This is a genomic window from Kastovskya adunca, assembly GCF_059505785.1.
The window spans coordinates 57,672-115,342 of record NZ_JCACLG010000041.1; the positions used below are offsets into that span (position 1 = coordinate 57,672).

Genomic DNA, 57,671 nt, shown 5'->3' on the forward strand with positions numbered 1-57,671 from the left:
CTGAATTCCTTAACCCCGCGATCAAACCCACTTCTTGCCCTAGCCCCTAGCTATATGTTGTCTATAACGATGCAATGTAAACAAAAAAGCGGTAGAGCAGGTTTAATTGCTCTACCGTTAAAAAATCTCAGTCCCTAGCTGACATGCTAGGGACTGAGGTAATAGGATTAGTGATTACTCCGCCGCTTGCGGTAACAACTCCCGTTGTTCATCACCGGGCAAGACTTTCACATTACCCGACTCATCGACATCGATTTTAGCAAGATCGCCATCCTTAATGCGACCGCTGAGGATTTCCTCTGCCAAGACATCTTCCAAGAGCCGCATGATTGCCCGACGTAAGGGTCTAGCACCATAAGAGGGGCTATAACCTTCTTCGACCAAGCGGTCTTTGAAGCGTTCGGTGACTTGGAGAGTAATTCCTTTTTCCGTCAGCCGCTTAAAGACTTCATTGAGCATAATTGCCGAAATCTCTTTGACCTCTTCCTTCGTCAACTGACGGAAGACGATGATTTCATCCAAACGGTTGAGGAACTCTGGACGGAAGTACTGCTTCAGTTCTTCGTTCACCAAAGAGCGGATGCGGTTGTACTGAGACTCTGCCAGATTTTCGCTGAACTCGAAGCCCAGTCCACCACCACCTTTTTCGATCACCTTAGAACCAATGTTCGAGGTCATGATCAAGAGGGTGTTCTTAAAGTCCACGGTGCGACCTTTGGCATCGGTGAGACGCCCGTCTTCCAAAATCTGCAAGAGCATATTGAAGACATCGGGGTGGGCTTTTTCGATTTCATCGAACAGCACCACGGTGTAGGGGCGACGACGCACGGCTTCGGTGAGCTGACCGCCTTCGTTGTAGCCGACGTATCCTGGAGGCGAACCAATCAGCTTGGAAACGGTGTGGCGCTCCATGTATTCCGACATATCCAGGCGGATCATCGCTTCTTCTGAACCGAAGAAGTAGGACGCCAAGGACTTGGCGAGTTCCGTCTTACCAACACCAGTGGGGCCAGAGAAGATAAAGCTGGCAATCGGACGGTTGGGGTTCTTCAAGCCGACGCGGGCGCGACGAATGGCGCGAGACACGGCTTTAACAGCGTCTTCTTGACCGATGAGACGCTGATGCAGGGTGTCTTCCATGTGCAGCAGTTTCTCAGATTCCGATTCGGTGAGTTTGTTCACCGGAACGCCTGTCCAAGAGGCAACGATTTGGGCAATGTCTTCTTCCGTGACTACGGGGGAGACATCCTCGCCATCCGTCTCTGTTTTTTTGGTAGAGGCGATCGCGCGAATTTCTGCTTTAATTTCCATTTCGCGATCGCGCAGCTCACCTGCTCGGTCAAAGTCTTGACTCCGCACCGCATCATCCTTTTCTTTGAGGACGACGCGCAGCTCTTTATCCAACTCTTTTGCCGCTGGTGGCAGTTGGGAGTTGATCAAGCGCACCCGTGAACCCGCTTCATCCACCAAGTCAATTGCCTTATCGGGCAAGTAACGGTCAGAAATATACCGATCTGACAGCTTGGCGGCGGCAACTAACGCCTCATCTAAGATTTTCAGCTTGTGGTGTTGCTCATAGCGCTCGCGCAAACCGTAGAGAATCTCAATGGTTTCGTCCACCGAGGGTTCACCGACCATAACGGGCTGGAAGCGGCGTTCTAGGGCAGCATCCCGCTCGATGTGCTTGCGGTACTCATCGAGGGTCGTAGCACCGATGCACTGCAGTTCTCCCCGCGCTAAGGCTGGCTTGAGGATATTTGCCGCATCAATGGCACCTTCAGCCGCACCTGCACCAATTAGCGTATGAACTTCGTCAATGACCAGGATGACGTTCCCAGCAGAACGAATTTCATCCATGATTTTCTTCAGACGTTCTTCAAACTCACCCCGATACTTGGTTCCTGCCACCAGTAAGCCAATATCCAGGGTGACGACCCGCTTTTCTTCTAAGATGTCGGGAATATCGTTGTTGGCGATGCGTTGGGCAAGTCCTTCGGCGATCGCGGTTTTACCTACCCCAGGCTCTCCAATCAACACTGGGTTGTTCTTGGTGCGGCGTCCCAAAATCTGGATCACCCGCTCAATCTCCTTGGCGCGTCCCACCACTGGGTCGAGCTTGCCTTCCCCAGCCATGATCGTCAAGTTTGAGCCAAATTCATCCAATGTTGGGGTTTTTGTGCGTCCCTGCGCTCCGGTGCCACCCGTGACTTCTGCTGTCTCGCCCAACATGCGGATCACGCTTGTACGCACTTTTGACAGATCTACGCCCAGGTTTTCTAGCACCCTAGCAGCAACGCCTTCTCCTTCCCGGATTAGGCCCAGCAGCAAGTGTTCTGTACCAATATAGTTATGTCCGAGTTGCCTCGCTTCCTCTAGGGAAAGTTCCAGAACGCGCTTTGCCCTAGGGGTAAAGGGAATCTCTACCGCGACAAAGCCAGATCCTCGACCAATAATTTTTTCAACTTCAATGCGGGCGTCCTTGAGGTTCACCCCCATTGATTTCAGGACTTTGGCGGCGACGCCTGTCCCTTCTCCAATCAGACCCAGGAGAATTTGCTCTGTGCCTACGAAGTTGTGACCCAGGCGACGTGCCTCTTCCTGGGCCAGCATGATCACCTTAATGGCTTTCTCTGTAAAGCGTTCAAACATGACGTTTTTCCATCACCTGCTGCGTGCCCGTGTACGCTGATTCTAGCATAGGGAATCTCTCCGGCTGTTGGCATCCAGACAACCAGAGGGAGGATTTATGTGTAAAGGTTTCTTACGTTCTCCGACTCAGACCGAAATCGCTCTGGCTTAGTTGACTCGGTAGGCTCATTTAGTCACGGGCTAGCCCTTACAAATACTCTGCCGACTAACTGGTAACGTGAGGTACGTCCCAATCCTCAGACAGTTGCCAGCCATATAAGGCAAGGCGATCGCCTAAGAGTTGCCGACAGTTTGCGAGTACTCCTTGAAATTCCGGCGTTTGCAATCCGCTACACCAGAGAATCAAGGCATCTTCATCTGTGTCTTTGTAATAGCGACGGCGACGCCCCGCTTCCTTAAAGCCAAACTTGCGGTACAGAGCTAGTGCCGCTTGGTTAGAAGGGCGCACTTCTAAAGTTGCCCACTCTAACTTGCCGTGACAAGCATCCCGCAGTAAAGCATACAGCAAGAGCTGACCTAACCCTTGACTTTGATATTGCGGATGAACGCCCAGTATCGTGATGTGCGCCTCTTCCAAAATTGACCAGAAGCAACCTAGTCCGACTAGGAGTCCTGATTTTGTAGGAGACGAAGAGGTGTCCGCTTCAGCCTCACCTGCTGGTTCCACAGCGTTCAAAACCAGAAAGTGACTGCTGGAACTGTCTAATTCTCGCTGGTATCCATCCCGCGTCCACAGTCCACCAAAACACAGTTGGTCTAGTTCCAACGCCGCGTCGAGCAACGCTGGTGTTAAGGGCTGAAGTTGTAATAAAGTCAAAGTCACAGCCCCCAATTGTACACTGAATAACGGAAGGCAAGTTCCGTCTACAGTAAGCTAAAGGATAAATATCGCATTATGGTATCGACTCACCCGGTTGGGCTGCAAAATTCTGGCTATCAGTATCTGCCAAAAGATGATCAGAAGACTCTCTCACCCAATCAAGAACTCCTCCCCCTGACAGCTCAGGTGAATAGTCACGATTGCTTGGAAATTGGCGGTTGTGATGTCACGAGCTTAGTTAAAGAATTTGGTTCACCTTTGTACATCTTGGACGAGGTGACGCTGCGGACGGCTTGCCGCCAGTATCGAGATGCCTTTAAACGCTACTACCCAGGAGAATCTTTGGTTCTCTACGCCTCCAAAGCCTGGAGTTGTTTAGCCGTTTGTGCGATCGCGGGTTCCGAAGGATTGGGGATCGATGTAGTGTCGGGAGGCGAACTCTACACCGCCTTAGAAGCGGGGATCAGTGCCGACAAGATTTATTTTCACGGCAACAATAAATCTGTTGCAGAACTGCAAATGGCAATGAAGTCTGGTTGTACCCTCGTTGTCGATAACTGGCTGGAGTTAGAAACTCTGGCAGACTTAGCAACGGCAACAGCACCCGTGCGGATCATGCTGCGGCTGACTCCAGGGATCGAGTGCCATACCCACGAATACATTCGTACGGGGCACTTAGATAGTAAGTTTGGTTTTGATCCCAATGCCTTAGATCAAGTTTTTGAGTTTGTAAGTAAGCATCCCAGCTTAAACTGCATTGGGTTGCACGCTCACATTGGCTCCCAAATTTTTGAGCAGCAACCTCACAAAGACTTAGCCGGGGTCTTAGTCGATTGCCTAAGCAGAGCCGAGGGTTACAATTTATCGATTCAGGAACTTAATGTTGGGGGTGGCTTAGGGATTCGTTATACAGAAGGGGATGATCCCCCAAGCATTGATACCTGGGTAAAGGGAGTGTGTGAGTCCTTGGTGGCAGCTTGTGAGGCAGAGCAGTTGCCCTTACCGAGATTGTTATCAGAGCCAGGGCGATCGCTCGTTGGTTCTGCCTGCATCACGGCTTACACCCTCGGTAGCCGCAAGGAAATTCCCGGTATACGTACCTATCTAGCTGTAGATGGTGGCATGTCAGATAATCCTCGTCCGATTACCTACCAGTCTGTCTACCGCTGCGTCGTCGCCAACCACATGTCTGCTCCATTAACCGAAAAAGTCACAGTTGCTGGAAAACACTGCGAGTCCGGGGATATTCTAATTAAAGACGTCATGCTCCCTCAGACAGAGTCAGGAGATATTTTCGTTGTCATGGGCACAGGTGCCTACAATTACAGCATGGCTTCTAATTACAATCGGCTACCCCGACCGGCAGCAGTGTTGGTTAATCAGGGAGATTCTTTCCTGATTTTGCAGCGGGAAACCTATCAAGATCTTCTTCGGCAAGATCGTTTGCCAGAAAAACTGCAAACGGGCGATAGTAAAAAGTAAAAAGACCAACTTTTTTGGCTGTTTGCCCGTCTAAGTTTTTAAGATCTAGCCAAAGCCAAGCAATCTCGTAGCAAAATTCTTCACTAAAGTTCAATGCCTTCGTCGGGTCCTGGTTTCGACCCTAGCTGGACTCAGTCCTTAGTGCTTCACAGCATTGATGTGGGATTGGTTCTGGCACTTACTTACATGGTGCTCCTGATCATTGGGGAGCGCCGCACCTTGTGGATGGTTCGCGGATTGATTGTCCTGATGCTGGCAGCAGCTATCAGCAATCGCTTAGGGCTAGGGCTACTAAGTTTTGTGCTAGAAAAGTTGGTGGTTGGCTCGGCAGTGGCGATGGCAGTCATCTTCCAGTCCGAGTTTCGTCGGTTCCTAGAACAGTTGGGACGGGGAGAAATTCTCCAACTGTTTCAAGCGAAACGACGCCCACCACCTAAGCCCGATAGCGTAATTGATGAAATTGTTGATGCTGTTAAAGAACTCTCCCAAAACCGAATCGGCGCGCTGATGCTTGTCGAAACGGGGGGACCGATTGACGAACGAGATGTTTCTGTGCCGGGTGTACAGTTAAATGCTGAAATTTCTAAAGAATTGCTACAAACGATCTTTCAAACCTCTACACTGTTGCACGATGGAGCGGTGCTGGTTCGGGGATCGCGTGTGGTAGCAGCGGGAGTGATTTTGCCCCTTTCAGACCGTACCGCATCGCGGCAGTTGGGTACGCGCCATCGGGCAGCGATGGGAATTACAGAGCGAGTCGAAAATTGCTTATGTATTGTTGTGTCTGAAGAAACAGGTTCAATTTCTCTGGCGGAAAGGGGGGCACTGAACCGACCATTGACCAGCAACAAGCTAAAAGAATTATTAGAGGCACGATTTTCGACCTCTGTTGACCGCGAAGCAGTTGCTCCAGGTTTGCGTAGTTTGAGCCGCCGCCTTGGGTCTGGTGGACGGACACTGCTGGCGCGTTTCTTCCGTCTTCCGTCATCGACGTCTAGGGAAAAGAAATGACTGCAAAGCCGACTGCCTTACAAGAGTTACCGGCTGACCTCGATCGATACCGCTTGCCGAAACACGTAGCGGTGATTATGGATGGAAATGGTCGTTGGGCAAAACGTCAGGGACTGCCCAGAATTATGGGGCACCGCCGAGGGGTAGATGTCCTCAAAGACTTGCTGCGCTGTTGCAAGGATTGGGGTGTACCTGCACTAACGGCTTATGCCTTTTCGACAGAAAACTGGGGGCGTCCCTTAGAAGAAGTCGATTTTTTGATGATGCTGTTTGAGAGGGTATTGCGGCGAGAACTGCAAGAAATGATGCAGGAAAATGTGCAAATTCAGTTTGTGGGAAATTTGTCTGCTCTGCCGCAATCTCTCCAGGATGAAATTGAGCGCTCGGTGAATGACACTAAGCAGAATCGGGGCATTCAGTTCACTGTTGCCACGAATTATGGGGGACGTCAGGAAATTTTGCAGGCTTGTCAGGCGATCGCCTCTGCGGTGCAGCAAGGTAAGCTACAGCCGGAAGAGATTGATGAGGAATTGTTTTCTCGCCATCTCTACACTGCCCATGTTGGCGATCCCGATTTGCTGATTCGTACCAGTGGCGAAATGCGCCTCAGTAATTTTTTACTGTGGCAGATGGCTTATGCAGAAATGTACATCACGGAAGCCCTATGGCCCGACTTTGACCGGGCAGAATTTCACCGGGCTTTGTGTGCTTATCAGCAGCGCGATCGCCGCTTTGGGAAAGTGTAGGGATTGGGGACGGGTGTGGCGGGAATTAAACAGGCAAAAGAGACTTTTCGGTTTTACTGAATTTTTCTAGGGGCCAGAAAAAATCGCATCTTCTACGTCTTCGCGGCTTAGAGAGTATTTGAATGAACGTTTTACAGCCCGTCCACCTTCACCTACGTTGAGGTAGCGCACCGCTAGTTCTTCAACTTCTAGGTAAATTTCAGCTTGCCAATGGATTTGTTCAACACGCCAGCAGTGGAGATCTTCAGGGTCTTGTTCGCATCCCTGGGAGCGCAACCACTGCTCAATATCAGGGAGGGGATGATTATACAAAGGGGTATCGGCTGACGGAAGAGTCATAGCTATTTTGAGGGGTTATAGAGACTGAGGAGGTGTAGTGAGGGATTCGACTTGAGCCGATGGGGAATCGTTGGGGCGTTTGGGGCGAGGGGTTGCAGGGAGACGACTTGTTCTTGTACAGGCACATTTTGTTGTTCAGACCTTTGAAAGGCAGCATCGCCGCGTGTTAAGCCAATAGCGATCGCTAGTATCACACAACCCAAGAATGTCAGCCCCAGAACGAATAAAGCAAAGAGTTCCCCGGCGGAGAGAGGACGGTCAGTGGGATCGAGGTAAGCGTTATTGGATCGTTGCGGTTGTCTCGGACAGCTAGGGGGATTAAATCCAGGAGGGACTTGAATCACATTCAGGCGCGAATAGCCAATTTTCTGGTCATAAAGCCGCCGCCGCTCTAGGTTGCTGAGAGTAGCATAAGCTTCGTTGATCTGCTGGAACTTGGCAGTGGCTACCGCAGCCGGCAGGTCAGTTGTATCGGGATGGTAATGTTTGCTCAGTTCCCGATAGGAGCGACGGATTTCGATGGGTGAGGCTGAGGGATGTAAGCCTAGAAGGGTGTAGTAACTGATTGAATCTGACATCCCTTGCTCTTGGGTAGGTTGCCTGACGCTTTCTGGAGCCACCGCAGTTTCACTTTTTGCTGATCAGTTCAGTCTTTGATGACCATTTTAAGCGATCGCACGCTTGCCCAAGCTAAAACGCTGATTGTCAGTCTACTGATTGTTTTTTCTTGTTAGTTGCTCTCTATATTGAGCGACCACACCATAAATTGCGGCGAGTAACACCCAAGTTAGCAAATTCACTCGCACATCAAAGAGCGTTACATCTAGAAAGTTAAAAAGGGTACAGCTAGCAAATGCTAGTAAATAACTGAAAAAGATTAATTTGTCATCTTTTCCTACTTGGGCTTCTAAGGTGGGGATATCTGACCACTGGTTTAAAAGTAAAACACTTGCAGCTAAAATCCAGCCAACTAAGCCACAAAATAATAGGGTAGCGGGGATGCCAATTTCTGCCATTAACATCAGAAATAAGTTGTGGGGATGTCCTAACCAAAGCTGCATTTTGGCTTCGTAGAGGGGAGTAAAGTTCCGTAATCCCCAACCAAGCCCAGGGCGTTCTTGAGCCATCGACCAAGCAAAGCGCCATTGAGTTGTCCGTAGCTGGGCTACAGGACGATCGGGATAGAGTTGGTCTGAAAGCCGCAGCCAGAAGTAGGCGGGGAGGAAGCTACGCAGCCATTGACGCCCCACTGAAGGGCCAAAGGATGCCCAAAGGATACTGGCGGCAAAACCTGCGGCTCCTGCGACTAGTAAGCGCCAACCTTGGTAGAGAGCAAAGGCAAGACCACTTAAAAGCGCGATCGCCCAAGCATTACGAGAACTGGTTAAAATCAGCGCGATCGCATTCCCGATTACCAGCCCACTCAAAAACAACAGCCAGCCCGGACGCTTCATTCCTCGCTGTCGCCAAGCTTGCCATGCTTCTACCCACAAGCCCAATCCCAGGATCAAAATAATCTGGAGATAAACCGCGAGGATGTTGGCATACATAAACAAAGAAGCCATTCGCCCCGGTGGATTTCCCTGGGGTCTAAGTGACCATCCCAAAATGCCCTGAAGCACGCCTTCTGGGCCAACCCAACCCCAAAAGATCTGTCCAAAGCCGAGCAAGACAATAGGTACAGAAGCGATCGCCAAAAGCTTTGCCAATTGCCGCAGTTGATGGGGATGCTCAATTAAGGCACTGAGTCCAGCAAAGACAAAGAAAAACGGCAAAAAGTTTGCCAAACCCAGAAATGCCGCCGGACGGTCAACCGCAAAGCAACAACTGATAATCAGCCCGATGCTCAAGATTGCCAATCCCCAGTTGAGGGGTCGGCGGATAATGGTGCGGCACTGTTGCTTCCAGGCAGCGACGCTCACAAAAAATAGCCCTAATCCTCCCACCAAGGGCAATAAGGGCAATAAAAATGCCAAGATTTGGGCAAAATTCCAGGTACCCTGAAAATTAGGTTCAGGATGCCGACTCAAAAGGTTTTGAGTTTTGAGTTTTAAGTTATGGATTAACGCCTTACTCCTCACGTTACAAGCTGAATTCCTGGGGATTAAACCGCTTCCCAGCACTCGGTGCGGGTGAGGCGAATTTGCGCGAGCGCAAAGATGGTGGGGATGATGCGACCGTAGTTAGTCGCGATCGCCCGCCAACCTAGATCGGCGATGAAGTAACCCCACAACACAGGCCCCAAGAGGGCAAATACGCTGCGAGTTGTACCATAACGAGCCGCATTTAATGCCATTCCTCGCTTGGCTGTTTGCACTGTTACGTAGCTTTGAAACTGTACCGCAGCAGCTGCACCACCTCTAACAACGGCTTGTTGAGCGGCTTGGTAGCTGGCAAAGTTGAGGGCAAACTGCCGCGCTATTTGTTGTAGCAGTAAAGGCTTGAGAACAGAACTCACCGCTAAAGCGCTACCCCCTTTGAGCAGCAAACCCACGGGGTCATGTTGTAGCTGTATAGGTAGAGGTTGAGATAGAGGAGTCTTAGCCAGCGATCGCTGTACTTGTACCGTCAATGATTTTTGTTCGGATTTCGGTAAACGTTTCCAAGCTCGACCCATCAAATTGAGAAAGATCTCTGCCTCAATATCGGTAGTTGAAAAATGTTTAGAATACGGAATTTTTAGATAGCGACAAACCTGGATTAGTGCTTGTCGATAACTGACTTCGTCCGTACGTCCTCTGAGCACTGTCACCCCATCTGCCGCCAAAAACCGAAATCGCTGCTCTATAGCGTCTAACCAAGCTTCCCGGTCTTGGCTTTGGATTTCAATTGGCTCGGCCGTGTGAAAGTAGTCTAAAGGGTTAAATTTGCGGCGAAATAAAATTTGCGTTAGCTGCTCTAGTTCTTCTTCTGTCGCTAACTCCAAGGCACTTCTTAGCTCATCCAATGTCGTTCCCTCCACATCCCCAAGTTCAGTCCTGTTCAATTATTCTACTTCCATTAATTCAATAGGAGCCTCAACTGGGGATTGGCGTTGTAATTACCAATGTGGGTTTAGCAGAACCTGCTTAGGCAAGGCACATATTGACCCGTTGAAGTATATTTCCTAGTTTGAGCCTTCTCACTGCCGCCATCTTGTCAATTGCTTGGTCAGCCTGGTCTGTAGCTTGATTGCTTACTGCCACTAGCCTAAGAAGCTTTCTTTGATTTTGGATACTGCTTTGCCTCCTATTCTTGATCCCGAACTGACCAAAAAGGATAAAGGATAAAAAGTGAAAATCCATCAATAGTCTCAATCCCCTTTTTTTAATACGGGAGAGCAGAAAATTTCTGGTGGCAGTAAACCGTTTAGGTGTCGAATCATTACTGAGTAGGACGGTGTAAATAATTAAAGGTTTCTAGTGAGGGTTAAAACCTCAAAATGGGTCTGAAGTCTTTATTAAAAGCTACTTAAATATTTTCATATTGCAACACAAAATCTGATTTATTTTCACCTACTTATTGCTACCCCAACATTAATTTGTAAAATTGGTTCATACTTTACAACTGGGGTCTTTATTCAACATTATTGAGTTTCCATTAAGAAAGATATGGTTAATTGTTTTAACTCTTCACAATTCACTTTTCCTTGAGAATTGCGGGGCAAACTTTCTACTGCTACCCAATATTTAGGGCGCTTAAATTTACTTAGCTTATCTACAATTTTTGCTTGCAAATCTGCAACAGATATAGATAAACTCCGAGGAACATAAACTGCCGTGACAACTTGCCCCCACTGCAAATCAGGCAAGCCAATGACACAAATATCAGTAACTAACTGGGTGGCTTGAATCGCTGCCTCTACTTCTGCCGGAAAGACATTTTCGCCACCTGTAATAATTTTCTGACTCCGTCGCCCGACAATAGTTAAGTAACCTTTATGATCAAAAAAGCCTAAATCGTCTGTTTGAAACGGTTGAGACTTACTGAAGAATTCTGGATAGTAACCCCAGGCTAAAGAATTAGATTGAATCGTGACAATACCCGTTTGATTAGTGGCTAAAACCTCGCCAGTTTCTGATTGAATCGTTACCTTCGCGTGGGGTAAAACTTGTCCGCAGCTAGTATTTCCGGCGAGAAAATCTTCCGGCTTGAGCGTGACGACTTGAGAAGCGGTTTCCGTCATGCCGTAGGTGGAGGCAAGGCGGATGCTGTGGCGTCTGGCGGTGTCGAGAAGTTCCTGCCAAGCGGGTGCGCCACCTAAAAGCACTGTGTGAAAGCGGGATAACCAAGCCGCATCGATTTGTAGCAGCCTTACCAGTTGGGTAGGTACGAGGGAGATGAAGAATTCCGAAGGATCGATATTATGACGATCGCCTTTCTCTATCAATCTTTTAAACGGCAAAATTACCAATTTGCCGCCAGTAGTAAACGAACGCAAAAACTGCATTAACCCACTGACGTGATACAGAGGGAGAACGCAAAAGGAATTTACCCCCCTCCCTGGTGCTGTTCCCTCCGGACTCACAGGAGAAGCTGGCGAGCTTTCAGCGCCTGCAAAATACTGAGCAAACCCCCCTACCGATGCCATCAATGTTTCCCAAGTGTGGATGGCAAATTTAATCTTGCCAGACGAACCCCCTGTGGGAATCATGATTGAGGGAGAAAGATTTTGGGCTGGCTTGCTAGAGGTTAGATCCCCCCAATCCCCCTTTTTAAGGAGGGCTGTGTCACTGTTTAAAATATTCCCCAAAACTAAATGGGGTTGAACTAAATCAAAGACTTGTTGCCATTCCTGTTCTACCCAGTGGGGATTACAGAGGAAAACGTGGCAATCCGCAGCACAGGCGGCGATGAAACTGGCGAGGAAGTGTAGGGGTTCAGATTCTGCGATCAGGATTTTTGGTGGCGTCGGGCGATCGCCTAATGAGATCAATTTCTCATAAAACTCCTGGCTCAACTGCCTAAATTTTTGGCTGTCGTAACCAACCAGCCAATCCTGATCAGCCCTTTGTTTGAGATAGGTTAGGGGTGTTTCCATAGCTGTTCTAGCCAGGTTTCTTTGTCCTCATCAAACCAGTCATCGACGCCAAAGCCAACCGCGCGGTCATTTTGAGATAATTCTGCTGCCAAATTTAGAGCGGCTTGTTTGCCAATAGCGGTTTCAAACACCGATGAAAATACCGCGTCAATAAGCGTGCGATCGCAAAACTGCCGCAAACATTTAGGAGAACCGGCGATCGCTACCTTAACAACAAAAATCCCTCGCCACCCTCGCTGATAACAGGCTTCTAACTGCCGGAGAGTCGCCACCGATTCATCTAAAGCCAAGGGTGTGGCATACTCAGCACTCAACCCCAACATCCTGTGGAACTGCTCCGGCGGTAGCGGCTGCTCGATAAACTCGATCATTCCTGCCTGATCCGCCGCTTGCAGCCACTGCTCCGCCTCTTTTAGAGTCAGCCCACCGTTGGCATCCAATCGCAGCTTTGTCCCCGCAGGTAACGCCTGAGTTAGTTGCTGAAAACTCCTCAGTTCCTCTGCAATCGGACTCACCCCAATCTTCCACTTAAAGGTACAACTCCCCTGGTTCCAAGGTTCTTGCCATGCTTGCAAAGCCGCTTCCCCAGTCGGCAACAGATAACTGTAGGTGTGGGTACTACAGGAGAATGAAAGCTCTTTCCGGTTGACAGGAGTTGGAAAAAGATCATTCCCGTTAAAGGGGAAGGATTGGGGAGGGATAACCTTAGAGGTTTGTCTCGCCAACCCTTCCCACGCCGACTCAAAACCAAATTGACAAGCTGGCAATTGGGATGGAATAGAGAAAACCTCAGTTGCGGTAATTTCCTCTGGTAACGAGGCGCAGAAATCCCTCGCTTCCTGCAAGGTTTCCGAACCAAACCAAGCAATCGGGGCAATTTCACCCCAACCTACTTGCCCGGTTTGATCGGTGAGGCGGAGAATGATGCCCTCTCGAACCTCCCAGCGTCCGTGGCTGGTTAAAAGCGATCGCTTAAACTTCCTCTGATAAGGGCGAAACTCAAAGGAGTAGCGCATCACACTTGCTTAACCCCATGGCTGGACAAATCCTAATCCCAATAACAAACCACTCCAAAAATGTACCGACACAGCAATAAACTTGCAGTTACTCACCCGTTCTGGTTGATTGTGGTACTGCTTGACGTGCCGGAAGAGTTGCAGGGCAAAGGGGAGGCTAGCAAAGATGAGTAATGTACCTACGGGGAAAATGCCGAGAAAAACAAACAAAGCGGTGAGAACGTAAATGCTGCCACCAAACCAGGGGAGTATTTCTGCCCCTCGTTTTGTACCGAGGCGAACAATAGGCGATCGCTTACCTGCGGCTAAATCATCTTTAATTTGGTGAAAATGGGAGCAAAACAGAATTAAGCTGGTAACAATTCCCACAATTACCGAAGCTGCCAAACCCCGCATTGACCAAGTTTGGGCTTGGGAGTAGTAAGCGGCTGCTACTGCTAAGGGGCCGAAGGTAATCAGGCAGATGATTTCCCCCAAACCATGATAGCCAAAGCGAAACGGCGGCCCCTGATAGGTGTAACCAAAGGCACAGCACAGTAAGACTAACCCAATCACTGTTAAATCTTGCTGCCACCAAGCGATCGCGCCTATTCCCAGTATCCCCAATCCCAAAAAGAAATTACTTAACCAGAAAATCAGCCATTTATTTCCTGTCAAATTTACTAATGAATGCGCTTTGTTTTCATCAATTCCAGTCTCAGAATCAAAAACATCATTGCTAAAATTAACCCAAGCAACAATCAAAATTGCTGAGAACAAAAATGTAGAAAATACTGTTTTTTGAAGAATTTGAGTTTCAGCAAAAGCTACAGCAGTGCCCACCCAAATTGGAATAATTGCCACACTGTACATTGGTGGCTTGATGGCTGCTAGCCATAATTTGCTGTTAAATGATTGAACGAAACTTGTAGTCATCTGACAAAATTAATTACTAGAAGCCAACTATTGCTAAAGTTTCAACAGGCAAGTGCCTGAATACTAGCTAAAGTAAGGATGAGGCAGCGGCGTTGCGATGCTCAATTTTTGTTCTGAGAGTACACACAAGTCTGGTTGCACTGATGATAAAGATAACAGACAGGATGACAACCCTACTAGGAAAGTTTTTTCAGTAGCATGAAGTTGCTCTTGCAAAACTCCCCATTGCTGGTAGCTGGCTGTCATTTTGTGCCACTTAACTCAGAACCTGACCCCTGACTGGGGTAACTGTGGTCAGTATCAACGGATACCTAGAGGTCAACCAGGGATAAGGGCATCCCCCCTAAAATATCCCACCATTGTTAACTAGCTTTAGGAATAGAACTTCAAGAAACTTTACCCTCTGCTATTGATATGCTAGCTATTCCCTACCGTACTAATCTCTTATCCGCTCAAGAAGAACTGTATCAGTTTCTGCGGATTTGTCATCAAAAATCAATTGAAAAGAATTGCCCTCAAATTGTCAGCATTTCTCAAGAAATATCCACCGTTGACCCCTTGGTTGTTTTGCAGGCGATCGCCCAACTCAATCAGATCCATTTTTATTTTGAAACTCCAGCGAAAAAACAAGCGATCGCCGCCATTGATTCTGTCGCTTCTTTTCAATCCTCAGGGAAAAGTCGCTTCTCAAAATCCCAAGACTTTATTCAATCTTGCTTAAATGAAATCATCAGTACAGGGGACTTAAACTTACCTTTTGCAGGGCCGCATTTTTTCTGTAGTTTCACCTTTTTTGCTGACCAACTCCCCATCAACGCGCCCTTCCCCCCAGCTACCGTTTTCCTTCCCCGTTGGCAAGTTTCGCGCGATCATGACACCTGTGTCTTAACAGCGAACTTGTCCATTGACCCACAAGTTGATCTAGAATCTCTCTCAGAACATTTGTGGATGCAATTCAAGACTATTACTTGGTCAGGCAGTAAACCCTTAGATATTCCTGCCCAACGACCGCCACAACCTTTCCAACCAGCGATCGCCGACTCAGAACACTTTCGATTAGCCGTTTCTTCCGCATTAGAATCAATCGGCACCCATCGATTTAATAAAATCGTCCTTGCCAGTACCCTTGATGTCACCGCTCCCCATCCTTTCTCCTTAGTCGGCTCCCTAAATAATCTCCGCCAACACCATCCTGATTGCTATATCTTCTCAAGTAGCAACGGTAAGGGAAACAACTTCATTGGTGCTAGCCCTGAGCGCTTAATCAGTATTCATGACCATCAATTAATTACCGATGCTTTAGCGGGTTCAGCACCACGCGGTAAAACAACAGCCGAAGATACCCAATGTGCTAGTCGTTTGCTAAACAGTGAAAAAGAGCAACGCGAACACCAATTTGTGATTGACTTCATCACCGGCTGTCTCTCTCACTTAGGCTTGATGCCGCAACGGTTGCCCATACCTCAACTGTTGCAACTGTCTAACATCCAGCACTTGTGGACGCCGATCCAAGCAAAAATCCCCACTGACGTGCATCCCCTGAAAATTGTCGATGCCTTGCATCCTACCCCCGCCGTCGCTGGCGTCCCCACCAAAGTCGCTGAAGAGCAAATTCGCCGCTACGAAGGTTTTGACCGTTCCCTCTATGCCGCCCCCTTGGGTTGGCTCGACCACAAGGGTAACAGTGAATTTATTGTGGGTATTCGCTCTGCCCTCATTACCGGAAATCGCGCTAGACTCTACGCTGGTGCGGGCATCGTTGCGGGTTCCAATCCCGACAAAGAACTCGCAGAAATCCAACTCAAGCTCCAAGCCTTAATTAGATCGCTAATTTAATCAATTTCTACCCGTTCAAAATGTTCAACAACCGGAAAAGGGTCATAAAAATGGTGAAGCAGTTTTTTCCACTGCTGATATTCAGGAGAGTTTCTAAATTCGATTGTATGAGCTTCTAAAGTTTTCCATCTTACTAGTAATAGATATCTGCCTTTAGCTTCAAGACATCGTTGAAGTTCGTGGGACAAATATCCATCCATCGACGAAATAATATTAGCAGCTTCCTTAAAAGCCATTTCAAACTCTTGCTCGTAGCCAGGTTTGATGGTAAGTATAACGGCTTCAAGAATCATCAAATCTCTGTAAATAACATTTTAGTTAGTACCGGAATATCGTTTTTCCGTTACTCAATATATTAGTAATGCCCATTGATTTTCGTAACACCAATACAGTTTGGTCTTCCATTCTGGTGGAAACCTTAAAACGCTTAGGACTGACCACCGCCGTTATTTGTCCGGGTTCGCGCTCCACCCCCCTCACCGTTGCCTTTGCCCAAAACGAGGCGATCGAAACCATTCCCATTCTTGATGAACGCTCGGCTAGCTTCTTTGCTTTAGGTATCGCCAGAGCCAGCAAACGCCCTGTGGTACTAGTGTGTACCTCTGGGACAGCCGGGGCAAACTTTTACCCTGCGGTCATCGAAGCTAGGGAAGGTCGAGTTCCCTTACTTGTACTGACGGCTGACCGACCTCCAGAACTTCGCAATTGCCATTCTGGGCAAACCATTGACCAACTCAAGTTATACGGCACCTATCCCAACTGGCAAGCCGAGTTAGCGCTGCCGAGTGTGGAAATGGCACTCCTGGCGTATTTGCGACAAACTACGATCCAGGCTTGGGAGCGATCGCTGTTTCCCATTTCCGGCCCCATTCATCTCAATTTACCCTTTCGCGACCCCCTCGCTCCCCTGAACGACCTCATCCCAGCGGATTTGCCATCCAAATTGCAGCTAGAGGAGTTCTTTGCCACCGTCGTCCCCCACTCTCCACTTTCTACTCCCCACTCTCCACTTCCTAGAGAATGGCAACAATGTCCGCAAGGCATCATCATTGCTGGACTTGCCCAACCGGAACAGCCTCAAGCTTATTGTGAAGCGATCGCTAAACTTTCCCAAACCCTTGGTTGGGCAGTTCTTGCCGAAGGACTCTCCCCTGTGCGAAACTACGCCAGCCTTAACCCCCATCTCATCTCCACCTACGACCTGATCCTGCGGAACCCAGAGCTAGCAGAGCAACTCACCCCAAAAATGGTGATACAGATCGGAGAGCTTCCCACTAGTAAAGAACTTCGTACCTGGTTAAGCGCCACCCAACGCCAACGTTGGGTCATTGACCCCAGCGATCAAAACTTCGACCCCCTTCACGGGCATTCCATCCACCTCCGAACCTCGATAGAACAGCTAGCTACTAATATTCCTTCCCTTTCTAAGGCTCAAATCTCTCCCTATCTCCGCCAATGGCTGAACGCTGAAACAAACGTCAGATCAGCTATAGACCAAACCCTGACCACAACCAACCAATTTGAAGGCAAAGCCGCCTGGTTAATTTCCCAAACCCTGCCGCCAGACACGCCCTTCTTCGTCGCTAATAGTATGCCCGTGCGAGACGTTGAGTTTTTTTGGAAACCGGGAAACAGTCATATCCAACCCTTCTTCAACCGAGGGGCAAATGGTATTGATGGCACCTTATCTACTGCCCTTGGTATTGCCCATCACAACCAATCTAGCGTCATGCTAACTGGGGACTTATCCTTGCTGCACGACACTAACGGCTTCTTAATCAGAAATAAATTTGTCGGTCATCTCACGATTGTTTTAATTAACAACAACGGCGGCGGCATTTTTGAGATGCTACCTATTTCCAAATTTGACCCCCCCTTTGAAGAGTTTTTCGCCACTCCTCAGGACATCGATTTTGCCCAACTGAGTGCCACCTACGGCATCGAATATCAGTTGATTGGCTCCTGGGAACAACTCCAGCACCTACTAAACCCCCTCCCCACTACAGGTATCCGCATCCTAGAGTTGCAAACTGACCGCCGTGCCGATGCCAAGTGGCGTCAAGAGAACCTGAGACGATTTGCAGCCAATCTCATGGCTTAGGAGGGGCAAAATTACAGCTATTGCCCCGATAATTTGTTCGCCCTGACCTACTTATCTCCCGAACAACCAGATAGAATAGCGAATCAATCGTTTTCAGGGGTGAAAAATTAATGGGTCGCGCCAACAAGGTTGTACTTGCCTATTCAGGTGGAGTTGATACCTCCGTCTGTATTCCCTACCTTAAAGAAGAGTGGGGCGTAGAAGAGGTCATTACCCTAGCCGCAGATTTAGGACAGGGAGACGAACTCAAACCAATTAAGGAAAAAGCCTTGAAATCCGGTGCTTCTGTATCACTCATTGCCGATGCTACAGAAAGCTTTGTCAAAGACTATGCTTTTCCGGCGATTCAGGCAAATGCTCTGTACGAAAATCGTTATCCTCTCTCAACCGCACTGGCTCGTCCGCTGATTGCCAAGCTATTGGTAGAAGCCGCCGCCGAATATGGTGCAGATGCGGTCGCTCACGGTTGCACGGGTAAGGGAAACGACCAGGTACGCTTTGATGTATCGATCGCGGCATTAAATCCTGACCTGAAAGTGCTAGCACCTGCTAGGGAATGGGGATTTAGCCGTGAAGAAACGATCGCTTACGGCGAACGATTCGGCATTGCTTCCCCTGTGAAGAAGAAGTCTCCCTACAGTATTGACCGTAATTTACTCGGTCGCAGTATTGAAGCGGGTCCCCTAGAAGATCCTAACGTTGAGCCACTAGAAGAAATTTTTCTGATGACTAAGGCGATCGCGGATACTCCCGATCAGCCAGAATACATAGATATTGGCTTTGAGCAGGGCATCCCGACCTCCTTAAATGGCAAAAGCTTAGACGCCGTTAGCTTGATTACTCAACTCAATCAGCTGGCGGGTTCTCACGGTGTTGGGCGCATCGACATGATGGAAAACCGCCTCGTCGGGATCAAATCGCGGGAAATTTACGAAACCCCGGCTCTACTTGTCTTAATTTACGCCCACCGTGATTTAGAAAGTCTCACCTTAACCGCCGATGTCACCCACTACAAGCGTGGGATTGAAGAGACCTACAGCCAGCTTGTCTACCAAGGATTGTGGTATAGCCCTTTGAAAGGTGCGCTAGACGCCTTCATTCAACAAACTCAAGAACGTGTCTCTGGGGCAGTACGCGTCAAACTCTTCAAGGGCAACGCTACCATTGTTGGACGCCAATCAGCTAATTCTCTCTACACCCCTAACTTAGCCACCTACGGCGCAGAGGATCAGTTTGACCACAAAGCCGCTGAAGGCTTCATCTACGTCTGGGGACTACCCACCCGCGTCTGGTCGCAGAAAGTTAGGGAATAGCATCACCAAGTAAGACACCCAGCGCTGAGGCTGGGTGTTTTGGTATAAAGGGGATTTGAGGCAAGTAGAGAGGGGTAAAGCGAAGCGACTTCACTATTGAGCCTCTACTCCGATTCCGTTGTCGTCGTCTCGCTGACCACGACTTGCTTACGACGCGACTCTAACCAGCGAGGAACCGCGATCGCGGCAATAACCAGAACAAGCGCAACGACTGTAAATTTAGCCACCCAAGCGACTAATTGCTCTAGGGGCACCACTCTGCCTACAAAAAACGATAAGCTCACCATCACCGACGCCCAGACTGTAGCACCAGCAACGTTAAATATCAAAAACTCTCGGTAAGGCATCTGGGCAATGCCTGCCATCGGCCCTGCAAAAATCCGCAATAAAGCAACAAACCGCCCAAAAAATACCGCTCTTGCGGCATTTTCACTAAACTGCTGTTTGACTTCTTTCAGTTGCTCTTCTGAGATCCGAAAGAAGCCCCCTAGCTTGAGCAAAATCGGCCAACCGCCTAATTTGCCAACCCAATAGCCGCAGCTATCACCCAAGACAGCTCCGGCGATCGCACTTCCTAATACCCACCAATAGTTAAGTTCGCCACTGCCTGCTAAGAAACCACCAACAAGGGTGATGGTTTCCCCTGGTAAGGGAATTCCAGCATTTTCTAGGGAAATCCCTAAAAAAACAGCCCAGTATCCGTATTGCTTGGCAATTTCCTGGAGCGTCTCCAGTGATATTAGCTCAAAAGACATCCAGTACAGCCTTTACAAAGATTCATCCTATCTCACATATTGGCGCGATTCAGGGAATAGTGTCAATGGAGTAGTTAGGGGTTGGGGAGTTGGGGAGCGGGGGAGCAGGGGAGCGGGGGAGCAGGGGAGCAGGGAAGTTGGGGAGCAGGGGAGCAGGGGAGCAGGGGAGAACTGATAACCTCCTTCATACTTCACCCTTCATACTTCATACTTCATACTTCATACTTCCTAATTCGCCTCCGCTCCTCATCGCTGCTCAGGTAGGTATCAACTCACCTGGACGCAAGCTTGCCCATTTGCCTGTTTCTTTCTTAAAGCTCAAGCAACCGACGACATCCCACTCCATCTCCACATAATCTTGCTGAGGACGGATGTTAACATTAATCGTCGGTTCGGTAGCGTCAAAGTCTGGAGTTTCTGTTAGATGAGGGACTTGATGCTGTGTTTCCACGGCATTATAGGTGGTACAGCGGTCTACGTAGTGACAATTTATACAAATACACATCACTTTGTCTCCAAAGGCTTTCTGTTAATTTAGCTCAGACCAGACAATGATTAACTAGCTATTGGGTTGATTTTTGTTGCCATGTGTGCGTATTCTCTTTCTCAACTAACTTCACAAGCCCTACCTTTGCCGCTAGAAGCCCTGCCCCAATCGGCTTATTTAGTCGGGGGGGCTGTCCGGGATGCCTTGTTGGGGCGACGCTCTGAGTACCTGGATTTAGATTTTGTTCTACCCCAGGATGCGGTGGCGATCGCGCGTGAGATTGCCAGTCGCTATCATGCTGGTTTCGTTGTACTGGATGCAGAGCGGCAGATTGCCAGAGTGGTGTTTGAGCAAGCCACCGTTGACTTCGCTTTAGCTTCAGGCGACAGCTTAGAAACCGACTTACAACGGCGAGATTTTACGATTAATGCGATCGCCTACAACCCCCACACTAATCAAATCATTGACCCCCTGCAAGGCATTGCCGATCTAAAACGCGGCATTATCCGCATGGTGTCGCGGAAAAATTTGCAAGATGACCCCTTGCGGTTACTGCGAGCTTACCGACAAGCCGCTCAACTCAATTTCATCATCGAGCCAGAAACCCGCTCCACTATTTGCGAATTCGCACCTTTACTATCTCAAGTAGCCGCCGAACGCGTGCAAACAGAACTTAGCTACTTACTCCGCTCTCCCCAAGGGAGCATCTGGTTAAAAGCTGCGTGGGAGGATAATTTTCTGTCTCAGGTTTTGCACAAACAGGTGACAGCTCAAAACCTATCCTTAGTCGCTGTCATTGACTCGGTGGTTAATGAACTAGGCACAACCTGGCAAGAGTTTCCGGCGAAACTAGAAAGCGAAATTCCTGGATTAGCTCTAGGCTCGAAGCGCACTTGGCTGAGTATGGCTAAGTTAGCCAGTTTGCTCGGTAACGTCACTCCCACTGGGCTAGTTGCAGACAATAACCTAGAAGAGTTACTAGAAAATCAAAAATACAGCCGCGCCGAAATTCGAGCAGTAAGTACGGTACTCAAAGCATTACCGCAATTACAATCCCTAGCAGAGACAAACTTAGTACTCCCCAACAAAATACCTGTGCCAAAACAATATTTCTTCTTTCAAGAAGTAGGGCAAGCTTTCAGTGCAGTAGCATTGCTGGGAGTAGCATCAGGGATAGCAATAGAAACCATCGCTCCTTTAATTAACCGCTACTGTGACCCCAATGACCAAGTCGCCCATCCCACACCATTAGTCACGGGAAATGACCTGATACAAGCTTTCAGTATTCGTCCTAGCCCCCAGATCGGTCAACTTCTCAACGAGCTTCAATTAGCACGAGCAGAAGGGAGAATTTTCACTCGTGAAGAAGCTTTAGCATTAGCAGCACAACTCATTAATTCCCATTAGCGCTGCTCATTTTTAGCTAATTTTACACTCCTCGGACTATAGCTCCTGTGATAGGTATACTTCTAACGCCTGCTCGTCCTCAGAATAATTGCTCTTATGAGATTCAAAACTATACTGAGAGCGCCAAAGACAATAGCAATATTAAGAAAGAACTTTGTCCATAGAATCCGAATTGGATTTTCCCAAACAGAGTAAATATGAGTTTGCCAAGGAAAGTAGGGAGCATACTCACGTTGGTTTTGTAGTACAAACGCTAAAGGCCAACCTAGAGGAACTTCAAAAAACTCAGCTTTAATGTAAACCGTTACGGGAAAAAAGAGTGAAGTAAGAACAAATACAACACTTACAATTAGTAGAGCTATATAAACAGAATGCTTCATATTTGCGTTTTTTCGCTGAGCAATAGAGTCATATGCAACGCCTACTGTCGGGCTTTACATTATTGATTGCAAACAGCGAATTGCTTCTAGTAACCCTCTAGCTTTGTTGAGAGTTTCCTCGTATTCTTTTTCTGGGTCAGAATCAGCAACTAATCCTGCACCAGCTTGCACGGATACCGTATGATTGCCATTGGCTTGCGAGCGGACGACCATTGTGCGAATGGCGATCGCGCTATTCAATTGCCCTTCAAAATCGTAGTAGCCATAAGCCCCAGAATAAGGGCCACGCCGCTCTGGTTCCAGTTCGTGGATAATTTCCATCGCCCGAATCTTTGGCGCACCGCTTACCGTTCCGGCGGGGAAGCAGGCTTTCAGTAAATCCCACGCCGTCTTACCTGTATCCAGTTCCCCCACCACATTGCTGACAATGTGCATCACATGGGAGTAGCGTTCGATCCTCATTAGCTCATCTACCCGCACCGAACCACTACGACAAACCCGTCCTAGGTCGTTGCGTCCCAGGTCAACGAGCATGATATGTTCGGCAATCTCTTTTGGGTCTTGCAGCAACTCAGTCGCCAGGGCTTCATCTTCCTGGAAAGTTTGCCCCCGGCGGCGCGTTCCGGCAATGGGGCGTAGCGTTGCCTTGATTCCCCCTTCAGGCGATCGCTCTGCCTTCACCATCACTTCTGGACTAGAGCCAATAATCTGCCAATCACCAAAGTGGTAGTACGCCATGTAAGGTGAAGGATTGATCATCCGCAGGGAGCGGTAAAGGGCAAATGGCTCACCGCTATACTCGGCGGCTAGGCGTTGGGAGAGGACAACCTGAAAGATATCCCCAGCCCGGATATAGTCCTTTGCCTTTTGGACGTTGGTACAAAACTCCTCGCGGGAAGTGTTGCTGGCGTACTCATGCGCCTCTGCGCCCTTGTTTCCCTGTCCCCCTGCTCCTCCGGGAGGCGTCCATTCCAATACCGTATCTTTACCCGATAACGGCAGTTGCAGCTTGTTCACCAATGCCAGGACGCGATCGCACGCTTGCTGATACGCCGTCTCCATATCCATATTGCGTAAATCGGCATAAGCGATCGCCCAAATCTTCCGCTTCACCTGATCGAAAACAATCAGATGATCAATCTGCATCCACAACCCATCCGGCAAATCAGTTTCCGTAGCTGGGTAGATGGGAACACGCGGCTCAATCCAGTTAATTAATTCATAGCCCCAAAAACCAAACAAACCGCCAATTCCTGGCGGTAATTGAGGCAACTTGACTGGGGTATAAAGTTCTAGGCAATTGGCTAGGGTTGTAAAGGGGTTCCCTTCAAAAGTTTTCACCGAGCGATCGCGGTTCGTCTGTGTGGTGGTGTTGCCTCTTGTTTCCAACACCCACAACGGATCGCAGCCTAAAAAGCTGTAGCGCCCAATATTCTCGCCACCTTCTACCGATTCCAACAAAAAACTGTAGGGTTGACCCGCACATACCTTGTACCAGGCAGATACTGGCGTTTCTAAGTCAGCCACCCATTCCTGATATACCGGGACAAAATTACCTTGTTGAGCCAGCGCTGAAAATTGTGAGAAATCGGGAAAAATCATCTTTAGGAGCTAGGGATTAAAAGCTAGGGGCTAGTGAGTCCTGAGACTTGAGTCCTGAGTCTTGTCTTTTCATCTTCCCAGACCCCGCCCCTAATCCCTAGTCCTTGTAGTTTAGACCTCGAAGGTCGTTTTACCGCTGAACTTCACCGTAGGTGCATCAGGATTCTCGCCAATGCGACGATCAATCTTACCTACATACGGACGCCCTGCATTCACCTTCTCTGGGAAGACACCATCGTTGGGATGCAGGTATTGAATTTCACCGCTGGCATAAATGCGGTAAATTTTGTAGTCGTTGATTTTGAACTTAGCTCGCAATTGCTGACCGCCTAAGAAGATGCAGTATTCCTTGCGAGAGAGATACAGTAGGTTTTCCCCTTTACGCATAGTTGCAGAGCCGCCTGTTGGCATCTCAAACACTTGCTCTTTGGGGCTAGTCCAGGTGATCGCGTATTTTTCTTCCTCCCAAGCTTTGGCAAGTAAGCCACCGGTGCTACCACCAAACAAAGGAGTTTGTCCGGAAAGAGTTTCTGCCATCGTCTTTTTCTCAAAGTGATTTAGGGCATTTAGGGAATGCTATCACCCCGTTCATCCCCCTTCGGCTAGTCTGTCAAGAACTGTAACAGTTGGGTAAGGGGGAGCAGGCGAGCAGGGGAGCAGGGGAGAACCTCTTACCCTTCACCCTTCATACTTCACCCTTCATACTTTCTTCTTTACTCAGGACTCAGGACTCACCGACTCAGGACTCAGCCTTTTTTAGCGTTTGTTCGTTGGAATTGAGGACGGGTAGTAGAGGGTTGATAACCGACAAGCGATCGCCCAGAGTTGAGTAGGGAGGTTGTAGGCTCTGAGTCACCAGAGGCAACGGGAACAGTAAAGTGAAATTGGCTACCCCGATCTTTGCCTGAAGATTCTGCCCAAATTTCACCATCCCAACTATTAACAATTTGACGACAAATTGCTAGCCCTAAGCCAGTACCGCCAGTGGTTCGTCGCAGTGCGCCTTCTTCCTGATAAAAGCGGTCAAAGACTGTCTCCAACCGATTTGTTTCAATGCCGCGCCCAGTATCAGCAACGGTGACTTTCAAGACGGGAGCGTCGGGGAGCTGTTGCGCTGTGATAGTGACTTGTCCATTGGGAGGTGTGAATTTACAGGCGTTGTCTAGTAATTTTGCCAGTACTTCCACAAGCCATTCCCCATCAACTCGTACTAAGGGGAGGGACTTTGGCACTTGGGTGATGATTTTGGGGCGCTCTGCTTCGGAGCGACGAGCGCGGATGTTGCTCAGGGCAAGTTCGACACACTCTGGTAGAGAAAGAACTTCTGGATGCCATTCAACGCGTCCGCTTTCTAAACGCGAGAGAGTGAGAAAGTCTTGCACTAGTTTTCGCATCCGCTCGGCATCAGTGAGGGCCGTATTGAGCATCACCTGCCGAAGTTCTAGAGACATATCTGGCTCTTGGGCAAGGCTTTCTAGGCAGACTTGGATAGTAGAGAGGGGGGTACGGAGTTCGTGTCCAGTGATGGCGACAAGGTTGCTCCGGGTGCGATCGAGGGCGGCAAGTTGCTGGTTGAGGTCTTCTAGGTTAGCGTAGGCTTCAGCTTGAATCAAGGCAACACCGACTTGAGTGGCGATCGCATCTACTAGTGCTAAATCATCATCTTTCCATTCATGGGACATCTCACCGCAGTTGTGCAGCTCCACCATCCCTAGTAACCTGCCTTGGTAAAGCACAGGCACCATCAGCAAGGATGTAATGGAATATTGTTTAAATAAACGTTTTAGAGAGGCACCTGAGGCTGTCTGTTTAGCCGTCTTGGTTAATCGCTTATCAGTTTGAGTGTTAGCGACATAGACTCGTTCTCGCCGCTTTAAAACCTCTTGAAATAAGGGATTATCTTGCTGCAATGGCAAGGTTTGACCTGCCATTGAGCCTCCTTTTCCCGCTAGAAATTCATGGTTGATGGTAGCCGTTTCATCCGTTGCTTGAGCGCGATAAATCAAACAGCGACATACTTCCATGGCTTGCCCTAATTCCTCTACGGCTACTTGCAGAATCTCCTCCGGATCGAGACTTTGCCGAATCGCCACAGTAATTGAATTCACCAAACGCTCTTTTTGCTCTTGAGCAGTGATGGAACGGTAGGCTTTGAGCAACTTATACTGACCCGCCTGCAAGTAAGTTACCAGGCGCTGTACAAACGGGTCAGGGTCTACATAAGAGAGGGCGGCTTGGTTGGAGAGAGTTTGGGAGGCTGCGGTGGTGATGCCATAGGTTTCTCGCGCCTGCTCAATCTTGTCAGCTAGTTCTGGGCGGTAAGTCAAAATTCTCTCTAGCAGCAACTCAGCCGCCTTATAGCCAACTTGGCGATCGAATGTCCAGATGCCTTCAAAGCGACGGGAAGGGTCCATCTCGGCGTTTGTGCTACTGCTAGTACTCCCGTTGTCTACAGGTAGGGTTCGCTCCCGACAAACCAGACAGATAGTATACTGTTGTCCGATCACCACCAAATGCCACTCTTGACTCAAACTATCTCTGGGATCGAAGGCAATGGTTTCGTAGTAGCCTGAGCTATTTTTGAAGTCAGTTTCCGGTGCTGCTAATACGTAAGTGTGAGAGGTTCGCTCGGCAATGCGTTTGTAGCGGTGCGCCTCTTGTCGGTAAAATCGCTCCCTCTGAAAACTGGCAATTACCAAGGGATGCTCCGTCCCTGCCAAAACCTGATCCTCCATGGCGTGGGAGAGTGCGGTCAAAGAAGACTTAAAGTATAGCTGTTGCCTTAGTTGGGGTAGGGCTTGTGTTAACTCAGCCAGCACAGAAGTTGAGATGATCATTAATCAGTTTTTGTTTTGACAAGCGCAAAATCACTGTGACACCAACTCCACTGAGGGAGTGGTGTATGTTCTTCCCCTGACGATTGGGGCTGCACGCTCAAACGCCAATCTGCTGTTCTGCAAAAGTACGGGAGGCGCATCTGTCCCGTCGAAAATTACCTTGGGTAATCTAGATCTCTATATTTCCTCTCTCAACTTATCCTACAAAAAAAAGGACTAGCTCTTAGCTAGCCCCTATGCAACTGTTGAGGATTTAGTACAAGACGTTAACAAAAGTTACGTTATCTGCGGTATATGGCTCAATATTTCCTATTACTGAGGTTGAAGCTGATTGAGTTTATTCTGGGCTGATAGCAGTAAGTTTTGAGTTTCTAGATAAACTGTTGTGCCGTTCTGCACCTTTCTCAGCTCATTGATAATTCCTGATAGTTGGCTAATCGTGTAGTCTGGACTGCTAGTGGAAGCATAGCGCTGCAAGCTTTCAATTTGGCTCTGAGCGCGTTCAAAGGCTCTAACAGAATTCGCCTCAGCTTGCTTTCGTATGCTTATTTGTCCCAAGTTAGTTTTGTACTCAGCTAGTAATCTCTGAGCTTGTGCATAGCCTGCTAGGTCATCTGAGGAAATTCTTTCTAGTCGATTAATTGCATCTCGCCATAAGTTTTCCACTTGTTCCCATTCATCAACAGAATGAGGAGGATTTTGACCCATTTGAGCAGCTCTGAATGAAAACTGCTGCGCTGCTGCAATTAAGGTGCTGATACGTTCGTTGCCAGCAGCAAGTCCTACAATGTCTTTAAAATCGCGCTGGTAGTTTTCTCGCTTAGATTGTGCCGTTCTTCCTGCAAGGGTAGTACTAGGGATTTGCTGGAGTTGGTCGATTGCAGAATGCCAAGCAGCGATCGCCAGTTGCTTGTCCGTTGGTGTTGAGGCTTGCTGGTACTGTTGTTTAGCTGCGTTGAGGGCTTGTTCGCTTTGCACAAGTAGCACTTGAGCATTCTTTTCTTGAAAGACCTTAGCTTGCAATTCTCCAACTTGTTTGCGGGCTGTATAAAATCCATAAGGACTAAACCGCCAGTCGTACCACAAACTATATTCCCGCCAATCATCAATAAACCACATTGGCAAAGCGTCCAGATGTTTTTGTGCCTCTTTTACCTTCTGTTCGCCTGATTCTAAATCAGCTTGACTAGTCGGGCGTTCAATCAATTGTTGGGCTTGTTCAACTGAAGCGATCGCCTGCCGATAATTTTCCTCGATATTGATATAACTAGGCAGCAGCAGAATCGGGGCTGTCCGTACTACTGGACGACGAATTACCGGATAAGGCAAGTTAGCGATATAAACCACACCAACGGGTATGCCAATGAGTACCGCTGCCCAGATCAATTTGTTTAATACACCACCACGCTTGCTTTTAGCTGGCTTCGATGGTTTATCAGGATAGGTGGCGTAGTATTGGGCTTCAGCTTCTTTTGCCAAAGTAGCGAGGGATTTTTTGGCAGGTGAACCAGATGGTGCAGACGGCTTGAGTATAACTGGCTGAGTACTTTGAATCGAAGGGTCGATTCCAACACTATTTGGAGTTTTGCGGCGCAGGAACTTCAGCGGGAGAAGGTTGAAACCAGCCATAAAAACACACCAAGCAACTCATTAATTATGCCCGCAGATAGATGGAATCTAACAGCTTGACTTTCGTCAACCAACAACCTGTTATTGACTGATACTAAATCCGGTTGCGAAGTTGAGGGCAATTTCTAAGTGCATTGCCAATACCCAATCCCTTTACATAAACCGGGTGAGTTGCACGCGGTAGCGTTCTTTTTTGGTGACAGCGACTTCTCCGACTTCCAGGCGTCCTTTGCCACGAAGGGCGATTAAGTCTCCAGATTTAACAATGTGGCTGGCTTGGCTGATGTCTTTCCAGTTAACGCGGACATCGCCGGAAGAAATAAAGTCAGCCATTTTGCTACGGGAGGTACCAAATCCTGCCGAGGCGATCGCATCTAAGCGCATGGATGCCTCGACGGTGGTCATTTCTTTTTTCTTGGGTTCGCGAATCTTCAGTTCGCTGAGTTCAATTTTGCGGGTTTGCACGGGAACGGAGCGGACTTGATTTAGGGAGCCTTCGAGAAACCCTACTAGTTCTGGTGCAACAATTGCTTGCGCTCCCCGTTCACCTAAAACGATGATGTCACCTACTTTTTCCCGAATCACACCCGTTCCTAAAATTGCTCCTAAAAAGTCTCGGTGGCTAGCGGGGTCAAAAAGAAAGTTTCCGGCGATATCGAAAGCAGCAATTTCGACTTGGGACTGATCGAGGGGTAGTTCGGAACGGGCGATCGCAATTCGCTGGCGTTCCGCTTGCGGATAGCCTCCCCAAGCCAGGAGTTGCACCTCGGTTAATCGCGTAAATTGCTGCTGAATTTCTGCCAGTACGGGTGGCGAGAGAAAGTCTGTTAAAACAACTTCCCACGTTTTAATGGCTTGTTCAGCCAGATCAATGGCATGGGCAACAGTTTCTCGATTTTCAACTCCTTTAAGCAGTTCTTCCCTTGGTAGCATTCTTAGATCGCTTTTTTACAACATTTCTTTGATTTTAGCTGTGGCAACCAAATCTCATAGTTTATAGCTCATGGCTGATTGTGACTAGTTTTCTCTCCCGACTCCTGGGCGATTTTCAACCTCAGTAAATAGGCAAGAATAAATCAAACTCAGTGCAGCCATGTAAAACTTTTTAAATTAATTTGTAGTGAGGGCTAAAGTCCTCAAGATAGGGCTAAAGTCCTCACTACAAACCTTTAATTATTTACACCTCTTACTTAGGTACCAAAAGTATCGACATAACCCTGGAGGTTTTCTGGTTCAAACTGTCGGAGAATGCGTCTACCTTTCTCTACAGAATTGTTAGAACCTTTGACGACAACCAAGTATTTCCCGGCGTTGAGGCGGTTGCGATAGGGCAAGGCGTCTCCACTTCCGACGGATAAGCCAATGCCTCCCCCAATAAAATAGCTCCCCATAGCGGCAGCAATGGCACCCAAAACCCCGCCAATAATATGGTTGCCGATGCCTCCTGCCAATTCAATCAGTTCGATTCCCGTTAGTACGTTAAAGAAATAGCCAGCAACAAATCCAAAGGGAATTAGCCACGTTGCCATTTGTTTGACTTGCTTGCTGGCTTGGACGTTGGGGTCAATCAATCCAAACTCATCGGCACTTTTGTATCCCTTACCGAGAATGGTGATTTCATTCATCGGTAAACCTTCTTTTTCTAAAGCGGAATAGGCTTCTTCTGCCTCAATACGGTCTTTGACTACGGCGATGAGATAGTTCATGGTTTTATGTAAGGATTAGCTATCAATTTTGACTAGCGATCGCAACTTAACACCCCCACTCCTAGCTAGCCTCTATCGGAATCAAGAAATGAGGCTGTCCTGAGCTGGGGTTTTCCCTGTGAAGGTCGAGGGCTAGTCAACAAACAATTCAAACTGGAAAACTTTCAAATGACGGGCAATGTGACGACCCCTTTACAGTTACAGTTAAAATGACCTATTGCGGTAAGTTCTCTCAGCAGAGAGGACACGACACTAATCGACTAACAAAATTTAGTGTTCCACAAAACCGCTGACTTCGCCTACTCATAGCGCTCCTAAGGAGCCAAACGCTCAGTCTCGCTTTGCTAGGGGCGATGTGCATAGCCCATTTAAACTTACTCACTGACAATGTCCAAGGTTCTCGTCTCCGACCCAATTGACCAAGCTGGAATTGATATCCTGTCGCAAGTTGCTCAAGTGGATGTCAAAACAAACCTTTCGCCAGCAGAGCTAGCTGAGATTATCTCAGATTACGACGCACTGATGATTCGCTCTGGAACGCGTGTTACCCAGGAAATCATTGAAGCGGGTACACAGCTAAAAATTATTGGACGTGCAGGTGTCGGCGTCGATAACGTCGATGTTCCGGCGGCTACCCGGAGAGGAATTGTTGTTGTCAACTCTCCTGAAGGCAACACCATTGCTGCAGCTGAACACGCCCTAGCAATGATGCTTTCTCTATCTCGCCACATTCCTGAAGCTAACCAGTCGGTAAAAAATGCCCTGTGGAACCGTAAGGAATTTGTGGGAGCGGAAGTCTACAAAAAAACCTTAGGGGTTGTGGGCTTGGGAAAAATCGGCTCTCATGTGGCGACGGTAGCACGAGCAATGGGAATGAAGTTACTGGCGTATGACCCTTTTATTTCTATTGAACGCGCCGATCAACTAGGCTGTCGCTTGGTGGATATGGACTTGCTATTGCAAGAATCTGACTACATTACCCTGCACATCCCGAAGACACCAGAGACAGCTCACCTGATTAATGCCGAATCCCTGGCGAAGATGAAGCCCACGGCTCGGATTATCAACTGTGCTAGAGGCGGCATCATTGACGAAAATGCTCTGGGAGAGGCGCTGCAAGCTGGCACAATCGCGGGTGCAGCGTTAGATGTGTTTGAGCAAGAACCGTTGGGAGAATCCTCTTTGCGATCGCTCGGTAAGGAAATTATCCTCACTCCTCACCTAGGTGCATCTACAGCTGAAGCACAAGTTAATGTCGCCATTGACGTTGCCGAACAAATCCGCGATGTGCTTTTAGGTTTATCTGCCCGTTCAGCGGTGAATATTCCGGGCTTGCGTCCCGATGTCTTGGAAAAACTCAAGCCCTACCTGAAGTTGGCAGAAACCCTAGGTACTTTGGTAGGACAGCTAGCAGGCGGACGGATTGATTTATTAAATGTCCGCTTGCAAGGGGAACTGGCAATTAATGAAAGCCAACCCCTAGTGGTAGCTGCTCTCAAAGGGTTGCTATCTCAAGCTCTGCGGGAGCGCGTTAATTACGTCAATGCCAGTATTGAGGCAAAAGAACGGGGAATTCGGGTCATTGAAACCAGAGATACCTCTGTAAAAGACTATTCCGGTTCATTGCTGCTGTCGGCAAAAGGTTCTCTTGGGGAGCATTCTGTCACTGGGGCTTTGTTTGGTGATGGGGAAATTCGCATTACTAGTCTTGACGAATTTCCGATTAATGTCCCCCCGACTAATTACATGCTGTTTACCCTGCACCGTGACATGCCGGGAATCATTGGTAAGATTGGTTCTCTCTTGGGGAGCTTTAATGTCAATATCGCCAGTATGCAAGTCGGGCGCAAAATTGTGCGCGGTGATGCGGTGATGGCGTTAAGCATTGATGACCCCTTACCCGAAGGAATTTTGTCAGAAATTACTAAAGTTCCAGGAATTCGTGACGCTTACACCGTAACCTTGTGAGTGTTGAATCGGTGAGTGCTGAGTGGTGAAATCGCGCCTCACCCAGGACTCACCAATTCAGGACTCAGGACTCAGAAATGGTAAATAGCTGGTGGGAAATTCAAGTACTCTGTGACTCTGCTATGGAAGATTCCCTCTTCTGGCGGTTGGAGTCATTTGGCTGTCGAGGGACATCTAGTGAAGTCAAGCACTCTCACCTAGTACGGGCGTATCTGCCGCAAGTTCAGGCGGAGCTTTTAGATTTGGCAGCGTTGTCGCTGTGGATACGCCAGGATGCCCTAGCAATGGGATTGTCCTTGCCCGTCGTTCAGTGGCATCTAATTGATGAGGAGGACTGGGCAAGCGGTTGGAAGCAATATTGGCAACCGCAAGAAATTGGCGATCGCATTTTAATCTACCCCGCCTGGTTGCCTCTACCTGAACCCTCAGAACGGCTATTGCTGCGCCTCGATCCGGGTGCGGCGTTTGGTACAGGCACTCATGCAACAACTCAATTGTGTCTGGAATCGTTAGAAATGCGTCTAAGTGACGGTGCCAGCAATATAGTTGTGGCGGACATTGGTTGTGGTTCAGGAATTCTCTCTATTGCTGCTATTCTCTTGGGGGCTGAACAGGCGTACAGCGTCGATGTTGACCCCTTAGCGGTGCGTGCCGCTCGCAGTAACCGAGATTTGAATCAAGTTAGTTCAAATCAGATGATCGTGGAAAAAGGCAGCGTAGAGCGCATCCTCAAGCTCAATGGCGGTAAGTTGGTTGATGGCATTCTCTGCAACATTCTTGCCGAGGTAATTATCGATCTAATTCCAGGGATGAGTGCGATCGCTAGTCCGAAATGTTGGGGAATCCTCAGCGGCATTCTCTTAGACCAGGCAAAACCCATTGCCGATACCCTAGAGCAGCATGGCTGGATAGTCGCGACCCTATGGAAGCGTCAAGATTGGTGTTGCTTTAATATTCGTCGCTCTTAGGTAGATTAGGGGGAGCAGGGGAGCGGGGGAGCAGGCTTCGACGTGAGACTTCGGCGTGAGCTCAGTCGAACGCTCAGCCGAACGGGAGAGGAAGAGAACCAATAACTGAATTCACCCTTCATACTTCACCCTTCATACTTCACCCTTCATCCTTCATCCTTCATAAAACTACTGGGTCTAGCTGTCATTAATACTGACGATTAACTAGGCGCAAATCGCGTTAGTTAGCTGTCGGCTCAATGATAACTAGACCCAGTTAATCAGGTTAGTTTAGGGCGATCGCTTAACGGCTACCCCGGTTAGGGACTTTGTTCAAGTAATCAATATCATGCGCTGAGACCCGTTGGGCATAGTTGCGCTTGGTATTGACGGCGGCAGCCATATCGCGGTATTTACGGGGGTCACCTTCTTGGAGTTGGCGTTCCTGGTATTTGCGGCTGAAGACTTTCTCCACAGCAAAGCGCCAATCGGTTCTGACGGTGCCGACAGTCTCGCGGAAGTCTTCGCCGTAGCGAGGAGTCACGAGATTGAACGGGCGACCTTCCATCCGCTTGCGCTGGTAAGGAACGATCGATTCACCAAAGGCTTCGTTGTACTCTTCGCTGTCGATTAAGGCATCGACAAAGCCGCCCCAACCCAAAGTGGCGATTTTAATTGACCAAGCAATTTCTTCCTCTTTGTTATAGGGGGAGCGACCTAGAAGGCGCTTCAGGCAAACTTCAACTAAGCGATAGTTGTTGTTTGTAGCGACAACCAGGTTATAAAACGCCTCAGATTTGGCGAGACCACGGATAAAATCGCGGACAGTAATTGCCCCAATTTTGAGCTGGGATTCAAAGTTTCCCTGACGGTTTGCTCGCAGGGTTTGATGCTCGCTGAAGACCTGACGATAAGAAGCGTTAATCAAATCGCGGATCTCAGCGGGAGAACTACAGTTTTCTGTCCGGTAGATGTAGGGAGTATCTTCATTCAAGTCAGCCGTACCGAAGCTACGGACGCGCTGATTTTGAGAGGCTGGTTTGTATTCAAGTAAGGGCAATGGCATGCCTAAATCTCCATGAAAAAGAATGTGGAAAAGTTTACTTGGTTGAGAGGGTGGAAGGTTTAGATGAGGCTTTAAACCTTGAAACTCACCAAAACACTTACACTCCCTTAACTACCGTAGAGGAAAACTGGCAGTGGGATTGATCGACGCAGAGACTTTCTCAGTTTTTTCCCGTGTCATGTCGGGAATTTTGATGTTTGCTGTCTGCACAGGCTCGTACTTGACAGGAGTAGTCTTCACTGACCGCGCCATGTCTAGGAAGTTGTTGATATCGCCCCACTTGTAGCGATCGCTTTCTAGTTTGTCGCGCCAGTAATTGCCGTAGCGGGGAGTCACCAAGTTAAAGGGACGATTTTTGTAGCGACGGCGCTGGTAAGGTACGGTGTTATCGCCAAAGGTCTCTTGGTACTCGTTGCTATCAATTAGCGCATCGACAAAGCCGCCCCAACCGCCGGAGGCAATTTTGATTGACCAAGCAATTTCTTCATCTCTGTTGTAGGGAGCGCGACCGAGGAAGCGCTTTAGGCAAACTTCAACTAGACGATAGTTGGAGTTTGGCTCTACAACCAAGCGATAAAATGCCTCAGATTTAGTAATTCCTCGGATGAAGTTCCGCACAGTAATTGCCCGGTTTTTCAGTTGAGATTCTAAGTTTCCCTGACGGTTAGACTGCAAAATCGCATGTTCACTAAAGATTTGCCGATAAGCTGCCCAGATTAATTCCTGAACATCATTGCTATCGGTGCAATCTTCAATCCGATAAATCCAGGGAGTATCTTCACTAGGGACTTCGTATCCGGAAACTCGCTGGTTCTGCGAGGAGGGTTTGTATTCTAGTAAAGGTATTGCCATTGTTGAGTTTTGATTGGGGAATTGAGGGGTAAAAACTGAAATTCAAGTGTTATGAATAATGATTAGCAAGTTCTTGATTCTCACCTCAAAACATGCTGTTCCTTTTCCCTAGGGCAGGCGCGATCGCTTAGGATTCGGTCATCACTCATAACTTTCGTCTCTTTAAACTTTAGGAGTTTGGGGAAGATAGCGATAGGGCAATGCTACCTGGGTGGGCGCACCAGATGATTGGGGTTGGGCAGCTTCACGAGTGGTGTCAAGCAGTTCCATCGTTTTGATTTTAGAGGTGACGCTGGCGACGGTTCGCTGATAGTTGCGCTCGTTAGGCTTGAGGCTGCGAGCCATATCAATGAAGTTGCTAGGAATTCCCTGAGCACCTTTTTGTCCCTTGCCGCGTGTAATGGGATAGTAGGAACGACCTTCTAAAGCAATTTGACGTGTTCGCCAGTAGTCGCTATAGCGGGGGTTTACCAGGTTAAAGGGGCGGTCTTGGAACCGACGACGCTGGTAAGGAACGATCTCATTGCCAAAGTTCTGAAGGTATTCTTCGCTATCAACAACAGCATCGATAAAGCCGAATAATCCTTTAGTGGCAATGACAATCGACCAAGCAATTTGCTCGTCTTTGCCGTAGGTGGCGCGTCCGAGAAAGCGCTTGAAGGTGATGTCCACTACTCGGTAGTTATCGTTGGTTTCTACAACGAGTTGCCGATAGACATCAGATTTTCCCAGCCCCCGAATAAACTCTCTGACGGAAATTGCATGATTGCTGAGCTGAGATTCCAGATTAGACTGGCGGTTTTTTTCTAAAATCAGATGTTCACCGAAAATTTGGCGATATGCTGCCCAAATTATTTCCTTAACTTCACTCGAGGAGCTAGTAGCTTTGAATCGATAAATTGGGGAGTCATCCTCATCAGGAACTTCGTACCCATTAACCCGTTGGTTTTGAGTTTTTGGTTTAGATTCTAGTAGTGGCAGTGACATTTTTTTATTGATTCGTTATTAGTTGGAAGTGGAAGTTAATGAACTTAAGGCAAATTTGATTCTCGCTTTGACAGCGCGATCGCTTTCTTCTGGAAGCAATTGTTCCAATAGTGATTGAGTGGGCGATCGCCAATCAGTGGCATTGTTTGCCAAGGATTGTAAGCCAACGACAGCACTGTAGCGGATTGCCCAGTCGCTGTCTTTTGAGATTTGCTCAAGTGTCTTAAACGCTTGGGTTTGAGCTGCCGCGCTCTGTTCTGGTGGTTGGTGCCAATCCAGTTTCCCTAGCCCTTTAGCGGCGGCACGACGAACGCTGGGGGCAAAGTCTGTGGTAGCCGCCGCTACTAAAACTTCTAAGGCGCGGGGGTCAGCGATCTCGGCTAAAGCACGGATTGAATAAGCCCTAGCGCCGTAGTTATAACCATCCAACTGTGACAGCAATGGTGGCACGGCAGGTTTTCCCAGCTGAACTAAGCCGTCTACCGCCGCTAATGCTGCACCGGGATTGTTATAGCCAAAGACTGCAATCAAGCTGGGAATGACGGCTTCAGATTGAGTGGCTGCCAATGCCCGAACCGACGCCACCAAACTTGCGGCAGAGTCTGCTTGTTCTACCGCTTGGATAAGTTGCTGGATCTGAGCGTTGGTCATTGGTTGGTTGTTCAGTTGTCAAGAAAAATAGACAATTGACCTTATAACAGCGAATCCATCAGGGTCATTACCCGGATGGCATCAACACAGAGCGCATCAGCATCTGTTGATGCCAGTTGATGTTCTAGCAGTCCTTTGAGGGCAATCAGCTTGAAGCTGTTTTCGGCGGGTGCCTTGGCGATCGCTTCGGCGGCGCTCAAGTACCCAATCGCCCCTAAATCGGACAAGGCGACGCGCCGTAAGCTGACATCGGCATCGTTGAGAGCGGCGACTAGACGCTCGCCGTACGCCTTTTCTCCGGTCAACTGGTACAACGCTCGCGTCGTCGCGTACTGAACACGCTTGACTGGATGTTGCAGGAAGGGCTTAATCAAAGGAATTGCCTCGGTCACCTTTATGGTTCCCAAGGCTTCGATGACCGCTTCATAGGGTTGATTCAGATGAGGGCGTCCGGGAACGCGGACAGCCGCCTCTACACCTCCTGCTAGAAGCTGCATTAAGGCAGGAGCCGCCACCGGGTCAGCCAGCATCTCTAAAGACTGGGCAGCGGCTTCACGGACATAGAAGTCGGAGCAGTCCAAACACTGAATTAGTCCGGAGACTGCTCGTTTATCTCCCAGCTTTCCCAATGCCCTCGCTGCATTGCGTCGCAGAGGGTATCCTCCTAGTTCTGTCCGGTCGGCTTCGTCATCTAATGCCTTAATTAGTAAATCCACCGCCACGGCGTCACGGATGCGAAATTTGCCCAACCACCAAGCTGAGTAGTAGCGCAGACTCAAATCCGGGCCACGCAAATTGGCGATCGCTGTTTCTAAGGTGAGTTGTGGGGCGTTAGGATCTGGAGAAACCTCAGGACTGAACTCCGACATTAGATATTAGCCTTTTGCTGTTACCTAGGAATGGGAGGATGTGGCTTTGGCTTTGGTTTTACTTTCACCTTCACCTTCAGCCTTCAATGCCGACTCTGCCGTCAAAATCTCAATATTGACAATTTTGCCGCCCATCCGAGCAATACGCTGCATCTCCTCACTCATCCGGTTGTAGGGAACCGTCATGAACACGCTTCCACTACGGCGAATGTCGTAGTTATTTTTGTCGTTTTCGTCGTTTTGCCGCAAGCCTACTACTTCATAGCGAAACATACGGCTACTTGCTGAATTTAAACCACCTGAGCCGACTGTTGTTTGACCAAACATTGATTTTAGATCTCCTGGGATTAGGTTAAACAGGGCAGAGGCAAAAGGTCAGAAGTTAGAGGTTTGTTGCTTCTCGCCCCTATCCCCTGACTTCTAGCCTCTAAGCTGGGGTAATGCTGACGATTTTGCCGCCTTGACGCTGAACTTGCTGCATTTTTTCAGACAAGCGTTCGTAAGGCACCATAATCGCTGTACTACTGCGGCGAATTTTTGGATAGCCGGGGTTCAAAAGACCTGTAACTTCCATGCGATAAACGCGATCGCTTGTGCCGACAGCATTCCCGATACACTTTTGGGGAGTAATATCTTGAGACGCCCGGAAAGACCAACCCGCTGTGGGGCCGGAGGGGCCAACAATAGTAGAGACGCTATTGGCGGCTAATTCTCTTGCCAAGCGAGGCGATTTGCCTTCTACTTGAGCGTTATCGCTATTGGCATAGCCGCGATATAACCGGAACATGCGGTTAAACCCTGCGGTTTTTTGACCCGTTTGGATGGTAAATCCCCGGTAGTAAGGCACGATATTGTCGCCGAAGTTTGTTGTATACTCCGTGGAGTCAATATAGGAGTCAATCTCCGCGTCGTACCCTTCTTCTTGATACAAGTCAAGGTGGAAAATTACCTCTGACTCATCATAGGGGGCTCGCCCCAATAGATGTTTGTAGTTGAGTTCTATAAAGCGGGTTTGGAAATGGTTGTAGAAAAACTTGGTTTTGTATAGCTCCGATTTGGCAAGAGCACGCACAAATTCCCTTACCGTCATGTTGCCATCACGCAAAAGGGATTCAGCGCTAATCAATCGTTCCGACTTCATTAGATAGTCGTTGCCCAGAACCTGCCGATACACAGCACGAATGACTAATTCAACTTCATCTTTCGTGGCGTTTTGGCGTAGTTCAATTCTCGGAGCATCGCTAAAGGCTGAGGTTCCCAGCCGTGATGCTGCTGATGTAATCGGCATCTTTAAATTCTCCCAACAAGCAATTTTTTTTATCCTGATCTGGGGTTTTTAGTCGTTAACAGCTTGCTAAGGACTAATGACCAGTACCCATTGACCTGACGATAGATACAACAAAGCCCGGAGAAGTAAGCAATTGAAGCGCTTTTTAGGCGTTCCACCCTGCTTACCTTTCCGGGCTTCAAAGAGCCGTTAGCTCAGGGCGTTAATCGCGTAATCGAGGTAGGTGTTAGCTTCGTTAGCAGCTTGACCACTCAGACCATGGTTAGCTTTGACGTGCTTGAGGGCTTCAACGTACCAGCTAGGAGACAATTCAAAGGCACGGTTGATTTCATCTAAGCCAGCAACCAGGTACTCATCCATCGGGCCTGTGCCACCGGCAACTAGGCAGTAGGTCACCATGCGGAGGTAGTGGCCGATGTCGCGAGAGCACTTGGACTTACCACGGCTGTCAGAAGCATACTGAGGTCCCTGCATTTGGGTGGTGTATGGGAACTTCTGATAAACCGCTTGGGCAGCACCATCAGTCAACTGCTGAGCTTTTTGGGTCAAGGCACGAGCAGCTTCCATGCTAGCCTGGGCGCGGTCGAAACGACCGTTAACGGCTTGCAGTTCGGTGTTGCCTAAGAAACGTCCTTGAGTATCAGCAGCAGCGATCGCTTCGGTAATTGGAGTTTTCATGATTGAGCTATTTCCCTAGTTCTTGGTTCGAGGTTTTCACAACACAGTAGTCAGGCGTTGCGTTTAGGCAACAGCAGAGGCAGCGCGGTCGAAATAACCAGCAAGTTCAGACATCAATTGGCTGCAATCGCCTTGGGTGATGCCGTTAGGGTCGTTAGCGATCTTGACGGCAGCATCTTTCATCTTTTGCACGCCAGCGGAAACAGAACCACCAGGAACGCCTAGGGCTTGATAGGTTTCACGCAGTCCGTTGAGGCAGCGGTCATCGAGAACGCTGGAGTCCCCTGCCATCATTGCGTAGGTAACATAGCGCAAAATGATTTCCATATCGCGCAGGCAAGCAGCCATCCGACGGTTGGTGTAAGCATTTCCACCCGGCTGGATTAGCTGAGGTTGCTCCTCAAACAATGCACGAGCCGCGTCAGTCACGATGGAGTTGGCGCTGCTGGTGATGCGGTTGACGGTATCCATGCGCTTGTTGCCACCTTCGACCATTTTGGTCAAGGCATCCAATTGTTCCATGCTCAGGAACTCACCTTTGGAGTCGGCTTGAGAAACAACCTTTGCAAATGCGTCTAACATGAAGGATTCTCCTGCTTCTTGATTGAATTGAGTGTGATTTTAAAAACAGTTTGGGCAGGTCAAGCTTATTCAAGACTGTTGAACTAGCTTTTGTAGTTGGGTTGGTTCAATTTTTAGACCTCTGCCAAACACAGTTTCAAGCTGCACATCAAGTAGTCTGCCATCTCACGAATGAGTGTGCAAACTAAGCGTCTTGAATTGTGAGAAAACTGTTTCTTTTTATGAGAAATGAGCAGACTTGATAAATCAGTATTGTGCTTAGCTTGTGTCTTTAATTGACCCCTACAGGTAACTTTTATACAACGCCATTGATGATTTATTCATTACGATTCGTTAAGTTTTATCTAGTTAGGGTTGGTAATCTCAGCAAACCACGGCGTAGCTAGGGTTTGACGGATAAAGAAGTCAATAGTTTTGTAACAGAAGTCTTTCAGTATTTATACTCAGTGACCTTGATTGGCAGCAGTTGAATTACTAAAAATTTACAAAAGCTTTGATAAATCTGCGGTCTGCTAGAAATTTTCCAAACCTGCTCAAGAAGTATTGTAAGTATTTGTAAAGATAGTTGACTTAGAGGGTATCGCTTCTGCGCCGGAGTACATTGAGCAGCGTGATAAATGTTGGGGGAGGGGAGGCGATCGCTTCCACCTCATCCCCCCTTAGGGGATGCTGTAACTTTAGTTTCCACGCATGTAGCGCTTGACCGGGTAAGTTAACCCCAACAGAGTGTCCAGAACTATACACAGGATCGCCCACAATCGGATGCCCTATGTAGGCACTATGAACCCGAATTTGGTGAGTGCGTCCGGTTTCCAACTGAAAGTGGATCAGGGTGTAGTTGCCCAAGCGTTCTTGAACTTGCCAGTGAGTAATCGCTAGGCGTCCACCCTTTTCAATTGGCACCACAGCCATTTTTTTGCGGTCAACAAGATGCCGTCCAATAGGAACATCAATGGTGCCGCTTTCTGTATCGGGGGCACCGTAGACAATGGCAAGGTACTCACGGCGGGCAGTTTTGGCTTTGAGCTGGGCTTGTAGGTGTTGGTGGGCAAGGTCGGTTTTAGCGACAACCAGTGCGCCACTGGTATCTTTATCCAAACGGTGGACAATGCCGGGACGTTGCACGCCGCCGATCCCGGCGAGGTTCTGGCAATGGGCGAGAAGGGCATTGACGAGGGTGCCACTCTCATGACCCGGTGCGGGATGGACGACTAAGCCGGCGGGTTTGTTGATAATGATCAGGCAGTCGTCTTCGTAAAGAACATCGAGGGGGATATCTTCCGGTTGCAGGTCGAGGGGCTGGGCTTCGGGAATGCTAAGGGAGATGCGATCGCCTTTTTGGACGATTACTTTTTTGGAGGTGCAAATCTGTTCATTGATTTGCACGTTGCCTGTCTCAATCAGTTTTTGCAGGCGAGAACGAGAGATGTCAGACAGTTGTTGGGAAAGATAGCGGTCGAGGCGATCGCTACTGGTTTCGACTTGGAGCAGGATGGGGGAAATTGTCACAGGAGAAGGATGAAGGGTGAAGTATGAAGTATGAAGGGTGAAGTATGAAGTATGAAATAGGCGATTGGAGTAATGGCTAATCGTTGTCAATTTTTCTCTCCCCCGCTCCCTGGCTCCCCGGCTCCCCGGCTCTCCGGCTCCTCATCACCCCATCACCCGCCAGCACTTTTCAGGGTGCCAAAATATCGTGCATCTTGACGACATTGCCGATGACAGCGATCGCGGGGGCTTCAAACTGGGTGGCTTCTACTTGCGCGACGATAGTTTCTAAAGTGCCAATGAGTTCTTCTTGCTCCGGTCGCGTACCCCACCGAATCAGGGCAACGGGGGTTTGAAGACTTAATCCTGCACCCGTTAATGCTTCTACAATGTTGGGTAAATTGTGGACGCCCATGTAAATAACAATGGTTTCAGAACCCTGGGCGATCGCCTGCCAGTTCACTTCTGAACGGTACTTCCCTATCGATTCATGCCCGGTTACAAAGGTGACGGAAGAACTGTGGGTACGGTGAGTTAAAGGAATGCCAGCATAGGCAGGGGCGGCAATGCCGGAGGTGACGCCTGGGATGACTTCCACCGGAACACCCGCCTTAACTAAGTCTTCCATCTCTTCACCGCCACGACCGAAGACAAAGGGGTCGCCACCTTTTAGCCGCACTACAATGGCTGCCGTCTGTGCCTTTTCAATTAGGAGCTGCGTTGTCTCGTGCTGAAATTTGGAATGACGCCCCCGCCGCTTTCCCGCGTCGATTTTTTCGGCTAGGGGGTTAATCATTGCCAAGATCTGTGGGCTGACGAGGGCATCGTAAATTACGACATCAGCACACTCTAATAATCCTTTTCCCTTGAGCGTCAGCAAGCCAGGGTCTCCTGGCCCTGCCCCTACTAGGTAAACCTTACCTAAACAGGCTTGCTGAAAATTTGGTTCGATAGTCTGGGTCATTGCTTGTCTGCTCGAAGGAATGCTGCTTTTAGAGTTAGCCTGTCAGTCGCTCAAACTTCTGTTAAGTCCACAACCAAATTGGCAAGTTCCATACTGGCACCAATGGGTTCGTGAAGACTTAGCTGCAGGTGGGGAAACTGGGCTTGCAGTTCGGCAACTGTTTGGGCGATGGCATCAGTAATTCCCCCCGCAAAGAGGAAGTAGGGCAAAATCGCAATTCTTTGCTGACCTGCCTCGGCTAAGGCAGTAATTTGCTCCTCTAGGCTCGGTGATACCGACCAGTACGCCGCTACTCCCCCCAAATATTCAGCGACGGCTTCTACGGGGGTATTACTTCCCGGACGGCGACTACCGTGGGACAACAAAACGAGCGCTGCCGATGCTTCTAGATTGATTTGATTAGCCAGTAGCGGCTTTAAACCGGGATGAGCGCCCAAGTGCGGTCGTAAGTTCAGTTTGATGGCATTGCCTAGTTGCTCTTGCGCTGTAGCTACTTCTGCCGGAATGTCTTCCATCACATGCACCCCAGGCAGCAGAAACAAGGGCAACAACTGCAAGCGACTGCACCCGGAGGTGAGGGCTTGGGAGCCAAATTCACAAATTTGCTGGTGTAACGGTAATGGCGCTAATTCTAAAGCGGCTGTTCCCACCAGAGGGTGCCAGCTACTACTTACCAGTACGACGCGATCGCCTTTTTGTTTTTGTAAAGCATTGCTTTCCTGAGAGGAGCTGACTTCACGATAATTTGGCGTCCAGAGCGCGTCCTCAGTTCCTAGTTGAGTACGTACCAGATCGGCTAGGTTGTCCATCGCCGCTTGGGGACGGGAATCGCGGCTCCCGTGAGAAATCAACAGATGAGCAGATAACAAAGGCAATGGTATGTTTTCTTACAAAACTTTGCTGTGTGAATAATTGTATCCTTTCTCGCTCGTGGGTTTTGTATCAAGTGTTTCTTTTAGGAAAATTTTGATAGTTTAATGCGGCTTTTTACGGGACTTTCTCAGGTGACAAGAGGCGATCGCTCAGAATGTTTCATCTTGCACGAATTTGCGGCTTTTTTAGCTGTAATTTCTGTAAAACCTGAAAACGGCTTTTCCTTTTCTTGCCAATCCCAATTATTCAGCTACCACAACTAAGTTTTAAGATAGGTACGCTTAAATAAAGCCAGCACAGGTGTAAGGTGAGCATTTCTAAGAAATAACTTTTGTCTAGTATTTCCAGCGCGATCACGAATAATACTCACCAGACATTTAATTAGCTCCGGCTACTTAAAACTCCATAAAAAAATGTAGCCAGGGATAAAACCTCCCTAGCTACTGCACTTAAAGGGCTATTACTCAACCCTTAAAAACTTATGTCTACCGTTGCGCGGGATTGGCAACATACTTAAAGTTTTCGTCCGAGTTCCAAGGGCCGCGCTCATCCTGACCGTTGGTAGATAAGTTGTAGTAAATATCTACCGTCTCGTCTGGCTGAACATTACCGAAGAAAGGATCGGTAAGTTTACCCATCGAATCCAGGGCTTTCATAAACATCTTTGTGTGGGAAATTTCCCGTGTCAGCAGATGCACCAGAGTTTCCTTAGTTCCGGCGTCAGGTGCCATTTTGACCAATGATTCATAGGTTTGACGTGCGCCCGCCTCAGCAGCAAGATTGGCTCGCAAGTCTCGAACAACGTCGCCCCCTTCATTTAAGTAAGCCGCTGTCCAAGCCACGCCTTGACTATCTAGAAAGTGTGGCCCCATACCGCGCACAGCAAATAGACTACTCTTAAAGGCTTCAGTTTGATCGACATTTTTAGTGTGAGATTCGATGAGTTTACCAACCATTTCCAAGTGGCTAAACTCTTCAATGGCGATATCCTGAAGCATGTCTTTGATACCAGCGTCTTCTACATGAAAAGACTGCACCCAGTATTGCAATGCGGCAGAAAGTTCGCCTGTAGCTCCCCCAAACTGTTCTAATAGTAGTTGAGCAAAACGTGGATTAGGCTCGTCAATCTTAACATCTTTAGCGATGAGTTCTTTTTTATGAAAAAACACGATTTACTTCCTACTTTTGAGATGATTTCTTTAAAGAAAAACCTAGAATTTGCGATTCTGAGTAAACAACAAATTTTTTGTATCTGTCGTCATATTTTCTGGTCACAGATTTAACAGTAAAGCACATATTTTCTGTTATCCTGCCTCTTAAGGCAGGCTTTGAGGTAAAAATTCCTCTATCGAAAGGCAAAGATGGGGAAAAAGGATAAAGGATGAAGTATGAAGTATGAAATTATGAGGGGTAAGAGGTAAGAGGTTAGGGGTTATCGCCTCTCCTCATTTCCCGTTCGGACTTCGCGGCTCGACGCTTCGAGAAGCCGTTCGGCTGACGCTCACGGCGGAAGCCTCAGCGACCACTGAGCTTCGCCGAACGTCTGAGCGCGGTTCCTGAGCACTTCGACCCTTCGGCAAACTCAGGGCAACGCAAGCGTTCGACTGAGCGCTCACGCCGAAGTCTCAGTGTTCCACCTGCCGAAGGGCAGTCGAACGCTGAGTTCACGTTGAAGCCTGTTCCCCATCACCTCATCTCCCACTCAGGACTCAGCACTCAGCACTCAGGACTTAAACACCCCCACACTGTTCCAGTTTGGCGGCTAAAGTGCCAGCGTGTCGCCACCATTGGTAGCCGCCTACCCAGCGGCGGGAGGGGAGATGTCCGACAGGGGAGGAATTGATGAAGTTGAAGGCGGAGTCGAGGTCAGGTGGGTTGTGGGTGGGCCAACCGATGCGATCGCAAAAACTGGGATAATCATCACCAACATCTCGATAAATCGCACTTTGTACGCTAAAGCCAAAGTGTCCGTTACTGTACTTCAGCCACAATTGGTCAATTGTCTGCAAATCTTCACAAGGTAATTTGTTGATGTCGCTGTTGTAGAGATATTGTCCCGGTAATTTGTTGACACTCTGACAGAGGATATTCCAGGTTTCGCTATCGGCGTCTTTCCATTTCCGTTTTGCCAGGAATTCTTGCAGCTTTGTGTAGTTAATGCCGTCTTTGGACGTTATCTGGGTATGGGTAGCAGACTGAAGGCGGGTTTTGGCAGTCAGTAAAGTGATGTTGTGTGGAGAAATAAGCTGAGTTTTGGCAGAATGCGGAAGCAGGGTTTTGGTAGCAGGTGGCTTTGTCTGCATCGCCTGCAAAACTTCGGCTGCACTTTGGAAGCGTTGACTAATTTTTCCTTGAAGTAATCGATTGAGAATTTGACTGAGGCGATCGCTAACAGGATTTTCTGGTAGTACAAAGTCACGCCACGCCCAGCCGTCCTCCACAATATCGAACATATCCAGGGGAGGAATGCCTGTGAGGAGGTGAATACAGGTGACGCCCAAGCTGTAGAGGTCGCTGGTAGGATGGGCTTTGCCTCTCGTTTGCTCCGGTGCCATATATTCTGGGCTACCAATGATTGTCCCTGTCTGGAGCAGTTGGGTGTGGGAAAAGAGTTTGGCGATGCCGAAGTCGATGAGAACGGGTAAGCGATCGCTTTGGCGGTGAATGATATTAGCGGGTTTGATATCGCGGTGGATAACCTGACGTTCGTGGATAAATTGTAGGACGGGTAGGAGGTTTTGCAGCAGCGACCAGATTTGGGCTTCCGTGTAAGAGCCTTGTTGCTGCAACTTGTTACCCAGGGTTAAGCCCTCAATTAATTCCTGTACGAGATAAAGCTGTCGGTCGTGTTCAAAGTGAGCGAGTAGTGTGGGAATTTGAGGATGTCTGCCCAACTGGTCTAAGCGCATTGCTTCCTGGCGAAACAAGGCGACGGCTTTGTTAAAAGTAGCGCGATCGCTAGAAGAAAAACAGAGTTGCTTGATCACACACTGGGGTCGAGAGGGAATATGTCCGTCAACTGCCAGAAACGTCTTGCCAAACCCCCCTTGACCAATCGGCTGCATCGGGCGATAGCGGTCTTTGAGTACCAACTGGACACCACAGTAGCGGCAAAACTGCTCTGTATCCAAGTTGCGAGGATTCGTACACCCAAGACCCACACAGTAGCTCATACTCCAGTCACCGCATCTGCAGCCCTCTTGTATTATTCTTTCCCAGTATTCCCGGTGTAGAGGCAAAGATGCTGCGAATTTAGGGAAAATTTACCGAGATTGGCGTTTGCTTTACAATTTTTCGGCTTGATAGGTGTAGAACTGTTGGAATGCGCCCACTGACTCAAATTGATAGGCAGGCAAAAAAGGCCCGACATTTAAATCGGTTTGATAGACGCTGAAGAGAAGGTAGTTCTGCCGCTGTGTCGTCTCGGAAATTATCTGCCGAATTTGAGGACGTCCCGTATCTACTAGGGAGACACATTGACGCTGGAGAAAGTTTTCAAAAGTATTCGGGATGTTCTGGGTACAGACTTCTTCCTTTAAATAGGTGGTTAACTGCTCAACAGCGTACTCCTCGTAGTTTTCTTGACCTGGATTGGTCAATGCCATAGCTCCTCCCACTCCAATTAGAGCTGTTCCGGCGATCGCTGCAACCACTTGTAAACCATTCATGCTGCTTCTTTGTTGAGATTTTAGGTATAGTTACACCCACCCCGGCTAAATTTCCGGTGAACTGAGTGAAAAACTAGATCAATGAACACACCAAATGTTATATTGAAAAATACAATGGCGAGCGTAGCCAAGTGGTTAAGGCAGTGGATTGTGATTCCACCACTCGCGGGTTCAAGTCCCGTCGTTCGCCCTCATTGTTCCGAACTTATAGATAAGAGGATGTAGCAAAGCAAGCTGCATCCTTTTTTTTGCCATCCTCAGATGCTAACGTCTCAGATCCCCAACTCCTTAGAGAAGCCGGGGATATTGACTTTACGAATCATTTAGAACCGCTATATATAGCCTCTCATTTAGTGAATTAGTATGAAGAATTGACTAAAAATAAATTTCCTAAAGTTTTATAAATACATAAAAAATTCCCCTCTTTTAGTAGAAAAATTTACCAAGAAAGGGGTAAGTAATAAATTTTGGTATGTTGACTATTTGACAGTGTAGGCATCAACGTCAACTGCATCAGCACTATACCCTTCAGCATCAGAAGCAACAGCTCCAGCATCCCGTGCCTTTAGACGCTGCGAGAGCATTTGAGAAATTTCTGAAATCAGCAGTGTCAAAATAACGCCGTCATCAATCCACCCGATTACGGGGATGAAATCCGGGGCAATATCAATTGGGCTAAAAAGATAAGCTAAAGACCCTAGAATTAACCACCAGCGATATTTGGGGTTACGGATGGTGCTGCGATACCAGTTATAAAGTGATTGGATTGAAAAATTATTCATTAGCAAACCATTTAGTTAGTTACTTTTATGCTTTTATATTGACAAACTTTGCTGATGAATTCTGGTGCGGATAACCCCCCTACTTTTGTCGAGTTTGCTAAAGGGGGCAGAGAAGGCATCCCAGTAGTTCAGCTCCCCGACTTCTCTCATAAGTAGGAGATATCGCCTTCAGTATGGGAGCGATCGCATTAGTAAGATAAACATCATTCGCGATCCCAAACTACCCGCGTTAGCCTTCGCTCAGCCTGATAGAGTACAATCCCTCGGTAATCAAGTCACATCCTGAAGAAAAACCTCCGTAAAATCGCGGGGCTTTTCCTGAATTGACAAATCCATCAGGAAAAATGATGTCAGTTCTACAGAGACTGATGCCGTCATGAACCCCATGCCTAAAGGCAGGGGCTTGTAGACTCCCCGACATTTTGAGCGGGATACAAGCCACAACATGACCAGCCTAAGACCTTCGAGGTCTACGTTTTCACGCGTCATGATACCTACAAATGCGTCGCTAGTTTGTAGCTCTATCGTTGGTTGTTAAACATCTGTAGTGGGTTAAGGAAGTGCAGCCAACCCAACAAGCCTGGAAAACATTGGCGAAGCGAACGTTACGAGCAATTAGAGGAGACGCAACAATGTCTAACTTTGTCTTTGTAGTGAGCTGGTTCGATTTGACCTGCAATTGATGCAAAACCCTGAAATCTCAGGTGTGGAGTATCAGCAGGGGGAACTTCAAGGCTACGAGGTTCGAGAGTATTTACTCGAAAAGTGGAACAGAAAATGTGCTTACTGCGGGGCGGAAAACCTACCGCTGGAAATCGAACATATTCAACCACGCTCTAGGGGCGGTTCTGACCGAGTTTCTAATCTGGCACTTGCTTGCCATCCCTGTAATCAAGCCAAAGGAAATCAGGAGGTTCGAGAGTTTTTGGCAGACAAGCCTGACTTGTTGAGCCGCCTTCTCAAGCAGGCGAAATCCTCGCTCAAAGATGCGGCGGCGGTCAACTCGACCCGATGGGCGTTGTTCAACGCACTGAAGGAAACCGGACTGCCTGTTGCTATAGGAACGGGGGGACAAACCAAGTTCAATCGCCTTCGACTCAAGCTGCCTAAAGCTCACTGGATTGATGCGGCGTGTGTGGGTCATGCGGTCACTGAGCCGCTTGCCCTGAGCAGTTCGGCAAGCTCTCTGTATCACCTTGCCGAAGGGTACCGAAGTGTCGATTCGCTCGAAGTGTTGACCTCAAAACCGTTGCTGATTGCGGCAAAAGGGCATGGAACCCGCCAGATGTGCGGCACTGATAAGTATGGGTTTCCCACTCGGCATCGCTCACGGATGCAGATTCATAAAGGCTTTCAGACTGGAGACCTTGTTGCAGCAACAGTTACAACAGGTAAGAAAATCGGCTTCTATGTGGGGCGGGTTCTTTGCCGCGCTTCTGGCAATTTTGATATTGCCACTTCATCGGGAAGAGTGGCTGGTATTAGCCACAAATATTGCCAAGCAATTCACAAAAAGGATGGTTACTCCTATGGATTCTGATTCAAGGCGACTGAAGTCACTGCCGCTTTCCTCCCCATGTCTAAAGCTAGGGGCTTCTCGCTCGTTTTCTGGTGACTGTGCTTGGCAAGGGGCAGCTTATCTCTAAAATTGGAATGGCTGTCAGTTTTTTTCGGTATGGGGAATGTACGGAGGTACGAGTAAACCGTGAATATTTTACAAATCTTTGAAAGAGGCGGCGTGGCGATGTGGCCACTGCTAGTCTTATCAATCTTGGCACTCGGTACAATCATTGAGCGCATCTGGTTTTGGGCAAGCACTTTAACTAAGGAACGGCAGGTTGTTAACCGTGTCTTGGAGGCAACAGAACGCGATTGGGGCATGGCTGCTGAAATTGCCCAATCAGCGAGAAGACAGCCGATTGGGCGGTTTTTATATACACCTTTACGACTCGCTAACCCCGAGCCGGAAGTGTTTCGTCTGGCGTTGGAATCCGCAGCGGATGAAGAATTAGCAGGAATGCGACGGGGAGACAAGCTGTTAGAAGCTGTGATTGCTTTGGCACCCTTATTAGGGTTGCTCGGTACTGTTTTGGGATTGATTGAGTCCTTGGGTTCGATTCGGATTAGCGACCTTGGTACAGCGTCCACGGCAGGTGTAACCTTGGGAATTGGGGAAGCCCTGATTAGTACAGCGACGGGATTAATTGTGGCGATCGCGAGTCTCGCGTTTTACCGATTGTTTCAAGCGCTGTGGTACAACCAGGTGAAAGTTTTTCGGAAAGCGGGAAGCCTGTTAGAGCTGCGCTACCGAGAAGATTGGCCCCACGCCGATCTCACACCCAGACCTGTGAGTACAAATCCTGAGATTTCTGGTATTTCCGAAGTTCGGGAAAGCTAAAACTCAAGGCAGTACTATAGCGCTAGCCTTCTTGTGTAAGATGACCGCACCGCCCCAGGATTGATGTCTTTATGAAGAGTAAATCTCCTTCCGCTCCTTCTCCCCTTCCTCCACGCCCGCTGCGGCTTCAGATGGATCACCAGTCTGAAGAGGTTCGGATCGAACTGGTTCCTTTGATTGATGTCATTTTCTGTATCCTGACGTTTTTCATTCTGGCAGCAGTAGGACTGTCTCGCCAGCAGGCAATCAGTGTGGATTTGCCGAAAGCGGGTACAGGAACCTCGCAAATGCGGGAGCTTTTGATTGTTAGCCTGGATGATTTTGGGCAAATTTTTGTAGAACAACAGCCTGTAACGACAAGAGAGCAGTTTGAGCAGGCTTTGCAGAACTATCGCCGGATTAATCCTGATGGAATGATGGTGCTGTACGCCTCCAGGAACGCCAGTTACAACGAAGTTGTGCAGGTGTTGGATATCCTGCGGGAAGTAGGAGGCGATCGCGTCGGACTGGCAACCTTACCGGGTTCTGAGACCGCACCCCAACCAGCTCCCGGTGGAGTGCCTCCAGTTCCTGGGTCTGCTGATTTGACGCCGTATCCGAACTATACGCCCTTTGACCCGGCGCAACCACCATTTCCCGTCGCGCCCTTTGATCCCACCCAGCCTCAAATTCCGGCTGCACCAGGGCAACAGCTACCGGGACAACCGGGAATTATCCCTGGCAGTCCTCTGCCACCAGGGTCACCAGGAATTAGCCCAAATATCGCCCCTCTTCCTGCTCCTGGCGGTACTGCCACTCCTAGTACTAACTCGCCTTCTGGTGGAACCAACTCCACACCATAAAGCAGCGCAGGCTCTAGTCAATCAGGCAAATTTCTGTCGATTTATAGATGAAGTAAAAGGCTTTTTAAGCTTAGCGTTATGAGTAGATTGCCAAATCTTTTACAAATTTACAGAAATATAAGAAAGGAGCCTTAAAATTATGGACTTTGTTGGTATTCTCATTAGTTGGCTAGTAACAGCGGTAAGTTTGTTGCTGATCTCTCGGCTACCGATCGGGATTGAAATTGATAGCACCCAAAAGGGGTTAGCTGCCGCCGCAGTTCTAGGAGGTCTCAACGCCCTTATTCTGCCGTTACTTCGGATCGTGTTTGCCATTCCCAATCTTCTTACCTTGGGGTTGCTCTCTGGTGTCTTCGCATTTGTAATGAATGTGATTGTCTTTTCCTTGGCAGCGAAGTTGGTGGATGGCTTCCGATTACCCCTGGGGATTTGGAGCGCTGTTATCGGTGCGGTGGCACTAGCTATTGCTAGTAACCTAGTTGGCGGCTTATTAGTATAAGGCGGGTTGACTTAAGACAATAAAACCTAATTATTTAGCAAGAGCGGTTTACTCATAAGCCGCTCTTTTAGTATTAAGTTGAGTCACTCCTTCCTGATGGAAAGAGGGTAATTTTTAGGGGCACAAAATCTTAATTAACGGTGATTATCGCTCTTCCATCACTCTCGGATAAATTGACGAGTTTGCGAGGATACAGCCAACGGAAAATTAAGGTTTTACCCCAGACTGACAGAAGAGGGTTACAGCAGTCGCTACATAGGTTATGACATTCCTGATTTTCTAAAAGCAAGTGCTGGTTGAATTTGACTCAGGACTCAGGACTCAGGACTCAGAACTTTACTAGAGTTCGGTGTTAAGCCGGAACTTGAACTTTTTGACTACCCGCCAAACCGAAAGCCTCGTGAATGACTTTTAAAGCGGTGACGCCATGTTCTTTGGCTACAACACAACTAATTTTGATTTCCGAGGTAGTAATCATTTGAATGTTGATTTGATGTTTTGCTAGGGCTTCAAACATTTGGGCAGCGACTCCCGGATGTCCAATCATGCCCGCGCCAACGATACTGACCTTGGCAATTTCTGAATCCACTAGGATTTCACCACACTCTAAGTTGGGGGCTGCCTCTTGTAGCACCATCTTGGCTTCTTCAGCGTCAGCTTGTGCCAGGGTAAAGGCGATATCGCGGGTGGGAATGCCATTGATGATGCGACAGCGCTGTGACTGAATAATCATATCGACGCTGATGTTGTGCTTTGCCAGCAGTCCGAAGAGTTTAGCTGATAGACCAGGGCGATCGGGTACGTGGCGAATGGCGAGGCGGGCTTGGTTGAGGTCGAGGGCGACTCCTCGGACAGGGACTTGGGGAGTGGGGGCTGGAGAAGAGGAAACTTCCCGAGAAACTGGGGAAGAGTCGATTTGAAAGACTTGGCAAAGGGCAGAAATAGCGCGATCGCAATCATCCAGATCCACTACACAACTGACTTTCACTTCCGAGGTAGAAATCATCTGAATGTTGACTCCAGCCTCAGCCAGGGTGGTGAACATCTGCGCCGCTATTCCCGGACGTCCAATCATTCCCGCGCCTGCGACGCTAACTTTGGCAATTTGCCGATCGACCATTACCTCGGCTTCTTCTAGGGAACTAGGGCTGGTACGTAGGGCGGGAGCAATCGCGCTAGCCACCGCCTCGGCACGATTGAGAACATCTTTAGTGACAGTAAAGGCAATATCGTTGGTGTTGGTTTCGTGAATTGACTGAATAATTAAGTCAATATCCAAACTCTGACGGGCAATCTCACCAAACAGTCGTGCGGCTACACCAGGGCGGTCTGGCACCCGCAAGAGCGCCACTTTTGCTTGATCGCTATCAAATTCCACCGCATCCACGGCGTGAGCAATTTCTAATCCTTCTAGCGATCGCGGTTGCGGCATCGGGGAGACAACTTTGGTGCCGGGATCGTCTGTCCAACTCGACAGCACCACCAACAGCACCCCATAGTTTCGGGCAATCTCCACCGCCCTTGGGTGCAGCACCTTTGCCCCTAAGCTGGCAAGTTCTAGCATTTCATCGCAGGTGATCTCATCCATTAACTGGGCATCTGGTACCAGTCGCGGATCGGCGGTGAGAATGCCGGGGACATCGGTGTAGATTTCGCAGCGATTTGCTCTCAAAGAGGCGGCGAGGGCGACGGCTGAAGTATCCGATCCTCCACGTCCTAAGGTCGTAATTTCTAAATCCGTGGGGCTGCTGATTCCTTGGAACCCCGCAACAACTACGACTTCCCCGTTGTTGAGGTGGCGTTCAATGCGCTCTGTTTTAATTTCTAAAATCCGGGCGCGGCTATGTTCGGCTTCTGTGACAATACCTACCTGAGCGCCTGTTAATGAGATGGCAGGTTGTCCATGCTCCTGCAATGCCATACTCAATAGGGCAATCGTAACTTGTTCGCCCGTGGATAGCAGCATGTCCATTTCCCGGCGGCTGGGACGAGTAGCGATCGCATTTGCTAACTTTACCAGTCCATCTGTAGTTTTTCCCATCGCGGAAACCACAACCACCACAGAGTTTCCAGCCTTCACCGTCTTCATCACCCGCTGGGCAACGGCTTGAATGCGTTCTACCGATCCAACGGACGTACCACCGTATTTCTGGACTACTAGCGCCATAATTTCTATCTCACCACGATTCTTGTACTAAGGCTGGATTACCCCATTCACATCAATGCGATCGGCATCGCTGCTTAATACCAAATACCAATCAAACTATTAACTTATCAGAATCGATTCTGTTAAAACTGACTGATCTTATATTCTTTTGGTTGCTTATTAGCCCCTGTATCTGCCTGTAGAGGGGTTAAGTACAGATTTCTGACATTCTCAGGAAATCTAGCCAGTTTAATTTTGAAATGTATTCAGTAGTAGAGGTTAGGCGGCTAAAGCTCAGTACGATTGGTTGATCGTTACCGCCGCCGCGTTGTAGCTTTGCTAAGCTTGCCAGAATACATAGATGGCGAGGGTAACCAACAATCCCCGGAAGGCAAAACTCACCACTTTATCTGGCAATCTTGGCAGAAAGCGGGTACTGATTTGGGCACCTAAAAACCCACCTGCACCCAGCAGCAGTCCTTGTGTAAACAAGACATTACCTTCAATAGCATGTCCCACAGTGGCAGAGATTGAGGTAATCACAATAATGCCTAAACTAGTCTGAATTGCTGTTTTTAGCGATTCTCCTAGCAGTAAAATTTGCATCGGCACTAAAATTACGCCTCCCCCCACACCAAATAAACCCGCTAGCAATCCGGCAGCACTCCCCGTGCCAATCCTGGCAACAATGGGATTTAGCGGTAGGTTTAACTCGGAACTGGGGGATGAGAGAGAATTTGCTGTAACGCCTGAATCACTAGGAGATTGAAGTGCTTCTTTGTCTTTCAGTCGTTTACGCAGCCCCACCAGGTAAACGTTTAATAGCAGCAACAGCCCAAAGGCAATCTTTAATGTAGAGGCGGCAATTTGTGCCGTGAGAAAGGCACCCACTTGAGCAGTGATTAACGCTGGAAATCCAATACCAATTACTTGCTTAAAATTGATGTAACCCATCCGCCAGTTTTGAAGGCTACCAGAAATAGCTGTAATCACAATCGATAAATTGCTGGTAGCAACAGATTGAGTGTAGTCATACCCCAATGCTAGTAATAACGGCACCAGTACCGTACCACCGCCGATCCCTAAAAATCCTGCCAGAATCCCAGCAAATAAACCCGCACCAGCAAAAATTAATAAGTTAGTCATTCCTCTTTAGAACCTATCTAAGAAGTTTCATTGTTCTGTCTGGCCTTTGTGCTTAAGAACTTCTCAAATCTACAATTGTGTTTTAAACTTTCAGTTTTAAATGATAGGAAAAATATTATTTCTCTGCATTTTTTCGTTTTTATGATTCGTTTAGAAATTCCACAATAAGATTGCTATAAATTCTTAGTCAGAACAAACCCGACTAGTGCGAGTTTATCTAAGCTGATTGATAACTTCATTTTCTTGTCCCGCTACCCAGCTAGCAAAATGCTTGGCAAGAGGGGGAACGAAAACGAGCGGGTTGGTAAAGCCAGAGAAACTATAGGCTCCTTGAACACCATTAAGCGCTCCCACAACCGGAAGATTGTTGCTACTAAACGCCACTAAGCAATCATGCCAAATTCCAGGTAGTGCCTCTAGTGCGGGTAAGACTTTCCCGATGTGGGAACGAATTGCCGCTTCGCTTGCTACAGCATCGACTTGAGCCTCAGGATCGGTCAGAACGCGGCTCCACTGACCGATTCGCAAACTTCCATCTAGAAACTGGAGCGCCCCGACATCCAAAATCGGTGGAGCAGGTTCATTACCCGGTTCATCCCACAATGGCTCCACCGCCTCTGTGCTTGCTTTCGCTTCTAAGGCAAAACGCTTCGTAGTAGCTGGCATCACCATCGTCTGCAACTGAAGGTCAACAGGCGGCGTTTCAATCATTTCCGCATGGGTGAAGTAGAGGGAAAACTTGATACCTGCTTCTTGGAGGAGCCTGCGGCTAAGTCCCCCAGCACAAATGACGGTATTAGCCGCGTGATAGGTCTGTTCGGATGTTTTCACACCCAGAAGGCGATCGCCCGCTCGTACTAGTTCCACAACCTGAGCTATCTGAGGCTCCCCCCCATCTCGTTGCATGGCTTTTAGATAAGCCTGATTGGTTTTGTCGGGGTGAATATGACCGTGTCGAACACTTAGTGCTCCGGAAATTGCTGCGGGGTTCAGTAAGGGTTCTAGTTTGCACGCCTCTTCAACACTTAAGAGTTGGGGTGAAATGGCAAACTTAGCGTAGTCAGCCGCAATTTTTTCTGGATTTTCTTCAGTAGCAACGGTGAGCAATAAATCCAGTTCTCGGAATTGAGTATCAGCCTCTAATTCTGCCGATAAGGTTTGGTGGCGTGCTCTTCCTTCCTCACACAACCGACGAGTTAAGTCTGATGTTCCCGACCAATAGGCTAGTCCTCCGTAGCTGTAGCGCGTCGCCCCTTGCAGGGGAGCATTTTTTTCTAATAGAAGTACGCTAAAACCTTGTTGGACAAGTTCATAACTCAGCGCCGCTCCCGTAATCCCACCACCCACCACAATCCAGTCGTAAGTTTTCATCACATCAATACTAAAGAAGCTTACAGTTAGCAATTTAAGATTATGTTGCTGCAAAAATTAATGATAATTGGCAGAAACTAGGATTTATGCTACTATTAATTTAATCTTTTAAACATCACTTTATAATGAGATGTTGTGCAAAAATAAAATAGACAAAGACACTTCATTATAATGTTGTTAGAAACAATTATAAGATAAATAGCAACAAAAAGTTCAACTAATTAGTTTCTATAAAACGTCACTTTTATACGGGTTTTTCAATCAATCTTTTTTCAGGATATTATTGCAACCCTTTGAGCGCTAACAAAGCTGTACCATACGCCGCCTCAGTATGTACCGACTGCAACGTCTCTACTCCCAGATGATGCCGCCGGATGGCTGTCCATGTCGTATTTTTCGCCCCACCCCCAGCGGTGTAAACGCGATTTAACGGCGTCGCCCCCAACTGCTGCAATAACTGATAGCCCCGTGCTTCAATTCGGGCAATACTTTCGAGCAAGCCGTGGAGAAATTCCACAGGATTATCTGGGCGAGGTTCAAGGCGTGGAGGTAGGTTTGGGTCATTTATTGGGAAGCGATCGCCTTTTCCCAACAAGGGATAATAATCCAGTCGGCTCTCTTTTTGTACATCAATTTGGTTACTGAGACGTTCTAACTCAGCATCCGTAAAAAAGTGCCGCAACACCGCACCACCTGTATTAGATGCACCACCCACTAACCACAAATCGCCTAAGCGGTGAGAGTAAATTCCAAATTCTGGATCATCAACGCGAGTTTGACTTAAAAGTTTTAATACCAGAGTAGAACCGAGAGAAGTCACAGCTTCCCCTGGTGTTTTCGCCCCACTCGCCATAAAGGCAGCAATACTATCAGTAGTGCCAGTACAAACTATGCAATCTTGTGGCAGTCTAAAGCGATCGCTTATTTCCTTTGTCACCTCACCTACTGGCGTTCCCGGTGGCAGAACTTGCGGGAGTAATGGACTAAATGCTTGCTGTTGCAACCAGTCAGGATAGCGCAGGTTTTCGACATCGTATCCCAGCTTTAAGGCATTGTGGTAATCGCTAATGCCTAAACGTCCGTGTAAGAGAAAGGATAACCAATCAGCCTGATGTAAAAAGTAACCGATCCTCTTTTCCCCGCTTTTGTAGGGGAGGTGAGGAGATATCTCTTGCCACCACAGCAGTTTGGCAAGGCTGGAAGTGGCGCTAATAACCGGATGATTAGGAGGAGCAATGGCTTTTACCTGGTCTAAGACAGCTTCTCCTCGCGCATCGTTGTAGAGAATCGGCTCATCTAACGGTTTGCCTGCATCGTCGCATAACAGAACAGTAGAGGAAGTTCCGTTGATCGCGATCGCTTTAATTTCTCTCAATTCTCCAGGAATTTTTTCCAGGAGGGAAAATAATGCCTTCTCCCATGCAACGGCTGTAGGAGTACGGCGTACCGCCTGTTTACCTGAAACCGCCTCAAAGGAACACTGCGCTTCAACTTGGCTAGTACCATCCGCATCAATTACCACAGCGCGTGCGCCAGAGGTACCAAAGTCAATTCC

At 48.4% G+C, this 57,671-nt stretch carries 51 protein-coding genes, 1 tRNA gene and 1 pseudogene (1 of these 53 only partly in view); 14 read left to right on the top strand and 39 right to left on the bottom strand.

Annotation, left to right across the window (positions count from 1 at the left end):
- Positions 1 to 174: 174 nt before the first annotated feature.
- On the bottom strand, positions 175 to 2,649 hold the full coding sequence (locus AC5JR3_RS15605; protein WP_495847463.1) for an ATP-dependent Clp protease ATP-binding subunit: 2,475 nt from the start codon (positions 2,647 to 2,649) through the stop codon (positions 175 to 177).
- Between the two features lie 205 nt (positions 2,650 to 2,854).
- A complete protein-coding gene (gene rimI / locus AC5JR3_RS15610; RefSeq protein ID WP_495847464.1) occupies positions 2,855 to 3,466 on the bottom strand; it encodes a ribosomal protein S18-alanine N-acetyltransferase in 612 nt (203 codons plus the stop codon).
- Between the two features lie 78 nt (positions 3,467 to 3,544).
- Here rimI and lysA point away from each other — a divergent pair, with 78 nt between their 5' ends.
- The 3 genes from lysA to uppS all read left to right on the top strand — a co-directional run bounded on the left by lysA (position 3,545) and on the right by uppS (position 6,708).
- On the top strand, positions 3,545 to 4,951 hold the full coding sequence (lysA, locus tag AC5JR3_RS15615) for a diaminopimelate decarboxylase (protein ID WP_495847465.1): 1,407 nt from the start codon (positions 3,545 to 3,547) through the stop codon (positions 4,949 to 4,951).
- 93 nt (positions 4,952 to 5,044) lie between these two features.
- Positions 5,045 to 5,962 (top strand): diadenylate cyclase CdaA, encoded by a 918-nt coding sequence (cdaA, locus tag AC5JR3_RS15620; protein WP_495847466.1) that lies wholly within the window; start codon positions 5,045 to 5,047, stop codon positions 5,960 to 5,962.
- Positions 5,959 to 6,708: an undecaprenyl pyrophosphate synthase gene (gene uppS / locus AC5JR3_RS15625; protein WP_495847467.1), complete on the top strand. Its 750-nt coding sequence runs from the start codon at positions 5,959 to 5,961 to the stop codon at positions 6,706 to 6,708. The genes cdaA and uppS overlap by 4 nt, the downstream gene beginning before the upstream one ends.
- Before the next feature lie 66 nt (positions 6,709 to 6,774).
- Here the strand turns inward: uppS and AC5JR3_RS15630 are convergent, their stop codons facing one another.
- From AC5JR3_RS15630 to menA, 7 genes are all read right to left on the bottom strand, one after another.
- Positions 6,775 to 7,047 (bottom strand): DUF3143 domain-containing protein, encoded by a 273-nt coding sequence (locus AC5JR3_RS15630; RefSeq protein ID WP_495847468.1) that lies wholly within the window; start codon positions 7,045 to 7,047, stop codon positions 6,775 to 6,777.
- A 2-nt stretch (positions 7,048 to 7,049) separates the two neighbouring features.
- Complete coding sequence (locus AC5JR3_RS15635) at positions 7,050 to 7,625, bottom strand: J domain-containing protein (RefSeq protein WP_495847603.1); 576 nt, start codon at positions 7,623 to 7,625, stop codon at positions 7,050 to 7,052.
- A gap of 132 nt (positions 7,626 to 7,757) precedes the next feature.
- Entirely contained in the window at positions 7,758 to 9,077 is a 1,320-nt protein-coding gene (locus AC5JR3_RS15640) for an O-antigen ligase family protein (protein WP_495847469.1), read from the bottom strand.
- 74 nt (positions 9,078 to 9,151) lie between these two features.
- A complete protein-coding gene (locus tag AC5JR3_RS15645; protein ID WP_495847604.1) occupies positions 9,152 to 9,994 on the bottom strand; it encodes a YaaW family protein in 843 nt (280 codons plus the stop codon).
- Positions 9,995 to 10,612: 618 nt separating this feature from the next.
- Positions 10,613 to 12,067 carry a 2-succinylbenzoate--CoA ligase gene (locus AC5JR3_RS15650; protein ID WP_495847470.1) on the bottom strand — a complete coding sequence of 485 codons (1,455 nt, stop codon included), beginning with the start codon at positions 12,065 to 12,067 and terminating at the stop codon, positions 10,613 to 10,615.
- Positions 12,052 to 13,083, bottom strand: coding sequence for an o-succinylbenzoate synthase (locus AC5JR3_RS15655; protein WP_495847471.1), 1,032 nt, complete (start codon positions 13,081 to 13,083; stop codon positions 12,052 to 12,054). The genes AC5JR3_RS15650 and AC5JR3_RS15655 overlap by 16 nt, the downstream gene beginning before the upstream one ends.
- Before the next feature lie 9 nt (positions 13,084 to 13,092).
- Positions 13,093 to 13,998 carry a 2-carboxy-1,4-naphthoquinone phytyltransferase gene (menA, locus tag AC5JR3_RS15660; RefSeq protein WP_495847472.1) on the bottom strand — a complete coding sequence of 302 codons (906 nt, stop codon included), beginning with the start codon at positions 13,996 to 13,998 and terminating at the stop codon, positions 13,093 to 13,095.
- A gap of 414 nt (positions 13,999 to 14,412) precedes the next feature.
- Between menA and AC5JR3_RS15665 the strand changes: the two genes are divergently transcribed.
- Complete coding sequence (locus AC5JR3_RS15665) at positions 14,413 to 15,834, top strand: isochorismate synthase (protein ID WP_495847473.1); 1,422 nt, start codon at positions 14,413 to 14,415, stop codon at positions 15,832 to 15,834.
- On the opposite strand, the gene AC5JR3_RS15670 is transcribed toward AC5JR3_RS15665, so the two are convergent.
- The gene (locus AC5JR3_RS15670; RefSeq protein WP_495847474.1) at positions 15,831 to 16,127 is read right to left on the bottom strand and encodes an antibiotic biosynthesis monooxygenase family protein; all 297 of its coding nucleotides are present in this window, start codon (positions 16,125 to 16,127) and stop codon (positions 15,831 to 15,833) included. The two genes, AC5JR3_RS15665 and AC5JR3_RS15670, sit on opposite strands and share 4 nt — an antisense overlap.
- Positions 16,128 to 16,195: 68 nt before the next feature.
- Here AC5JR3_RS15670 and menD point away from each other — a divergent pair, with 68 nt between their 5' ends.
- Complete coding sequence (menD, locus tag AC5JR3_RS15675; RefSeq protein ID WP_495847475.1) at positions 16,196 to 17,935, top strand: 2-succinyl-5-enolpyruvyl-6-hydroxy-3-cyclohexene-1-carboxylic-acid synthase; 1,740 nt, start codon at positions 16,196 to 16,198, stop codon at positions 17,933 to 17,935.
- Between the two features lie 110 nt (positions 17,936 to 18,045).
- The gene (locus AC5JR3_RS15680) at positions 18,046 to 19,248 is read left to right on the top strand and encodes an argininosuccinate synthase (RefSeq protein ID WP_495847476.1); all 1,203 of its coding nucleotides are present in this window, start codon (positions 18,046 to 18,048) and stop codon (positions 19,246 to 19,248) included.
- 104 nt (positions 19,249 to 19,352) lie between these two features.
- Here AC5JR3_RS15680 and AC5JR3_RS15685 read toward each other — a convergent pair whose 3' ends face one another.
- Together AC5JR3_RS15685 and AC5JR3_RS15690 are read right to left on the bottom strand one after the other, a co-directional pair.
- Positions 19,353 to 20,003, bottom strand: a complete 651-nt coding sequence (locus tag AC5JR3_RS15685) for a DedA family protein (RefSeq protein ID WP_495847477.1) — start codon at positions 20,001 to 20,003, stop codon at positions 19,353 to 19,355.
- 256 nt (positions 20,004 to 20,259) lie between these two features.
- Complete coding sequence (locus AC5JR3_RS15690; RefSeq protein WP_495847478.1) at positions 20,260 to 20,508, bottom strand: Ycf34 family protein; 249 nt, start codon at positions 20,506 to 20,508, stop codon at positions 20,260 to 20,262.
- Between the two features lie 81 nt (positions 20,509 to 20,589).
- On the opposite strand from AC5JR3_RS15690, the gene AC5JR3_RS15695 reads away from it, so the two are divergent.
- Positions 20,590 to 21,897 carry a CCA tRNA nucleotidyltransferase gene (locus AC5JR3_RS15695; protein WP_495847479.1) on the top strand — a complete coding sequence of 436 codons (1,308 nt, stop codon included), beginning with the start codon at positions 20,590 to 20,592 and terminating at the stop codon, positions 21,895 to 21,897.
- Positions 21,898 to 22,331: 434 nt separating this feature from the next.
- On the opposite strand, the gene trpE is transcribed toward AC5JR3_RS15695, so the two are convergent.
- The 6 genes from trpE to AC5JR3_RS15725 form a co-directional block, all read right to left on the bottom strand.
- Complete coding sequence (trpE, locus tag AC5JR3_RS15700; RefSeq protein WP_495847480.1) at positions 22,332 to 23,879, bottom strand: anthranilate synthase component I; 1,548 nt, start codon at positions 23,877 to 23,879, stop codon at positions 22,332 to 22,334.
- 111 nt (positions 23,880 to 23,990) lie between these two features.
- Positions 23,991 to 24,416, bottom strand: coding sequence for a photosystem I reaction center subunit II PsaD (locus tag AC5JR3_RS15705; RefSeq protein WP_495847481.1), 426 nt, complete (start codon positions 24,414 to 24,416; stop codon positions 23,991 to 23,993).
- 209 nt (positions 24,417 to 24,625) lie between these two features.
- The gene (locus tag AC5JR3_RS15710) at positions 24,626 to 26,716 is read right to left on the bottom strand and encodes a DICT sensory domain-containing protein (RefSeq protein WP_495847482.1); all 2,091 of its coding nucleotides are present in this window, start codon (positions 26,714 to 26,716) and stop codon (positions 24,626 to 24,628) included.
- 312 nt (positions 26,717 to 27,028) lie between these two features.
- On the bottom strand, positions 27,029 to 28,345 hold the full coding sequence (locus tag AC5JR3_RS15715; protein WP_495847483.1) for a hypothetical protein: 1,317 nt from the start codon (positions 28,343 to 28,345) through the stop codon (positions 27,029 to 27,031).
- 153 nt (positions 28,346 to 28,498) lie between these two features.
- Positions 28,499 to 29,278: a photosystem II electron transport protein, Sll1252 family gene (locus AC5JR3_RS15720; RefSeq protein ID WP_495847484.1), complete on the bottom strand. Its 780-nt coding sequence runs from the start codon at positions 29,276 to 29,278 to the stop codon at positions 28,499 to 28,501.
- Between the two features lie 257 nt (positions 29,279 to 29,535).
- On the bottom strand, positions 29,536 to 30,051 hold the full coding sequence (locus tag AC5JR3_RS15725) for a hypothetical protein (RefSeq protein WP_495847485.1): 516 nt from the start codon (positions 30,049 to 30,051) through the stop codon (positions 29,536 to 29,538).
- A 387-nt stretch (positions 30,052 to 30,438) separates the two neighbouring features.
- Between AC5JR3_RS15725 and serA the strand changes: the two genes are divergently transcribed.
- Both serA and prmA read left to right on the top strand, forming a co-directional pair.
- A complete protein-coding gene (gene serA, locus AC5JR3_RS15730) occupies positions 30,439 to 32,019 on the top strand; it encodes a phosphoglycerate dehydrogenase (protein WP_495847486.1) in 1,581 nt (526 codons plus the stop codon).
- 77 nt (positions 32,020 to 32,096) lie between these two features.
- Positions 32,097 to 32,987: a 50S ribosomal protein L11 methyltransferase gene (prmA, locus tag AC5JR3_RS15735; RefSeq protein WP_495847487.1), complete on the top strand. Its 891-nt coding sequence runs from the start codon at positions 32,097 to 32,099 to the stop codon at positions 32,985 to 32,987.
- Between the two features lie 283 nt (positions 32,988 to 33,270).
- Here prmA and cpcG4 read toward each other — a convergent pair whose 3' ends face one another.
- The 15 genes from cpcG4 to AC5JR3_RS15810 all read right to left on the bottom strand — a co-directional run bounded on the left by cpcG4 (position 33,271) and on the right by AC5JR3_RS15810 (position 46,932).
- Entirely contained in the window at positions 33,271 to 34,032 is a 762-nt protein-coding gene (gene cpcG4 / locus AC5JR3_RS15740; protein WP_495847488.1) for a phycobilisome rod-core linker protein CpcG4, read from the bottom strand.
- Positions 34,033 to 34,143: 111 nt separating this feature from the next.
- Positions 34,144 to 34,884 (bottom strand): phycobilisome rod-core linker protein CpcG2, encoded by a 741-nt coding sequence (gene cpcG2, locus AC5JR3_RS15745; protein WP_495847489.1) that lies wholly within the window; start codon positions 34,882 to 34,884, stop codon positions 34,144 to 34,146.
- Between the two features lie 162 nt (positions 34,885 to 35,046).
- A complete protein-coding gene (cpcG1, locus tag AC5JR3_RS15750; protein WP_495847490.1) occupies positions 35,047 to 35,871 on the bottom strand; it encodes a phycobilisome rod-core linker protein CpcG1 in 825 nt (274 codons plus the stop codon).
- Positions 35,872 to 35,889: 18 nt separating this feature from the next.
- Positions 35,890 to 36,522 carry a C-phycocyanin alpha-cysteine-84 phycocyanobilin lyase subunit CpcF gene (cpcF, locus tag AC5JR3_RS15755; protein WP_495847491.1) on the bottom strand — a complete coding sequence of 211 codons (633 nt, stop codon included), beginning with the start codon at positions 36,520 to 36,522 and terminating at the stop codon, positions 35,890 to 35,892.
- A gap of 41 nt (positions 36,523 to 36,563) precedes the next feature.
- The gene (gene cpcE / locus AC5JR3_RS15760; protein ID WP_495847492.1) at positions 36,564 to 37,391 is read right to left on the bottom strand and encodes a C-phycocyanin alpha-cysteine-84 phycocyanobilin lyase subunit CpcE; all 828 of its coding nucleotides are present in this window, start codon (positions 37,389 to 37,391) and stop codon (positions 36,564 to 36,566) included.
- A gap of 24 nt (positions 37,392 to 37,415) precedes the next feature.
- On the bottom strand, positions 37,416 to 37,718 hold the full coding sequence (gene cpcD, locus AC5JR3_RS15765; RefSeq protein WP_495847493.1) for a rod-capping linker protein CpcD: 303 nt from the start codon (positions 37,716 to 37,718) through the stop codon (positions 37,416 to 37,418).
- 100 nt (positions 37,719 to 37,818) lie between these two features.
- A complete protein-coding gene (locus AC5JR3_RS15770; RefSeq protein ID WP_495847494.1) occupies positions 37,819 to 38,679 on the bottom strand; it encodes a phycobilisome rod-core linker polypeptide in 861 nt (286 codons plus the stop codon).
- Between the two features lie 189 nt (positions 38,680 to 38,868).
- Positions 38,869 to 39,357, bottom strand: coding sequence for a C-phycocyanin subunit alpha (cpcA, locus tag AC5JR3_RS15775; protein ID WP_495847495.1), 489 nt, complete (start codon positions 39,355 to 39,357; stop codon positions 38,869 to 38,871).
- Positions 39,358 to 39,420: 63 nt separating this feature from the next.
- Positions 39,421 to 39,939: a C-phycocyanin subunit beta gene (gene cpcB / locus AC5JR3_RS15780; protein ID WP_495847496.1), complete on the bottom strand. Its 519-nt coding sequence runs from the start codon at positions 39,937 to 39,939 to the stop codon at positions 39,421 to 39,423.
- 570 nt (positions 39,940 to 40,509) lie between these two features.
- Positions 40,510 to 41,442 carry an RluA family pseudouridine synthase gene (locus tag AC5JR3_RS15785; protein ID WP_495847605.1) on the bottom strand — a complete coding sequence of 311 codons (933 nt, stop codon included), beginning with the start codon at positions 41,440 to 41,442 and terminating at the stop codon, positions 40,510 to 40,512.
- A 175-nt stretch (positions 41,443 to 41,617) separates the two neighbouring features.
- Positions 41,618 to 42,391 (bottom strand): uroporphyrinogen-III C-methyltransferase, encoded by a 774-nt coding sequence (gene cobA, locus AC5JR3_RS15790; RefSeq protein ID WP_495847497.1) that lies wholly within the window; start codon positions 42,389 to 42,391, stop codon positions 41,618 to 41,620.
- Between the two features lie 50 nt (positions 42,392 to 42,441).
- Entirely contained in the window at positions 42,442 to 43,266 is an 825-nt protein-coding gene (locus AC5JR3_RS15795; protein ID WP_495847498.1) for a sirohydrochlorin chelatase, read from the bottom strand.
- A 483-nt stretch (positions 43,267 to 43,749) separates the two neighbouring features.
- On the bottom strand, positions 43,750 to 44,433 hold the full coding sequence (locus tag AC5JR3_RS15800) for a manganese catalase family protein (protein ID WP_495847499.1): 684 nt from the start codon (positions 44,431 to 44,433) through the stop codon (positions 43,750 to 43,752).
- A 561-nt stretch (positions 44,434 to 44,994) separates the two neighbouring features.
- Complete coding sequence (locus AC5JR3_RS15805; protein ID WP_495847500.1) at positions 44,995 to 46,437, bottom strand: protein kinase domain-containing protein; 1,443 nt, start codon at positions 46,435 to 46,437, stop codon at positions 44,995 to 44,997.
- A 111-nt stretch (positions 46,438 to 46,548) separates the two neighbouring features.
- Positions 46,549 to 46,932 (bottom strand): DUF4359 domain-containing protein, encoded by a 384-nt coding sequence (locus AC5JR3_RS15810; RefSeq protein WP_495847501.1) that lies wholly within the window; start codon positions 46,930 to 46,932, stop codon positions 46,549 to 46,551.
- Between the two features lie 117 nt (positions 46,933 to 47,049).
- Here AC5JR3_RS15810 and AC5JR3_RS15815 point away from each other — a divergent pair.
- Positions 47,050 to 47,122, top strand: a tRNA-His gene (locus AC5JR3_RS15815).
- 289 nt (positions 47,123 to 47,411) lie between these two features.
- Here the strand turns inward: AC5JR3_RS15815 and AC5JR3_RS15820 are convergent.
- Positions 47,412 to 47,714, bottom strand: coding sequence for a YkvA family protein (locus AC5JR3_RS15820; RefSeq protein WP_495847502.1), 303 nt, complete (start codon positions 47,712 to 47,714; stop codon positions 47,412 to 47,414).
- Positions 47,715 to 47,984: 270 nt separating this feature from the next.
- Complete coding sequence (locus AC5JR3_RS15825) at positions 47,985 to 48,203, bottom strand: hypothetical protein (RefSeq protein WP_495847503.1); 219 nt, start codon at positions 48,201 to 48,203, stop codon at positions 47,985 to 47,987.
- Positions 48,204 to 48,369: 166 nt separating this feature from the next.
- Between AC5JR3_RS15825 and iscB the strand changes: the two are divergent.
- The 4 genes and pseudogenes from iscB to AC5JR3_RS15845 form a co-directional block, all read left to right on the top strand.
- Positions 48,370 to 49,254: pseudogene (iscB, locus tag AC5JR3_RS15830) on the top strand (RNA-guided endonuclease IscB); the annotation flags it as partial.
- Between the two features lie 165 nt (positions 49,255 to 49,419).
- Positions 49,420 to 50,112, top strand: coding sequence for a MotA/TolQ/ExbB proton channel family protein (locus tag AC5JR3_RS15835; protein ID WP_495847504.1), 693 nt, complete (start codon positions 49,420 to 49,422; stop codon positions 50,110 to 50,112).
- A gap of 71 nt (positions 50,113 to 50,183) precedes the next feature.
- On the top strand, positions 50,184 to 50,954 hold the full coding sequence (locus AC5JR3_RS15840; protein ID WP_495847505.1) for an ExbD/TolR family protein: 771 nt from the start codon (positions 50,184 to 50,186) through the stop codon (positions 50,952 to 50,954).
- A gap of 139 nt (positions 50,955 to 51,093) precedes the next feature.
- Positions 51,094 to 51,453, top strand: coding sequence for a phage holin family protein (locus tag AC5JR3_RS15845; RefSeq protein WP_495847506.1), 360 nt, complete (start codon positions 51,094 to 51,096; stop codon positions 51,451 to 51,453).
- Positions 51,454 to 51,805: 352 nt separating this feature from the next.
- Here the strand turns inward: AC5JR3_RS15845 and AC5JR3_RS15850 are convergent, their stop codons facing one another.
- The 4 genes from AC5JR3_RS15850 to AC5JR3_RS15865 form a co-directional block, all read right to left on the bottom strand.
- Positions 51,806 to 53,620: an aspartate kinase gene (locus AC5JR3_RS15850; RefSeq protein ID WP_495847507.1), complete on the bottom strand. Its 1,815-nt coding sequence runs from the start codon at positions 53,618 to 53,620 to the stop codon at positions 51,806 to 51,808.
- Between the two features lie 318 nt (positions 53,621 to 53,938).
- Positions 53,939 to 54,745, bottom strand: a complete 807-nt coding sequence (locus AC5JR3_RS15855) for a sulfite exporter TauE/SafE family protein (RefSeq protein WP_495847508.1) — start codon at positions 54,743 to 54,745, stop codon at positions 53,939 to 53,941.
- A gap of 213 nt (positions 54,746 to 54,958) precedes the next feature.
- Complete coding sequence (locus AC5JR3_RS15860; RefSeq protein WP_495847509.1) at positions 54,959 to 56,116, bottom strand: NAD(P)/FAD-dependent oxidoreductase; 1,158 nt, start codon at positions 56,114 to 56,116, stop codon at positions 54,959 to 54,961.
- Between the two features lie 280 nt (positions 56,117 to 56,396).
- Positions 56,397 to 57,671, bottom strand: partial view of an FGGY-family carbohydrate kinase gene (locus tag AC5JR3_RS15865; RefSeq protein WP_495847510.1) — the 3' portion only. It continues 15 nt past the right edge of the window; 1,275 of the gene's 1,290 nt are visible here — the last part of the coding sequence; its start codon lies off the right edge, out of view; it ends in the stop codon at positions 56,397 to 56,399.

Excerpts from the sequence above, each read along its gene's own strand:
- AC5JR3_RS15820 (WP_495847502.1), bottom strand. The coding sequence starts at position 47,714 with ATGAATAATTTTTCAATCCAATCACTTTATAACTGGTATCGCAGCACC.
- AC5JR3_RS15635 (WP_495847603.1), bottom strand. The coding sequence starts at position 7,625 with ATGTCAGATTCAATCAGTTACTACACCCTTCTAGGCTTACATCCCTCA.
- cobA (WP_495847497.1), bottom strand. The coding sequence starts at position 42,391 with ATGACCCAGACTATCGAACCAAATTTTCAGCAAGCCTGTTTAGGTAAG.
- AC5JR3_RS15695 (WP_495847479.1), top strand. The coding sequence starts at position 20,590 with ATGTGTGCGTATTCTCTTTCTCAACTAACTTCACAAGCCCTACCTTTG.
- cpcE (WP_495847492.1), bottom strand. The coding sequence starts at position 37,391 with ATGTCGGAGTTCAGTCCTGAGGTTTCTCCAGATCCTAACGCCCCACAA.
- serA (WP_495847486.1), top strand. The coding sequence starts at position 30,439 with ATGTCCAAGGTTCTCGTCTCCGACCCAATTGACCAAGCTGGAATTGAT.
- AC5JR3_RS15670 (WP_495847474.1), bottom strand. The coding sequence starts at position 16,127 with ATGATTCTTGAAGCCGTTATACTTACCATCAAACCTGGCTACGAGCAA.
- AC5JR3_RS15710 (WP_495847482.1), bottom strand. The coding sequence starts at position 26,716 with ATGATCATCTCAACTTCTGTGCTGGCTGAGTTAACACAAGCCCTACCC.
- cpcB (WP_495847496.1), bottom strand. The coding sequence starts at position 39,939 with ATGTTAGACGCATTTGCAAAGGTTGTTTCTCAAGCCGACTCCAAAGGT.
- AC5JR3_RS15855 (WP_495847508.1), bottom strand. The coding sequence starts at position 54,745 with ATGACTAACTTATTAATTTTTGCTGGTGCGGGTTTATTTGCTGGGATT.
- AC5JR3_RS15605 (WP_495847463.1), bottom strand. The coding sequence starts at position 2,649 with ATGTTTGAACGCTTTACAGAGAAAGCCATTAAGGTGATCATGCTGGCC.
- AC5JR3_RS15655 (WP_495847471.1), bottom strand. The coding sequence starts at position 13,083 with ATGCGCTACTCCTTTGAGTTTCGCCCTTATCAGAGGAAGTTTAAGCGA.
- AC5JR3_RS15650 (WP_495847470.1), bottom strand. The coding sequence starts at position 12,067 with ATGGAAACACCCCTAACCTATCTCAAACAAAGGGCTGATCAGGATTGG.
- cpcA (WP_495847495.1), bottom strand. The coding sequence starts at position 39,357 with ATGAAAACTCCAATTACCGAAGCGATCGCTGCTGCTGATACTCAAGGA.
- AC5JR3_RS15720 (WP_495847484.1), bottom strand. The coding sequence starts at position 29,278 with ATGCTACCAAGGGAAGAACTGCTTAAAGGAGTTGAAAATCGAGAAACT.
- menD (WP_495847475.1), top strand. The coding sequence starts at position 16,196 with ATGCCCATTGATTTTCGTAACACCAATACAGTTTGGTCTTCCATTCTG.
- AC5JR3_RS15840 (WP_495847505.1), top strand. The coding sequence starts at position 50,184 with ATGAAGAGTAAATCTCCTTCCGCTCCTTCTCCCCTTCCTCCACGCCCG.
- AC5JR3_RS15810 (WP_495847501.1), bottom strand. The coding sequence starts at position 46,932 with ATGAATGGTTTACAAGTGGTTGCAGCGATCGCCGGAACAGCTCTAATT.
- AC5JR3_RS15630 (WP_495847468.1), bottom strand. The coding sequence starts at position 7,047 with ATGACTCTTCCGTCAGCCGATACCCCTTTGTATAATCATCCCCTCCCT.
- cpcG1 (WP_495847490.1), bottom strand. The coding sequence starts at position 35,871 with ATGTCACTGCCACTACTAGAATCTAAACCAAAAACTCAAAACCAACGG.
- AC5JR3_RS15680 (WP_495847476.1), top strand. The coding sequence starts at position 18,046 with ATGGGTCGCGCCAACAAGGTTGTACTTGCCTATTCAGGTGGAGTTGAT.
- cpcG2 (WP_495847489.1), bottom strand. The coding sequence starts at position 34,884 with ATGGCAATACCTTTACTAGAATACAAACCCTCCTCGCAGAACCAGCGA.
- trpE (WP_495847480.1), bottom strand. The coding sequence starts at position 23,879 with ATGATTTTTCCCGATTTCTCACAATTTTCAGCGCTGGCTCAACAAGGT.
- cdaA (WP_495847466.1), top strand. The coding sequence starts at position 5,045 with ATGCCTTCGTCGGGTCCTGGTTTCGACCCTAGCTGGACTCAGTCCTTA.
- prmA (WP_495847487.1), top strand. The coding sequence starts at position 32,097 with ATGGTAAATAGCTGGTGGGAAATTCAAGTACTCTGTGACTCTGCTATG.
- AC5JR3_RS15850 (WP_495847507.1), bottom strand. The coding sequence starts at position 53,620 with ATGGCGCTAGTAGTCCAGAAATACGGTGGTACGTCCGTTGGATCGGTA.
- AC5JR3_RS15805 (WP_495847500.1), bottom strand. The coding sequence starts at position 46,437 with ATGAGCTACTGTGTGGGTCTTGGGTGTACGAATCCTCGCAACTTGGAT.
- AC5JR3_RS15825 (WP_495847503.1), bottom strand. The coding sequence starts at position 48,203 with ATGACGCGTGAAAACGTAGACCTCGAAGGTCTTAGGCTGGTCATGTTG.
- AC5JR3_RS15725 (WP_495847485.1), bottom strand. The coding sequence starts at position 30,051 with ATGAACTATCTCATCGCCGTAGTCAAAGACCGTATTGAGGCAGAAGAA.
- cpcD (WP_495847493.1), bottom strand. The coding sequence starts at position 37,718 with ATGTTTGGTCAAACAACAGTCGGCTCAGGTGGTTTAAATTCAGCAAGT.
- AC5JR3_RS15770 (WP_495847494.1), bottom strand. The coding sequence starts at position 38,679 with ATGCCGATTACATCAGCAGCATCACGGCTGGGAACCTCAGCCTTTAGC.
- cpcF (WP_495847491.1), bottom strand. The coding sequence starts at position 36,522 with ATGACCAACGCTCAGATCCAGCAACTTATCCAAGCGGTAGAACAAGCA.
- AC5JR3_RS15665 (WP_495847473.1), top strand. The coding sequence starts at position 14,413 with ATGCTAGCTATTCCCTACCGTACTAATCTCTTATCCGCTCAAGAAGAA.
- uppS (WP_495847467.1), top strand. The coding sequence starts at position 5,959 with ATGACTGCAAAGCCGACTGCCTTACAAGAGTTACCGGCTGACCTCGAT.
- menA (WP_495847472.1), bottom strand. The coding sequence starts at position 13,998 with ATGACTACAAGTTTCGTTCAATCATTTAACAGCAAATTATGGCTAGCA.
- AC5JR3_RS15685 (WP_495847477.1), bottom strand. The coding sequence starts at position 20,003 with ATGTCTTTTGAGCTAATATCACTGGAGACGCTCCAGGAAATTGCCAAG.
- AC5JR3_RS15690 (WP_495847478.1), bottom strand. The coding sequence starts at position 20,508 with ATGTGTATTTGTATAAATTGTCACTACGTAGACCGCTGTACCACCTAT.
- AC5JR3_RS15860 (WP_495847509.1), bottom strand. The coding sequence starts at position 56,116 with ATGAAAACTTACGACTGGATTGTGGTGGGTGGTGGGATTACGGGAGCG.
- lysA (WP_495847465.1), top strand. The coding sequence starts at position 3,545 with ATGGTATCGACTCACCCGGTTGGGCTGCAAAATTCTGGCTATCAGTAT.
- AC5JR3_RS15715 (WP_495847483.1), bottom strand. The coding sequence starts at position 28,345 with ATGGCTGGTTTCAACCTTCTCCCGCTGAAGTTCCTGCGCCGCAAAACT.
- cpcG4 (WP_495847488.1), bottom strand. The coding sequence starts at position 34,032 with ATGCCATTGCCCTTACTTGAATACAAACCAGCCTCTCAAAATCAGCGC.
- AC5JR3_RS15845 (WP_495847506.1), top strand. The coding sequence starts at position 51,094 with ATGGACTTTGTTGGTATTCTCATTAGTTGGCTAGTAACAGCGGTAAGT.
- AC5JR3_RS15705 (WP_495847481.1), bottom strand. The coding sequence starts at position 24,416 with ATGGCAGAAACTCTTTCCGGACAAACTCCTTTGTTTGGTGGTAGCACC.